The 57,671-nt window shown below is 61.7% G+C and carries 45 protein-coding genes and 3 pseudogenes (1 of these 48 running past the window's edge); 28 read left to right on the top strand and 20 right to left on the bottom strand.

All coding sequences use genetic code 11. The annotated features are described in order from the left end of the window. Positions 1–492, bottom strand: the 5' end (the start) of a protein-coding gene (locus O7A70_RS27610; RefSeq protein ID WP_337143179.1) for an ABC transporter substrate-binding protein. It extends 1,182 nt beyond the left edge of the window; the window shows 492 of its 1,674 coding nt (coding positions 1–492); it begins with the start codon at positions 490–492; its stop codon lies off the left edge, out of view. 479 nt (positions 493–971) lie between these two features. Beyond that, the gene (locus tag O7A70_RS27605) at positions 972–1,874 is read right to left on the bottom strand and encodes a GNAT family N-acetyltransferase (protein WP_337143230.1); all 903 of its coding nucleotides are present in this window, start codon (positions 1,872–1,874) and stop codon (positions 972–974) included. A 221-nt stretch (positions 1,875–2,095) separates the two neighbouring features. On the opposite strand from O7A70_RS27605, the gene argE reads away from it, so the two are divergent. From argE to O7A70_RS27575, 6 genes are all read left to right on the top strand, one after another. Further along, entirely contained in the window at positions 2,096–3,220 is a 1,125-nt protein-coding gene (gene argE, locus O7A70_RS27600) for an acetylornithine deacetylase (RefSeq protein WP_337143178.1), read from the top strand. A gap of 13 nt (positions 3,221–3,233) precedes the next feature. Next, entirely contained in the window at positions 3,234–4,157 is a 924-nt protein-coding gene (locus tag O7A70_RS27595) for a 2-hydroxyacid dehydrogenase (protein WP_337143177.1), read from the top strand. A 24-nt stretch (positions 4,158–4,181) separates the two neighbouring features. Beyond that, a complete protein-coding gene (locus O7A70_RS27590; RefSeq protein ID WP_337143176.1) occupies positions 4,182–4,535 on the top strand; it encodes a cupin domain-containing protein in 354 nt (117 codons plus the stop codon). Between the two features lie 149 nt (positions 4,536–4,684). Continuing rightward, entirely contained in the window at positions 4,685–6,148 is a 1,464-nt protein-coding gene (locus O7A70_RS27585; RefSeq protein ID WP_337143175.1) for an aldehyde dehydrogenase family protein, read from the top strand. A 10-nt stretch (positions 6,149–6,158) separates the two neighbouring features. Then, positions 6,159–7,202 (top strand): tartrate dehydrogenase, encoded by a 1,044-nt coding sequence (locus O7A70_RS27580; RefSeq protein WP_337143174.1) that lies wholly within the window; start codon positions 6,159–6,161, stop codon positions 7,200–7,202. 15 nt (positions 7,203–7,217) lie between these two features. After that, positions 7,218–8,675 (top strand): NAD-dependent succinate-semialdehyde dehydrogenase, encoded by a 1,458-nt coding sequence (locus O7A70_RS27575; protein WP_337143173.1) that lies wholly within the window; start codon positions 7,218–7,220, stop codon positions 8,673–8,675. Between the two features lie 38 nt (positions 8,676–8,713). Here the strand turns inward: O7A70_RS27575 and O7A70_RS27570 are convergent, their stop codons facing one another. Both O7A70_RS27570 and O7A70_RS27565 read right to left on the bottom strand, forming a co-directional pair. Further along, on the bottom strand, positions 8,714–9,988 hold the full coding sequence (locus O7A70_RS27570) for an NAD(P)/FAD-dependent oxidoreductase (protein WP_337143172.1): 1,275 nt from the start codon (positions 9,986–9,988) through the stop codon (positions 8,714–8,716). Between the two features lie 16 nt (positions 9,989–10,004). After that, the gene (locus tag O7A70_RS27565) at positions 10,005–10,673 is read right to left on the bottom strand and encodes a haloacid dehalogenase type II (RefSeq protein WP_337143171.1); all 669 of its coding nucleotides are present in this window, start codon (positions 10,671–10,673) and stop codon (positions 10,005–10,007) included. Between O7A70_RS27565 and O7A70_RS27560 the strand changes: the two genes are divergently transcribed. The 8 genes from O7A70_RS27560 to O7A70_RS27525 all read left to right on the top strand — a co-directional run bounded on the left by O7A70_RS27560 (position 10,672) and on the right by O7A70_RS27525 (position 19,505). Then, a complete protein-coding gene (locus O7A70_RS27560; protein WP_198028847.1) occupies positions 10,672–10,812 on the top strand; it encodes a hypothetical protein in 141 nt (46 codons plus the stop codon). The genes O7A70_RS27565 and O7A70_RS27560 overlap by 2 nt on opposite strands. 179 nt (positions 10,813–10,991) lie before the next feature. Continuing rightward, positions 10,992–11,831: a GNAT family N-acetyltransferase gene (locus O7A70_RS27555; protein WP_337143170.1), complete on the top strand. Its 840-nt coding sequence runs from the start codon at positions 10,992–10,994 to the stop codon at positions 11,829–11,831. 126 nt (positions 11,832–11,957) lie between these two features. Then, on the top strand, positions 11,958–13,331 hold the full coding sequence (locus tag O7A70_RS27550) for an aspartate aminotransferase family protein (RefSeq protein WP_337143169.1): 1,374 nt from the start codon (positions 11,958–11,960) through the stop codon (positions 13,329–13,331). Between the two features lie 267 nt (positions 13,332–13,598). Further along, positions 13,599–14,291, top strand: coding sequence for an HAD-IA family hydrolase (locus O7A70_RS27545; protein WP_442921221.1), 693 nt, complete (start codon positions 13,599–13,601; stop codon positions 14,289–14,291). 66 nt (positions 14,292–14,357) lie between these two features. Beyond that, on the top strand, positions 14,358–15,968 hold the full coding sequence (locus tag O7A70_RS27540; protein ID WP_337143167.1) for an ABC transporter substrate-binding protein: 1,611 nt from the start codon (positions 14,358–14,360) through the stop codon (positions 15,966–15,968). Between the two features lie 86 nt (positions 15,969–16,054). Then, positions 16,055–17,005, top strand: coding sequence for an ABC transporter permease (locus O7A70_RS27535; RefSeq protein WP_337143166.1), 951 nt, complete (start codon positions 16,055–16,057; stop codon positions 17,003–17,005). Next, on the top strand, positions 17,002–17,853 hold the full coding sequence (locus tag O7A70_RS27530; RefSeq protein ID WP_337143165.1) for an ABC transporter permease: 852 nt from the start codon (positions 17,002–17,004) through the stop codon (positions 17,851–17,853). Before O7A70_RS27535 ends, O7A70_RS27530 begins: the two co-directional genes overlap by 4 nt. Continuing rightward, entirely contained in the window at positions 17,850–19,505 is a 1,656-nt protein-coding gene (locus tag O7A70_RS27525; protein ID WP_337143164.1) for an ABC transporter ATP-binding protein, read from the top strand. The genes O7A70_RS27530 and O7A70_RS27525 overlap by 4 nt, the downstream gene beginning before the upstream one ends. Before the next feature lie 63 nt (positions 19,506–19,568). On the opposite strand, the gene O7A70_RS27520 is transcribed toward O7A70_RS27525, so the two are convergent. Beyond that, the gene (locus tag O7A70_RS27520; RefSeq protein WP_337143163.1) at positions 19,569–21,617 is read right to left on the bottom strand and encodes an NADH:flavin oxidoreductase; all 2,049 of its coding nucleotides are present in this window, start codon (positions 21,615–21,617) and stop codon (positions 19,569–19,571) included. 93 nt (positions 21,618–21,710) lie between these two features. Here O7A70_RS27520 and O7A70_RS27515 point away from each other — a divergent pair, with 93 nt between their 5' ends. Next, on the top strand, positions 21,711–22,652 hold the full coding sequence (locus O7A70_RS27515; RefSeq protein WP_337143162.1) for a LysR substrate-binding domain-containing protein: 942 nt from the start codon (positions 21,711–21,713) through the stop codon (positions 22,650–22,652). Between the two features lie 46 nt (positions 22,653–22,698). Here the strand turns inward: O7A70_RS27515 and O7A70_RS27510 are convergent, their stop codons facing one another. After that, positions 22,699–23,175: an Lrp/AsnC family transcriptional regulator gene (locus tag O7A70_RS27510; RefSeq protein ID WP_337143161.1), complete on the bottom strand. Its 477-nt coding sequence runs from the start codon at positions 23,173–23,175 to the stop codon at positions 22,699–22,701. A 223-nt stretch (positions 23,176–23,398) separates the two neighbouring features. On the opposite strand from O7A70_RS27510, the gene O7A70_RS27505 reads away from it, so the two are divergent. Further along, positions 23,399–24,724 (top strand): NAD(P)/FAD-dependent oxidoreductase, encoded by a 1,326-nt coding sequence (locus O7A70_RS27505; protein WP_337143160.1) that lies wholly within the window; start codon positions 23,399–23,401, stop codon positions 24,722–24,724. 16 nt (positions 24,725–24,740) lie between these two features. Here the strand turns inward: O7A70_RS27505 and O7A70_RS27500 are convergent, their stop codons facing one another. The 5 genes from O7A70_RS27500 to O7A70_RS27480 all read right to left on the bottom strand — a co-directional run bounded on the left by O7A70_RS27500 (position 24,741) and on the right by O7A70_RS27480 (position 31,468). Continuing rightward, the gene (locus O7A70_RS27500) at positions 24,741–26,108 is read right to left on the bottom strand and encodes an FAD/NAD(P)-dependent oxidoreductase (protein ID WP_337143159.1); all 1,368 of its coding nucleotides are present in this window, start codon (positions 26,106–26,108) and stop codon (positions 24,741–24,743) included. Beyond that, positions 26,105–26,410 carry a (2Fe-2S)-binding protein gene (locus O7A70_RS27495; protein WP_337143158.1) on the bottom strand — a complete coding sequence of 102 codons (306 nt, stop codon included), beginning with the start codon at positions 26,408–26,410 and terminating at the stop codon, positions 26,105–26,107. Before O7A70_RS27495 ends, O7A70_RS27500 begins: the two co-directional genes overlap by 4 nt. After that, entirely contained in the window at positions 26,407–28,392 is a 1,986-nt protein-coding gene (locus O7A70_RS27490) for a hydantoinase B/oxoprolinase family protein (protein WP_337143157.1), read from the bottom strand. The genes O7A70_RS27495 and O7A70_RS27490 overlap by 4 nt, the downstream gene beginning before the upstream one ends. Before the next feature lie 5 nt (positions 28,393–28,397). Further along, positions 28,398–30,473: a hydantoinase/oxoprolinase family protein gene (locus O7A70_RS27485; protein ID WP_337143156.1), complete on the bottom strand. Its 2,076-nt coding sequence runs from the start codon at positions 30,471–30,473 to the stop codon at positions 28,398–28,400. An 89-nt stretch (positions 30,474–30,562) separates the two neighbouring features. Next, positions 30,563–31,468 (bottom strand): LysR family transcriptional regulator, encoded by a 906-nt coding sequence (locus O7A70_RS27480; protein WP_337143155.1) that lies wholly within the window; start codon positions 31,466–31,468, stop codon positions 30,563–30,565. Positions 31,469–31,570: 102 nt separating this feature from the next. On the opposite strand from O7A70_RS27480, the gene O7A70_RS27475 reads away from it, so the two are divergent. Next, positions 31,571–32,689, top strand: a complete 1,119-nt coding sequence (locus O7A70_RS27475; RefSeq protein ID WP_337143154.1) for an NAD(P)/FAD-dependent oxidoreductase — start codon at positions 31,571–31,573, stop codon at positions 32,687–32,689. A gap of 715 nt (positions 32,690–33,404) precedes the next feature. Here O7A70_RS27475 and O7A70_RS27470 read toward each other — a convergent pair. The 4 genes and pseudogenes from O7A70_RS27470 to O7A70_RS27455 form a co-directional block, all read right to left on the bottom strand. Beyond that, complete coding sequence (locus O7A70_RS27470; RefSeq protein ID WP_337143153.1) at positions 33,405–34,541, bottom strand: beta family protein; 1,137 nt, start codon at positions 34,539–34,541, stop codon at positions 33,405–33,407. 4 nt (positions 34,542–34,545) lie between these two features. Next, the gene (locus O7A70_RS27465; RefSeq protein WP_337143152.1) at positions 34,546–35,850 is read right to left on the bottom strand and encodes an XRE family transcriptional regulator; all 1,305 of its coding nucleotides are present in this window, start codon (positions 35,848–35,850) and stop codon (positions 34,546–34,548) included. A 561-nt stretch (positions 35,851–36,411) separates the two neighbouring features. Further along, positions 36,412–36,576, bottom strand: a pseudogene (locus tag O7A70_RS27460) (DNA repair exonuclease); the annotation flags it as partial. 82 nt (positions 36,577–36,658) lie between these two features. Then, positions 36,659–42,160 (bottom strand): DUF3320 domain-containing protein, encoded by a 5,502-nt coding sequence (locus tag O7A70_RS27455; RefSeq protein ID WP_337143151.1) that lies wholly within the window; start codon positions 42,158–42,160, stop codon positions 36,659–36,661. Between the two features lie 1,002 nt (positions 42,161–43,162). Between O7A70_RS27455 and O7A70_RS27445 the strand changes: the two genes are divergently transcribed. The 7 genes from O7A70_RS27445 (at position 43,163) to O7A70_RS27415 (ending at position 50,760) form a co-directional block, all read left to right on the top strand. Continuing rightward, a complete protein-coding gene (locus tag O7A70_RS27445; RefSeq protein WP_337143150.1) occupies positions 43,163–43,939 on the top strand; it encodes a DeoR/GlpR family DNA-binding transcription regulator in 777 nt (258 codons plus the stop codon). Positions 43,940–44,159: 220 nt separating this feature from the next. Then, positions 44,160–45,716, top strand: coding sequence for an ABC transporter substrate-binding protein (locus O7A70_RS27440; protein ID WP_337143149.1), 1,557 nt, complete (start codon positions 44,160–44,162; stop codon positions 45,714–45,716). A gap of 5 nt (positions 45,717–45,721) precedes the next feature. Continuing rightward, the gene (locus O7A70_RS27435; protein ID WP_337131041.1) at positions 45,722–46,747 is read left to right on the top strand and encodes an ABC transporter ATP-binding protein; all 1,026 of its coding nucleotides are present in this window, start codon (positions 45,722–45,724) and stop codon (positions 46,745–46,747) included. Continuing rightward, positions 46,744–47,706: an ABC transporter ATP-binding protein gene (locus O7A70_RS27430; RefSeq protein WP_337143148.1), complete on the top strand. Its 963-nt coding sequence runs from the start codon at positions 46,744–46,746 to the stop codon at positions 47,704–47,706. The genes O7A70_RS27435 and O7A70_RS27430 overlap by 4 nt, the downstream gene beginning before the upstream one ends. Next, the gene (locus tag O7A70_RS27425) at positions 47,703–48,647 is read left to right on the top strand and encodes an ABC transporter permease (protein WP_337131048.1); all 945 of its coding nucleotides are present in this window, start codon (positions 47,703–47,705) and stop codon (positions 48,645–48,647) included. Before O7A70_RS27430 ends, O7A70_RS27425 begins: the two co-directional genes overlap by 4 nt. Before the next feature lie 40 nt (positions 48,648–48,687). Next, on the top strand, positions 48,688–49,503 hold the full coding sequence (locus O7A70_RS27420) for an ABC transporter permease (protein ID WP_337143147.1): 816 nt from the start codon (positions 48,688–48,690) through the stop codon (positions 49,501–49,503). A gap of 9 nt (positions 49,504–49,512) precedes the next feature. After that, on the top strand, positions 49,513–50,760 hold the full coding sequence (locus O7A70_RS27415; protein WP_337131039.1) for an alkaline phosphatase family protein: 1,248 nt from the start codon (positions 49,513–49,515) through the stop codon (positions 50,758–50,760). A 221-nt stretch (positions 50,761–50,981) separates the two neighbouring features. Here the strand turns inward: O7A70_RS27415 and O7A70_RS27410 are convergent, their stop codons facing one another. The 3 genes from O7A70_RS27410 to O7A70_RS27405 form a co-directional block, all read right to left on the bottom strand. Beyond that, complete coding sequence (locus tag O7A70_RS27410; RefSeq protein WP_337131038.1) at positions 50,982–51,425, bottom strand: hypothetical protein; 444 nt, start codon at positions 51,423–51,425, stop codon at positions 50,982–50,984. Between the two features lie 180 nt (positions 51,426–51,605). Next, a complete protein-coding gene (locus tag O7A70_RS34255; protein WP_442921017.1) occupies positions 51,606–51,860 on the bottom strand; it encodes an HNH endonuclease in 255 nt (84 codons plus the stop codon). A gap of 170 nt (positions 51,861–52,030) precedes the next feature. Next, entirely contained in the window at positions 52,031–53,002 is a 972-nt protein-coding gene (locus tag O7A70_RS27405) for a hypothetical protein (protein WP_337143146.1), read from the bottom strand. A 742-nt stretch (positions 53,003–53,744) separates the two neighbouring features. Here O7A70_RS27405 and O7A70_RS27400 point away from each other — a divergent pair. From O7A70_RS27400 to O7A70_RS34250, 3 genes and pseudogenes are all read left to right on the top strand, one after another. Beyond that, positions 53,745–54,662, top strand: a complete 918-nt coding sequence (locus tag O7A70_RS27400; protein ID WP_337143145.1) for a Kiwa anti-phage protein KwaB-like domain-containing protein — start codon at positions 53,745–53,747, stop codon at positions 54,660–54,662. A gap of 326 nt (positions 54,663–54,988) precedes the next feature. Further along, positions 54,989–55,372, top strand: coding sequence for a hypothetical protein (locus O7A70_RS27395; RefSeq protein ID WP_337143144.1), 384 nt, complete (start codon positions 54,989–54,991; stop codon positions 55,370–55,372). Between the two features lie 170 nt (positions 55,373–55,542). Then, a pseudogene (locus O7A70_RS34250) lies at positions 55,543–55,782 on the top strand (DEAD/DEAH box helicase family protein); the annotation flags it as partial. Between the two features lie 101 nt (positions 55,783–55,883). Here the strand turns inward: O7A70_RS34250 and O7A70_RS27390 are convergent. Further along, on the bottom strand, positions 55,884–56,093 hold the full coding sequence (locus O7A70_RS27390) for a hypothetical protein (protein ID WP_337143143.1): 210 nt from the start codon (positions 56,091–56,093) through the stop codon (positions 55,884–55,886). A gap of 113 nt (positions 56,094–56,206) precedes the next feature. Further along, positions 56,207–56,407 (bottom strand): annotated as a pseudogene (locus O7A70_RS27385) (transposase); the annotation flags it as partial. Between the two features lie 246 nt (positions 56,408–56,653). On the opposite strand from O7A70_RS27385, the gene O7A70_RS27380 reads away from it, so the two are divergent. Then, positions 56,654–57,671 (top strand): IS110 family transposase (locus O7A70_RS27380; protein WP_337143142.1); only part of this gene is annotated, 1,018 nt, incomplete at its 3' end.

Genomic DNA, 57,671 nt, shown 5'->3' with positions numbered 1-57,671 from the left:
CTGGAAGGAACTGACGACAGCCGCGGCATTGAAAGGCGTGCCGTCGTGGAACTTGACGCCGTCGACCAGGTGGAACGTGTAGGTCAGCCCGTCTTTCGAAATCTCCCAACTTCTGGCCAGCAGACCGACGATCTTCGTGGATCCTGGCTGATATTCGACCAAGCCTTCGTAGACGCTGTCGATAGCGCTCATCGCCCCGATCTCAAACCCATTGTCTGGATCGAAAGTCCCAATATCTGTGACGTAAGGGACACGAAGCACCTCCTGAGCGCAGACCGGCGCAATCGAAGCCAGCAAACCGAGAACGAGTCCCAGCACGCACACAACGACGCCACGTTTGAAGGATCGATTGGCCAGGTACGCGCAAATCTGCATGAAGGATTCCCGTTGGCCTGGTACTTCACTAGGGATTGTAGGATGACCATCCGCAGTCGATTCTTGGCCAACGAGGCATTTCACGCTCTTGTCCAACCCAGCGTCCATCGATGCCATCAAAATCTTCTTGCAGCCCTAGGCATCGATGCGGACACTCAGAGATTGTCGCCATGATACGTCAATCCGCTGATCGCGGTCTATGAACATCAAGCAGAGGTTACCCTATCCCCAGGGTATAGATGGTGGCTGGCCGGACAGGTATGTGACTGTTGCAGGCGAGTTCTCTACAGAAGTGTTTGGTGAGCTTTCGGATGGAAAGCGGCTCGTCAAGCCAGTCGGCCAAGCCCGGCGTGGCCACCATAGTTCTTGATTGTCCCATCGCTTCGGCCTTTGTTCTTCATATGCCTGTCACGGTAGCATTCCCAGGCGATGCGAAGCTTAGGGGTCGCAATCGATGGTTAATCTCGGCAGTATTGCCGCCCCGCTTGGAGACGGTCGGTTGATTTCCAGACCTCGGGACGTTTGGCTACGCCCCGATGCCGCCTGCAAAGTACCGTCAACTTAGGCAGCCGCGACGGCCCGCATCCTCGGCTGACCTATCCGAGAGTTTGACTGGCCAGAGCATAAGTTACCGGTGTAGCTGCACCGTCGGCCGCAAAATCGGCGAGGCGTTTGCCCATCGACATGGTCAGTACCGTGTCGAAGACCGGCATTCCGCTGTGCGCCAGAAAGGCGGCGAATTCGCCGCTTCCGATATGCGTGTCCACCCGGAGGAAACTGCCCGAATGATCGGCGATGTGCGGCCGGACCACTGCGATGGCATCGGTATCTCGCTCCGCTAGGACCGGACCGATGACATGGCCGCGGCCGAAGGGCCGGCAGAGAGCGAAGGCCTTGAGCGCGCCCTCGCCGAAGAGCCCGTAGCCAACAGATTGTTCGAACAGCTTTTCGACAAGCGCCGCTCTATGCACTCCGAAACCGACCGCATCGAGCGCGATGATCGCCGGCAAGTGCTCGGCCACCAGCCGACGCACCTCGCCACACTCCCTGTCTATTTCAGCCGCCGTGGCGGCGCGGGCAATCCCATGGCAGTGATAGACGGTCTTCTCCGGCTTGAAGTCGAGCGAAAGGTAGAGCCGCTTTGCCGCCCGGGTCGCATTGAGGCGCAAGTCGCGCCCGACCACGTTGTCGAAGACCCGCTTCATAAGCCACTGGCCGGCTCCCAGCGTCTGCAGCCGCGGCGAGGTGATGACCATCCCTACGGTCGCGAAATCGTCGCCATGCGGGAACCACATGGCCGAGCCGAGCACCCGGCCGATCTCGTCGAGCGCAACGAACCCCCGTCCCGATTCGCGCAGGAATTGCCAATCCTCGGCGCGATGCGGCCATCCCACGGATAGAGAGTGCGCGTGCAACCGGTCGAGTTCGACGCCTTCGATGTCGCCGATCCGCATCGAGAAGGCATCGATTTTCAAGCTTCCGGACGGCTTCAATTCCATGCCTCTGAAAGACCGCGTAACGAGTGACACACAGGCCACCCATGCTCCTGCCAACGCTAAAACAAACCATCGATACGATTTGCTAGAAAGCCGCGCACCAACGCAAGATTCAACTGAAACACTTCCGCTTTCGGCACGCAATCGCGAAAGAAGGCGCACATCCTTGAGGGTACTGCCCGGCGAACCCGGAATGCTGAACCCCAAATGCCTTGAGGGCTGGAATGGACGTCTTTGACATCCTTGACCGTCTCGTCGCCTTTCCGTCGGTGGCCGGCAAGCCGAACGGGGACATCGCCGGTTGGATCGAGGCCTATCTCGCGGAAAGGGGAGCGAAGGTAACCCTACTTCCAGGGCCGGAGGGTAACCGCTCCAATCTTTTTGCAACGATCGGCCCCGCCGATGTGCCGGGCTACATCCTGTCTGGCCACATGGACGTCGTTCCCGCTGGCGAGCCGCAGTGGAGTTCATCCCCTTTCGTGCTGCGTCCGGACGGCGAACGCCTCTACGGACGCGGCACCACGGATATGAAGGGCTTTCTTGCCGCTTCGCTAGCGGTGGTGCCTGCGTTGGCGCGGCTGCGCCTTGCCAGGCCGATCCACCTCGCCTTCTCCTACGACGAGGAGATTGGGTGCCGCGGCGTGCCGCATCTCATCGCCCGGCTTCCCGACCTTTGCGCAAAGCCGCTCGGCGTCATCGTCGGCGAGCCGAGCGGCATGCGCGCCGTGCTCGGCCACAAGGGCAAGGCGGCCGCCCGCGTGACCATCAAGGGACGTGCAGGCCATTCCTCACGGCCTGACCTAGGGCTCAACGCCATCCATGCCATGTCCGAAGTGCTCGCCGCTGCCGTGAGTGAGGCCGAGCGGCTGACGCATGGTCCTTTCGACCCTGCCTTCGAGCCAGCCTATTCCTCGCTGCAGGCCGGCGTGATCGCGGGCGGACAGTCGGTCAACATCATCCCCGACAGCTGCACGCTGGACCTCGAGGCGCGTGCCATACCCGGTGTAGACCCTGCCAGCCTGCTCGCGTCGGTCAAGGCGCGGGCTGAGGCCCTTGCAGCCGGAGGCTTTCGGATAGAGTGGGCGCCAATGAGCGCCTATCCGGCGCTATCGCTGCCGCAAGACGCGAGCCTGGCGGCACTGCTGGGCGAGTTGACCGGCGAAGCGGCGCTCGCCGCCGTCAGCTACGGCACCGAGGCCGGGCTCTACCAGGCTGCCGGCTTCGACGCGATCATCTGCGGCCCGGGCGACATTGCCCGCGCCCACAAGCCGGACGAATATATTCTCGCGAGCGAACTCACGGCTTGCCAGCGGATGATCGAAGCGCTGGGCGCGCGTTGCGCGGCTTGAAGGGGAACCCGGAATGACATTCCTGTTCAATTCCGATGCGCGGCGCGGCGCGGTCTTCGCCGATGCTTTCGCCAAAGAATTGCCCGACCTCCCCTTCGCGATGGATGCAGCGACAGTCGATCCCGACACCGTGCGTTACCTGATCACCTGGGCGGTGCCGGAGAACCTCACCCGCTACAGGAACCTGGAAGTCCTGTTTTCAATCGGCGCCGGCGTCGACCAGTTTCGCCTCGAGGCGGTGCCCGCGAGGGTGAAGATCGTGCGCATGGTCGAGGAAAGCATCGTGCGGATGATACAGGAATACGTGACGCTGGCCGTGCTCGCCTTGCACCGCAACCTGCCGATCTATTTGGCGCAGCAGCGCGCTGGCGAGTGGCGCGATGTCCCGCAGCTTCAGGCCGCGTCGCGCCGGGTCGGCGTGCTCGGACTGGGGCAGCTCGGCCAAGCCGTCGTCGACCGGCTGAAACCCTTCGTTTTTCCGCTCGCTGGCTGGAGCCGATCCCCAAGAGGGATCGAAGGTGTGACTTGCCATCATGGCGAGACCGGACTGGAGCAGATGCTCGCGGCTAGCGACATATTGGTCTGCCTGCTGCCGCTGACCGAGCACACCCGCGGTCTTCTCAATGCCGACCTGTTTGCGAAACTGCCGAAGAATGCCGCGCTCGTTCACACGGGCCGGGGACCGCAGCTCGATCACGAGGCGCTTGTCGCCGCGCTCGACAGCAATCACCTCTCCGCGGCGATGATTGATGTGACCGATCCCGAACCCCTGCCCGGGGGCCATCCGTTCTGGTCGCATCCGAAGATCATCCTGACACCGCATGTCGCCAGCATCGCCGAGCCTGCCACGGCCGCGCGCGTCGTCATCGACAACATCAGGCGCCATCGCGTCGGGCTTGATCTGATCGGGCTCGTCGACCGAACCCGTGGCTATTGAAATCCAACCAGAAAGGCCGTCCTCATGTCGCTGCTCAAGACCGTCAATACCAACCCAGTCGCTTCGCCGCGCGAATCCAGGGCGCTGCCTGAGCGGCTGATTGCCGGCGACCCTGCCTTCAAGACCTGGGCGCAGGATGTCGCCAAGGACGACCTCGTCCATACAGGCGTCTGGGAAGCGACCCCAGGCGAGACGCGCTCGATCAAGGGGGAGACATTCGAGTTCTGCCACATCCTCTCCGGCGTGATCGAAATTACGCCCGACGCCGGCGCGACGATGACCTACCGCGCCGGCGACAGCTTCGTGATGAAGCCTGGCTTCACCGGTATTTGGAAAACGATCGAAACGGTGCGCAAGATCTACGTGACCGTGGGATGACAGGATCCGAGCGAGGTGCTGGCCCGCGCGGAAGATTTTGCCGTCCCCCGCACCCAGCACACAACATTCGTCGGTGGCGGAACCCCGAACAGCGCATGCTGCGTGCCGGCACGCGCTAGGTTCCTGCCGATGCCGCGGAGTGGTTGTCGATGAGCCTGAGCTTCGATCCCGACACAATCCCCCTTCCCATCGGCCATTTCATCGGCGGGGAGTTGATCTCTGCTGAGGGCGGGATCGAGATGTGCCGCCCGTCGGATGGCAAATCCTATACTGACTGCCCTGTGGCCGGCATGGATAGCGTCGACCGTGCGGTGGAGAGCGCCAAGGCGGCACTGAGGGCCAGCAACTGGGGCGGCGTTCGGCCACGCGAGCGCACCAAGGCACTCCAGGCCTGGGCCGATCTGATCGAAGCGGAAGCGGCAACGCTGGCCAGGATCGAGGCGCTGTCCTCGACGCGGCCCGTCGGCCAACTCATCGCCGGCGACATCGCCATTACCGCCGAGCAAATCCGTTTCTTTGCCGAATTCGCCGACAAGGAAGGCGGCGATTTGGCGCCGACCGACGACGGCAGTCTCGGCATGATCATGAGCGAGCCCTATGGCGTGGTCGGCGCGATCACGCCCTGGAATTTTCCCCTGTCGATGGCCGGATGGAAGCTCGGCCCGGCATTGGCGGCGGGCAACGCGGTAGTGCTGAAGCCCTCCGAGATGACGCCGTTCTCGACCGTCTACATCGCGCAGCTCGCTATCAGGGCTGGCCTGCCGGCTGGGCTCGTCAACGTGGTTCTGGGCGATGGTCCGACGACCGGCACGGCGCTGACCGGCCATCCCGAGATCGCCAAGGTCTCCTTCACCGGCTCGACCCGCGCCGGATCGGCCATCATGGAGAACGTCGCCCGCACCGGCGTCAAGCCGATGACGCTTGAACTCGGCGGCAAGAGCCCGCAGCTCGTCTTTGCCGATGCCGATCTCGACAAGGCGGCATCAGCGATCGCGGGCAGCGTCACCTTCAACGCCGGCCAGGCCTGCGTGGCCGGCACGCGCCTTATCGTCGAGAAAAGCGTCGCCGAAAGGCTGACGGCCGCTATCCTGGGAAAGATGAAGGCGGTGCGGCCCGGCCCGACCTGGGACGCGACGACGCAGTATTCGCCGATCATCTCCGAACGACAGCGGGCACGTATCGACGGCATCGTGCGGGCAGCGGTCGAGGCCGGCGGCGAATGCCTGACTGGCGGCCATGCCATGGATCACACCGGCTATTTCTACGAACCGACGCTGATTACAGGTGTCGACCAGTCCAATCCTGCAATTGTCGAGGAAATCTTCGGCCCGGTCCTGACGGTGCAGACCTTCGAGACCGAGGAGGAGGCGCTGGCACTGTCCAGCCATTCGACCTACGGGCTGGCTTCCGGCCTGTTCACCTCTGACCTGTCCCGCACCATCCGCTTCGCGCGCAAGCTTGAGGCGGGCACCGTCTGGGTCAACCGATACAGCCGCTCGCGCGACCATATCCTGCCGACCGGCGGCTACAAGCGTTCCGGCATCGGCAAGGACCTCGGCCGCGAGGCCTATCTCGCCAATCGCAGGACCAAGAGCGTCCTGATCAGCCTCTAGAGAGATGCCTATGAAGTCCTATTCGATCGCCCTGATCCCCGGTGACGGCATCGGCCGCGATGTGACCGCCGCCGCCTGGTCCGTGCTGGATACGGCGGCCAAGTACGGCGGCTTTACCTTGACCGGAACCGAATTCCCCTGGTCCTGCAAATTCTACAAGGAAACCGGCCGGATGATGCCGGAGGACGGCATCGAAACCTTGCGCGGCTTCGACGCCATCCTTCTCGGCGCGGTCGGCTGGCCGGTGGAGGTGCCGGATTCCGTCTCGCTCCACGGCCTGCTGCTGCCGATCCGCAAGGCGTTCGTGCAATATGCCAACATCCGGCCGCACCGCCTGCTGCCGGGCGTGACAGGCCCGCTGCGGGCCGAGAGCTTCGACATATTGTGCATCCGCGAGAACACTGAAGGCGAATATTCGGGCGCCGGCGGGCGTGTGCATCAAGGCACTCTGGACGAGGTCGCCGTGGAGACCTCGATCTTCACCCGCGCCGGCGTCGAGCGCATCCTGCGCTTCGGCTTCGAGCAGGCGCGGACACGGCGCGGCAGGCTTGTCTCCGTCACCAAGTCCAACGCGCAGAAGTACTCGATGGTGTTCTGGGACGAGATCACGCGAAAGCTGGCTGCGGAGTACTCTGACGTCGTTGTGACCAGCTATCATGTCGACGCGCTGGCCGCGCGCATGATCATGGCGCCGGAGAGCCTCGACGTGGTCGTCGCCTCCAACCTGTTCGGCGACATCCTCACCGACATCGGCGCGGCGATCCAGGGCGGGCTCGGCTACGCCGCCTCCGCCAACATCAACCCCGACCGCTCGGGGCCGTCCATGTTCGAGCCGGTGCACGGCTCCGCGCCCGATATCGCGCATCTGGGCATCGCCAACCCGATCGCCACCATATGGTCCGGCGCGATGATGCTCGAACATCTCGGCGAAACGGCCGCGGCCGGCCGCGTCATGAAGGCGGTCGAAGCGACAACCGCGCGCGGCATTGGAACCGCTCCCGGGAAGGACAGGACTGAAGCCATCACAGCGGCCGTCGTCGCGGCACTCACCTGATTGCAAGGCATTTCGATGAAAAACCTGAAAGACGAAGATCTCTTCCGCGAGGCCGGCCTGATCGGCGGCAGATGGGTCGCCGCCGGCTCCGGCAAAACGGTCGATGTGCTCGACCCAGCCACTCAATTGGCGATCGGCACAGTACCCGACATGGCCGGTACGGAGACCCGTGCGGCGATAGCGGCCGCGGCTTCCGCCTATCGGGACTGGAGGAAGAAGACCAATGCCGAACGCGCGGCGCTCCTGGAAGCATGGCACGGCCTGATGCTGGCGCATCTTGACGATCTGGCGCTGATCCTGACGACGGAACAAGGCAAGCCCCTGGACGAGGCCAAGGGCGAGATCCGCTACGGCGCATCCTTCGTCAAATGGTTTGCCGAGGAAGCGCGCCGCATCAACGGCCATACCATCCCCTCGCCCACATCAGACCGCCGCATCATCGTGCTGAAGGAACCGGTAGGCGTTTGCGGCATCATCACGCCGTGGAACTTTCCCAACGCGATGATCACCCGCAAGGTCGCGCCGGCGCTGGCCGCCGGCTGCACGGTAGTGATCAAGCCGTCCGAGTTCACGCCCTATTCGGCGCTGGCGCTCGGCGTGCTCGCCGAACGGGCGGGTATACCCGCCGGCGTCATCAACATCGTCACCGGCATGCCGGCCGAGATTGGCAACGAGATCATGGCCAACGAGGTGGTGCGCAAGATATCCTTCACCGGCTCGACGCGGGTCGGTTCGCTGCTGATGCGCGGCGCGGCCGACAGTGTGAAGCGCTTGAGTCTAGAACTCGGCGGCAACGCACCCTTCATCGTTTTCGACGACGCCGATCTCGATCTCGCCGTCGAGGGCGCACTCGTCTCGAAATTCCGCAATGGCGGCCAGACCTGCGTCTGCGCTAACCGCATCCTTGTCCAGGCCGGCGTCTATGAAACCTTCGCCGCGAAGCTCACCGCCCGTGTCAACGCCATGACCGTGGGGCCCGGCACGCAGCCCGGCGTCGCGATCGGGCCGATGATCAACATGGCGGCGGTCGAGAAGATCAACCGCCACGTCGAGGACGCGCTCGCCAAGGGTGCCGAGATCATCACGCAAAAGCCGGCTTTGCCGGAGGGCCTGCAATATGTCGCGCCGCTGGTGCTGACCGGCGCAACTAACGAGATGCAGCTTGCCGACGAGGAGACCTTCGGCCCGGTCGCACCACTTTTCCGCTTCGAAACGGAAGAAGAAGCGATCGCTCTCGCCAACGGCACGCCTTACGGGCTTGCCTCTTACTTCTACACCGAAAATTTGAAACGCGCCTGGCGCGTCGGCGAAGCGCTGGAGTTCGGCATGGTTGGGCTCAACACCGGCTCGGTCTCGATGGAGGTCGCGCCCTTCGGCGGCGTCAAGCAGTCCGGCCTCGGGCGCGAGGGTGCGCAGGCCGGGATAGAGGAATATCTCGAGATGAAGAGTTTTCATATGGGCGGGCTCAGCTGAGGCAATTGGCTAGAGCCCGGCCCCACCCGGACAGGAGATCATTGAATCCGGTCGAGCGCCTTGTAGTAGAGGCCAACCATCGGCAGGAACCAGGGCTTGCCGGAATAGCCGGGGATGGCAGGCCACTCGAGTCCTTTCAGCGGATTGCGGTCGTCGCGGCCGAGCATGGCATCTGCCAGGACCATGCCGAGATGCGTGGAGAGCTGCGCGCCGTGGCCTGAATAGCCCATCGCATACCAGACCCCGTCATGGTAGCCGGCCCGCGGAAAGCGGTCCTTGGTCATGTCGACCAGCCCGCCCCAGCAATAGTCGATCTCGACCCTGGCGAGCTGCGGGAAGATCGTGGCCAGGCTTGCCTGCAATATCTGGCCGCTCCTGGCGTCGGAGCGCTGGTCCGATGTGGCCGAGAAGCGTGCGCGGCCGCCGAAGATCAGGCGATTGTCGGGCGAAAGCCGGAAGTAGTTGCCGATGTTCATCGAGGTCACGCAAGTGCGGTTGCCCGGCATGATCGCGGCGGTCTCGGCGTCGCTCAACGGCCGCGTGGCGATGATGAAGCTGCCGACGGAGATGATCCTGCGGCGGAAATAGCCGAAATTAGGCGTGGTATAGGCGCCGGTCGCCACCAGCACGTTGTCGGCGCTGATGCGGCCACGCGACGTGGTCAACTCATGCTTTTTTCCCACCTGCTTGCGATCCGTTACCGCCGCGTTCTCTTGGATAATTGCGCCGTGACGGGCAGCCGCCGTGGCCAGCCCGGCCACATAGCGGCCCATATGCATCATGGCGCTCTTCCTCGACAGCATCGCGCCATGGAAAGGCGAACCGATTTCGGATTTCAGATCATCTACCGACAGCAGCGCCGTGTCCGGATCCACCTCGGCATGGAGGGCTTCGAAGTTGCGGGCGATCGCTTCGAAATGCTGCGGCTTGGAGGCGAGCTTCAGCTTGCCGGCGCGACGGAAGTCGCAGTCGATGCCTTCCTGCGCGACCAGTGCCTCGATCGTGTCGACGGAGTCGTCCAGCGCCCGGTACAGCGCGATCGCGCGTTCCTTGCCGAGCTCCGCCTTGGCCGAGAGGTAGCTATGGGCAAGCCCGTTGTTCAGATGCCCGCCATTGCGCCCGGATGCCCCCCAGCCCACGCGCTCCGCTTCCAGCACCACCACCTTGGCGCCGGCCTTAGCCAATTGGCGCGCGGCGGCGAGACCGGTGAAGCCGCCGCCGATGATGGCGGCATCGTAGTGCCCCTCGACCGGGCCTTGCGCCGCGCCGGAAAATACGGGGGCTGTGTCGTGCCAGTAGGAGACCAGCTTCATCGGCAATCCGCCTGTTTTAGAGACCGACCACGCCTGGAAGGCCCGAAATGTCCGATATCTCGACATAGCCGTAATAGGGGTTGGCCGGTTCGTGACCGCGGTTGACCCAGACCTTGTTCTTGATGCCGAGATCGTGCGCCGACATCAGGTCGTAGCGGAACGAGGACGAGCAGTGAAGAATGTCCTCCGGGCCGCAGTCCAGCCTATCGAACATGTATTCGAAGGCCTTGAAGCGGGGCTTGTAGGCCTGCGCCTGCTCGGCCGTATAGACAGCATGGAAGGGCGCGCCGAGCTTCTCGACGTTGGACATGATCTGCGCGTTCATGGCGTTGGAGAGGATAACCAGCGGAATTTCCTTGGCGACCTTTGCCAGGCCCGCCGGAACATCTGCATGCGGTCCCCAGGTCGGGACACGCTCATAGACCATTTTGGCATCGTCGGGACTGAAGACGACACCATTGCGCTTGCAGGCGCGCTCGAGCGCATTGTGGGCGACGTCGGCATAGGGCTTCCAGTCGCCCAGGATCTCGTCGAGCCGATATGCCGCGAAATTCTTGATGAACTCCTGCATGCGCGGCTCGTCGAGTTGGCTGCCATAGAGGTCGCGCGCCGCTTCCGCCATCTGGAAAAAGGTCAACGTGCCATAGCAGTCGAAGGTGATGTATTTGGGCCTGAAAGAAGCCATGTCCGTCGATCTCCAGTGGAAGCACTTCCGCGTTGGGATGTATTTCATCATAGGCCGGCGGGCGGCGAGCCACCTGACCGAAATAGCCTTCCCGAAAGCAGAAAGTTTCGTATCCGCCTGCTGGTTTGGCACGCTGTAGCATCCCGACGGTCAATGAGCCTGCCTTCCTTGACCTGAAACGCATCCGCCACGGGCGGCGCCAGCACAAGATGCGGCGCACCGCTTGCGCTACGGCGAATGATACCGCCGAAGCCAGCGCCTTCAGACGATCTGCGGCGCGCCGATGGTCGAGACTTACGGCAGACGGAAGGATGCCTCATGCAGCAGGAAGAGATCGAACTCCGAGCGTTCGGGCCGGACCATATCGAGGGCGCCGTCGCGCTTTCGCGCCAAGAGAATTGGCCGCATCGTCCGCAGGACTGGCAGATGGCGTTGCAACTCTCCAGCGGCGCGGTCGCGCTCGGCGACCACGGCCAGGTCACCGGGACCATCCTGGTCACGCCCTATGGCGATGATTGCGCCATGATCAACATGGTGATTGTCGACAGGAATGTGCGAGGCAAGGGGCTGGGACGCCGGCTGATGGAAAAGGCCTTCGCCCTTGCTGAAGACCGTCCGCTGCGACTTGTGGCGACGCGGGACGGCATGCCTCTCTATGAGAAACTGGGCTTTGTGCCCTCCGGCACGGTCCTGCAGCATCAGGGCCAGGTCGCGGAGCTTGATGCGCCTGCCGGGATGGAGGCCGCGGCCATTGTCGACCTGCCGGAAATCAAGGCGATGGACCGCGACGCCTATGGCGCGGACCGTGAAGCTCTGATCGATGCGCTTGCCGAGCGCGGGGAATTCGCCGTCGTCCGCCGCAACGGCGCCATCGAGGCCTATGCGGCGATCCGCCCGTTCGGAGGCGGCGAGGTGATCGGCCCCGTGATCGCCGGGAGTGTCGAGGACGCCAAGGGCCTGATCAGCTTTTTCGCCGCGTCGCGCCCCGGTGCCTTCCTGCGCGTGGATACCGACAGCAGGACCGGCATCGCCGACTGGCTCACGGAAATCGGCCTCGCCCATGTCGGCGGCGGCGTGACCATGGACCGTCCGTCCAGGCCGGACGCGGCACGGGCACGGCCAAGAGTTTACGCACTCGCCAACCAGGCGCTCGGCTAGAGCCGGATGATTTCGGATCGAGTCGATCCGAAGTCTGAATCCGGCTCTAAATCAAAGGGATAGAGCATGATGTCGCCCGAAAACCGCTTCACACTTTTCGGCATCATGCTCTAGCCGGAGGTATCAATGCTCGCCAATTCCCTGATCGAACTCGACCGCGCCCATCTTATTCATCCGGTTTCGTCTTATCGCGGCCACGAGGCGCTCGGCGTGCGCGTGCTGAAATCTGCGAAGGGTGCGACCGTGACCGATGCGTCCGGCAAGCAGCTCGTCGATGGTTTCGCAGGATTGTGGTGCGTCAACGCAGGCTACGGCCATGACAGCATCGTCGAGGCCGCGGCTCGGCAGATGCGCGAGCTTCCCTACGCCACCGCATATTTCGATCTGGGTTCGGAGCCGGCCATCCGGCTTGCTTCGGAACTGGCGGAGCGCGCGCCCGGGGATCTCAATCACGTCTATTTCACGCTCGGCGGATCGGACGCGGTAGACAGCACGATCCGTTTCGTCCGCTACTACTGGAACGCCAATGGCGAGCCGCAGCGCGACCAGTTCATTTCGATCGAGCAGGGTTATCACGGATCGTCGGTGGTCGGCGCCGGCCTGACCGCGCTGCCTGCTTTTCACGCCGGCTTCGGCATCCCCTTCGAATGGCAGCATAAGATCCCGTCCCCCTATCCCTATCGAAATCCAGTCGGCGAAGACGGAAACGCGATCATCGCAGCCTCGCTCGCCGCGCTGAAGATCAAGATCGAGGAAATTGGGCCGGAGCGCGTCGCTGCCTTCTATGCCGAGCCGATCCAGGGCTCGGGCGGTGTCATCGTCCCCCCGAAAGGATGGATGAAGGCGATCCGCGAGCTTTGCCGGGAATACGGCATCCTGTTCATCGCCGACGAGGTGATCACCGGATTCGGCCGCACGGGACCACTGTTCGCCTGCACGGAGGAGGACATCGTTCCCGATTTCATGACGACGGCGAAGGGCCTGACCTCGGGCTATGTTCCGATGGGCGCGGTGTTCATGGCCGATCATGTCTACGACGTGATCGCCGACGGCGCGGGCGCTTCGGCGGTCGGCCACGGCTACACCTACTCCGCCCATCCCGTCAGCGCCGCCGTCGCGCTCGAAGTGTTGAGGCTCTATGAAAATGGGCTTTTGGAGAACGGCATCAGGGCCGGCGCACGCCTGATGGCGGGATTGAACAGCCTGAGCGACCATCCGCTCGTCGGCGAGGTGCGCGGCCGCGGCATGCTTGCAGCGGTCGAACTGGTGACCGACAAGCAGAAGAAAACACCGCTTCCCGCGTCGGCCATGCCGGCGCGGCGAGTCTTCGACAGGGCGTGGGACAATGGCCTCATCATCCGTGCCTTCGCGCAAGGGGTCCTCGGCTATGCGCCGCCGCTCTGCTGTACCGACAGCGATATCGATGCGATCATCGACCGCACGCACCGAACACTCGACCAGACGCTGGACGATCCCGATATCCGCCAAGCTCTGGCATGAGAGGCGCGAAATATGTCGGGTCTCGAAATATCGCCGGGGCAGACGATTTCGCAATTTTGTGCCGCGCACTTGCGCCTTTTCGGCGAATCCAGCGCGGGGGAAGTGCCAGACTGCAGTTAAGACAAGGCCAGAAAGCCCGGTTTTCCGGGCCTTCGGAAACGGCCGACGCCCCGGACAGCACGGAATTTTGTTCTGTTCAGCACATGCAATTCGGCAGCGCGCAAAGGAGAGCCAGTCTTGGCCAGGGGCTTTAGCGAATTCAAATACATGACCTTCGATGTGGTCGGCACGCTGATCGACTTCGAAGGCGGCATAACGACCTGCCTGGCTGGCATTGCCGCCGAGGCCGGTGTTTCGATCGACGGCGAAGAGGCTCTCGCCCTCTATCGGCAGGCCCGTTACATGCCTGGGGTGGGGTCGTTCCCGGACGATCTCGTGCGCGTCTACATGATCATCGCGCCGCGGCTGGGCCTGCCGGCCGAAGAGAAATATGGTGTCCGCCTGCGGGATTCAGCCATCGTTTGGAAAGGCTTCCCCGACAGCGCGGCGGCATTGGCCGACCTTGCGAAGTCGCACAAGCTAATCGCCGTGACCAATGCCCGGCGCTGGGCGCTGGAGCATTTCGAGAAGCAGCTCGGATCGCCCTTCTTCGCCACCTTCACCGCCGACGATACAGGCACCGAGAAACCGGACCCGGCCTTCTTCCAGAAAGTTTTCGATTTCGTGGCGTCCCGCAGCGACAGCAAGGATGACATCCTGCATGTCGCGCAAAGCCAGCACCACGACATCGGCATATCCCGCGCGCTTGGCATGACCAATTGCTGGATCGAGCGCCGGCACGCCCAGAAGGGCTATGGCGGCACGATCGAGCCCGAACGCTTCACCAAGCCGGACTACCACTTCACCTCGATGGCCACCTTGGCGGCGGCCGTGCGGGAAAGCCTGAAGGAACGAACCTGAGCCAAGCCGGAAAGCTCGCAGCAAGACGGGCATCCGGACCGAGAAACCAACAGAAAGGGGAATGACATGACCGACAAGATCACCAACTGGACCAGCGCAGACGATGCCATGGTCGAAAGCGCCATTCGGCGGGGCGCGAACCGCCGCGAACTCCTCAAGATGCTGCTGGCCGGCGGCGCCGCTGTTGCCGCGGGCAGCGTGGTGCTCGGCCGAGCGACCCAAGCCGTCGCCGCCACGCCCGTTTCCGGCGGAAATTTGAAGGCGGCCGGCTGGTCGTCCTCGACCGCCGACACGCTCGACCCGGCAAAGGCGTCGCTCTCCACCGACTATGTCCGCTGCTGCTCGCTCTATAACCGCCTGACCTTCCTCGACAAGGATGGCAAGACGCAGATGGAGTTAGCCGAGAGTTTCGACAGCAAGGACGCCAAGACCTGGACCGTGAAGCTGCGCAAGGGCGTCACCTTCCACGACGGCAAGGACCTCACCGCCGAAGACGTCATCTTCTCGCTGAAGCGCCATCTCGACAAAGCGGTCGGCTCCAAGGTCGCCAAGATCGCCGCGCAGATGACCGGCTTCAAGGCGGTCGACAAATCGACCGTCGAAATCACCCTCGCCGATCCGAATGCCGACCTTCCGACCATTCTGGCATTGCATCACTTCATGATCGTCGCGGACGGCACCACCGACTTTTCCAAGGGCAACGGCACGGGCGCCTTCGTCCTCCAGACGTTCGAACCGGGCGTGCGATCGGTCGTCACCAAGAACAAAAACTACTGGAAGTCGGGCAAGCCCTATTTGGACTCGTTCGAATTCATTGCCATCAGCGACGACAGTGCCCGCGTCAATGCGCTCTTGTCAGGGGACATCAATTTCGCGGCCTCGATCAATCCGCGCGCCATGAAGCTCATCGGGGGCCAGCCGGGCTTTGAACTCTCGAAGACGACTTCGGGCAACTACACGGATCTCAACATCCGCCTCGACACGGATCCGGGCAGCAAGGCCGACTTCGTGGCCGGCATGAAGTATCTCGTCAACCGCGAGCAGATCGTCAAATCGGCATTGCGCGGTCTCGGCGAGGTCGGCAACGACCAGCCGGTTTCGCCAGCGAATATCTTCCACAATACCGACCTCAAGCCGAAAGCTTTCGACCCGGACAAGGCGAAGTTCCACTTCCAGAAGGCGGGCCTGCTTGGCCAGTCCATCCCCGTGATCGCCTCCGACGCCGCGACCTCGTCGATCGACATGGCTGTCATCATCCAGGCCGCCGGCGCGGATATCGGCATGAAGCTCGACGTCCAGCGGGTCCCCTCCGACGGCTACTGGGACAATTACTGGCTGAAAGCGCCGATTCACTTCGGCAACATCAATCCGCGTCCGACGCCGGACATCCTGTTCTCGCTCCTCTACGCCTCGAACGCGCCCTGGAACGAAAGCCAGTACAAGTCCGAGAAGTTCGACAAGTTGCTTGTTGAGGCGCGTGGCTCGCTCGACCAGGCCAAGCGCAAGGAAATCTACAACCAGATGCAGGTCATGGTCTCCGAGGAGGCCGGCACCATCATCCCGGCCTACATTTCCAACGTCGATGCCCTTTCCAGCAAGGTGAAGGGTTTGGAAGCGAACCCGCTTGGTGGCATGATGGGCTACGCAATGGCGGAACACCTTTGGCTCGAAGCCTGAGAGGGTCCTGCCAGGGACCGGACAGCCGGTCCCTGGCACCTATTGCGCAACACGGCTTGGCCGAACGCAACCGCAGGAGCGCTTCCATGACGTCTGGGGTTCTCAACCTCGTGCTGAAGCGGCTGGCGGTCGCGGTCGTCACCCTTCTGATCGTCCTGTTCGCCGTGTTTTTCGCCACCAGCATGCTGCCTGGCGACACTGCGTCTATCTTGCTCGGCCAGGCGGCGACCCCCGAAGCGGTCGCCGGCCTGCGCGAGGCCATGCATCTCAACGATCCGGCGATCCTGCGCTTCTTGCGCTGGCTGGTAGGCTTGCTCCACGGCGAACTCGGCACCTCCTATGCCAACGACATGCCGGTCGCGACGCTGATCGGCGGCCGACTTGTCAACACAATGGAGCTCGCCGGCATCACCACGCTGCTCTCGGTGCCGCTGGCGCTGACGCTCGGCATCACCGCTGCGATGCTGCGGGGTTCCATCTACGACCGCACCGTCACCATTCTTTCGATCGGCATCATCTCCGTGCCGGAGTTCATGGTCGCCACGCTGGCTGTGCTGCTCTTTGCCGTCTATCTCAAATGGCTGCCGGCGCTGTCTTCGGTCAACGAGGCGCATTCGCTGACCGACCTCGTGCGGATTTACGCCATGCCCGTGATTACGCTCACTTTCGTCATCTCCGCCCAGATGATCCGCATGACTCGCGCCGCGGTGATCGAAACGCTCTCCACGCCCTATGTCGAGATGGCGCTTCTCAAGGGCGCTTCGCGTAGCCGCATGGTGCTGAAGCACGCGCTTCCCAATGCGCTCGGGCCGATCGTCAACGCGGTCGCGCTGTCGCTGTCCTATCTAGTCGGCGGCGTCATCATCGTCGAGACGATCTTCAACTATCCCGGCATCGCCAAGCTGATGGTGGACGCGGTCGCGACCCGCGATCTGCCGCTGATCCAGAGCTGCGCGATGATCTTCTGCCTCGGCTATCTCCTGCTCATCACCGCCGCCGACATCATCGCCATCATGTCCAATCCGAGGCTCAGATGATGGTGTCACGCGTGGCAGCCTCCCGCCGGTCGTTCCTCGGCCACAGCTACAATCTCGTGGGCGTCGTCGCCGCGCTGGTCATCCTGGCGTGGACGCTGATCGCCATCTTCGCGCCCATCATCATCCCCCATTCGATTGGCGACATCGTCGACGACGACTATTTCGGCCCGATGCGCCAGGGGCTGTGGCTCGGCTCGGACTATCTGGGGCGCGATATGCTCTCGCGGGTTCTGATGGGTGCACGCTATACCGTCGGCATATCGCTCGCCGCCGTCGTCATCGCCTGCTTTTCCGGTGTCGTGCTCGGCATGATCGCGGCCGTCACCGGCGGCTGGCTCGACACCTGCCTCAGCCGCTTCCTGGACGCCATGAACTCGATCCCCAGCAAGCTGTTCGGCCTTGTGGTCGTTGCAGCGGTCGGCTCATCGATCCCAGTGCTGATCCTGACGCTCGCCGTCATCTACACCCCGGGCGCATACCGCTTCGCGCGGGCGCTCGCCGTCAACATCAACACCATGGACTTCATGACCGTCGCCCGTGTCCGTGGCGAAAGCACCATCTATCTCATCGGGTCCGAGATCCTGCCCAACATCATCCGCCCGGTGCTGGCCGATTTCGGCCTGCGCTTCGTCTTCATCGTGCTGTTGCTCTCCGGCCTGTCCTTCCTAGGGCTTGGGCTGCAGCCGCCGCTCGCCGACTGGGGCGCGCTGGTGCGCGAGAATATCGGCGGCCTGCCTTTCGCGGCTCCCGCCGTCATCGTGCCCTCGCTGGCGATCGCCAGCCTCACCATCAGCGTCAACCTGCTGATCGACAATTTGCCGAAGAAGATCAGGGACAGGGACGCATGACCAATCTCGTCGAGGTCAGGAACCTGAGGATCGAGGCGACGACCGACGCCGGGCGGATTGTCGAAATCATCAAGGGCGTCAGCCTCGATATAGCCGACGGCGAGATCGTCGCCCTCATCGGTGAGAGCGGCTCCGGCAAGACGACAGTGGCGCTCTCGCTCATGGGGCACGCACGGCCAGGCTGCCGGATCACCGGCGGCGAGATCAACGTCAACGGCAAGAACATGGCGGCACTTTCCGAAAAGGAGCGTGCCAAACTACGCGGCACCGATATCGCCTATGTTCCGCAAAGTGCCGCCGCGTCCTTCAACCCCTCGTCCACGATCATGGAGCAGGTGATCGAGGTTACGCGGATCCACAAGCTGATGCCTCCCGAACAAGCTCGAAAGCGTGCGGTCAAGTTGTTCAAGGCCTTGTCGCTGCCGGATCCCGATGGGATCGGCGCCCGCTATCCACATCAGGTTTCAGGCGGACAATTGCAGCGGCTGTCGGCGGCCATGGCGCTCATCGGTGATCCCAAGCTGGTCATCTTCGACGAGCCGACGACGGCACTCGACGTGACGACACAAATCGACGTGCTGAAGGCGTTCAAGTCGGTCATGCGGGCGGGCGGCATGGCGGGTGTCTACGTTTCGCACGACCTCGCGGTCGTCGCCCAGATCGCCGACCACATCGTTGTGCTCAAGGGGGGCGAAGTGCAGGAGACCGGCACCACGGCTCAAATTCTTTCGGCTGCCCAGCACCCCTACACGCGCGAACTGTTGGCCGCGTTCGAACCGAAGCGCCGGCAAGCGCATGCGGACGCGGATGCGGTAACCAAACAGCTGCTGCGCATCGACAATTTGACGGCCGGCTACGGCGCGGTTCGGGATGACGGGCTGCCCCTCATCCGCGCTGTCGATTCCGTCAGCCTGGTCGTGGAGAAGGGGCGCAATCTCGGCATCATCGGCGAATCCGGCTGCGGAAAATCGACGCTGGCGCGGGTGATCGCCGGCATCCATCCGGCGGCCGCCGGAGAGATCGTCTTCGATGGCAGGAAACTGCAGCGCGCGGCGGGGAAGCGCAGCCAGGACCAGCTGCGCGAGATGCAGATCGTGTTCCAGTATGCCGATACGGCGCTCAATCCGGCCAAGCCGGTGGAAGACATCATCGCCCGGCCGCTGGCGTTCTATCACGGGCTCGACAGGCGGACGCGGTCGAAGCGCGTCGACGAACTGCTCGACATGGTGCGCCTGCCCAAGACGCTGCGCTACCGCCATCCATCCGAACTCTCCGGCGGCCAGAAGCAGCGGGTGAACTTCGCGCGCGCGCTGGCGGCCGACCCCAAGCTGATCATCTGCGATGAAATCACCTCGGCACTCGACACGGTGGTGGCGGCCGCGGTGATCGAGCTTCTCAAGGAGCTGCAGCGCGAGCTGGGGCTCTCGTACATCTTCATCAGCCATGACCTGTCGGTCGTCGAGGCCATCTGCGACGAGATCATGGTCATGTACAATGGCGAGCGGGTGGAGCAGATCACGCCTGACAAGGTCAAGGCAGCCACCCACCGTTATTCCAAGCTTCTGTTCTCCTCAGTACCGAAGCTCGATCCCACCTGGCTCGATGGCCTTGTCCGTGATCCCGACCTCGTCAGCCAATACGGCCACCGCTGACCACTTCGGGAACAGGCTGAGCAGCGGCATCGAGGCCAGCCAGCATGCCGGCTTTCACCCGCTCTACAATTGCGAGCAGAGCCGGTAGGCTTCATAGATCGACGAGTAGATATCCCGGCTGGCAACTGCGTCTCCAATGCGGTGCAAGACGAACGATCCAGCAGCGTGGGGACCACCCTTTGTCTTTGTTCCCGTCATGAGTGCGATGTCGGTGACGCCGTTGTTGGCGGAGCGCGCACGCAATTCCTGGTAGGTATCTTCCATGGGCGCCGTGCCGCGCTCGACAATGAGTTGGGCTGCCGTCATTTCCGTTTCCGCACCGGTGAGCTCATGCCGGAATCTGGCGGCGATTCCGTTGTCTTGGCCCGCCGCCTTGACCAGTCGCATGTCGCAGACAACCCGGATGCCGAGTTCCGAGGCAAGTTTGCGGAAACTTACCCTGTCCGGATAGGGTGTCTCGATCGCCACGGTGTCGTCTGCGATGGCCAGGCTGACCACGCGCCCCAGGCGGGCAAGATGCAGGGCGCAGGAAATAGCGGCCTGGCGTCCAGTCTCGTCGTAGATGAGAACATCGTCCTTCGCCGGCACGACGCCGGTCAAGACATCCCAGACACTGTCGCAATGTTCGGCGCCCTCCAGCCATTCCATGTCCGGAACGCCGCCGGTGGCAACGATCACCGCGTCCGGCTTCTCGGCCAGGACGACCCCCGCGTCCGCATAGGTGTTGAGACGGACGTCCACGCCGAGGCGGGCGAGTTCATCGACGCGCCAATCGACTATGCCTATGAGATTCTTGCGGTCGACGGCGGAGGCCGCAACGAGCACCTGCCCGCCGAGCCGGGCCCCGGCTTCAAGCAGGCAGACTTTGTGCCCACGCTCGGCAGCGACCCTTGCCGCTTCCATCCCACCCGGACCCCCGCCGACCACGACTACACGTTTCTGCGTTTCGGTCCCGGCGATGGTATGGCTGATGATCGTTTCATGGCCGCTGGCCGGATTGTGAACGCACTGCACCTTCTTATAGAGGCAGTAGGAAGCGCCGACGCACGGGCGAATGCGGTCTTCTTCTCCCCGCATCAGCTTGTTGACGATATGCGGATCGGCAATATGCGCCCGCGTCATGCCAATCAGGTCGACAAGGTTCTCGCGGATGGCATGCCTGGCCGTGGCTACATCCCTGATGGCGGCGGCATGGATGACAGGCAATCGGGTCTCTCGCTTGAACTGCCCAACCAGCGGCAGAAACGGCGCGCTCCGGGTGAACATGCCAGGCATGTTCTGCTCGGCCAGGGACAGCTCGGTGTCCATGCGGCCAAAGATGCAATTGAAGAAATCGATATGGCCTTCCCGCTCGAATAACCGGGCGAAAGCGAGGCATTCCTCGAAATCCGATCCGTCATCGACCGCCTCGTCGATGACGAATCGAATGCCGACCGCGAAATCGTCGCCAACCGCCTGGCGAATCGCCTCATGAACCATCAGGCCGAAGCGCGCGCGATTTTCGAGCGAGCCGCCAAATCCATCCATGCGTCTGTTGGTTCTGCGCGACAGGAATTGGCCGATGAGATGGCCGCCGGTGACGGTCTCGATGCCGTCCAGCCCACCGTCACGGCAACGCTTGGCGGCGCTTGCGTAATCCCTGACGATCCTGTCGATGTCGGCTGGGTCCATCTCCTTCGGAAAATTCCGGTTTCGCGTCTCGCGAACGCGTGACGGCGCCACCGGCGGGAGCCAGTTCCCGGCATAGGCGGTGGCGCGCCTGCCAAGATGTGAGACCTGGCACATGACGGCCGCGCCATGGCGATGGATTCGCTGCGACAGAGACTGAAGATGGGGGACGATGCGATCGCTCGAAAGGTCCAGCTGGCCGCCGCCCCAGCTCGAGTCGGGCGAGGTCATCGCCGAGCCGCCCGCCATGGTCATCGCCAGGCCGCCGCGCGCTTTCTCCTCATGGTAGAGCTGGTAGCGCTCGAGCGGCAGGCCGCCCTCGTCCAGCATCGAGGCATGGCTGGTGCTGACGACGCGGTTGCGCAGCGTCAGACCCTTGAGCCGGAACGGCTGAAGCAGAGGATCGCCGGATGTGCTGTCTGCTTGAGATGCCGCTACGTTCACGTCCTGCTCCGTGCCATTCCTGAGAGTTATAGTCTGCCCTTTACGGGACTTCAGAAAGCTTGAAAATTGTTGGGGTGGCTATACGCTGGACGTATGGCTGGTTTTGCAAAACTCGTTCCTTCCGCGCGCGGACTTCTCGTTTTCGAGGCTGCTGTCCGGCTGGGCAGCTTCACGGCCGCCGCGCGGGAGTTCAACGTCACTCAACCATCCGTTAGCCGCAGCATCGCCCAGCTCGAAGCCGATTTTGGCGCCGCTCTGTTCACCCGGGAGCCAACGGGATTGGCCGCGACCCCGGAAGGGCGCGCCCTTTATTCGGCTGTACGGGAGGGATTTGAAGGCATCGCGCAGGTGATCCGGGAGATCAGGCAGAACCGCGCTGCAAAGCCGCTGGTTACGCTTTCCCTTTCGAGTTCTCTGGCAACACACTGGTTTGTTCCCAGATTAGGAGTGTTCAACAACAGATTTCCTGATGTGGACCTGAGGTTCGAATTGATCGCCGGCGTTCTACGAGGGCCTGCCGAGAATGTAGACCTTGCCACGAGAATCCTGACCGATGACGATACACAGTATCACCGCTGGGCGTTTTCGCCGGAAATCATCGTTCCCGTATGCAGTCCATCCTATCTGTCGGCCCACGGTCGGTTGATACATGCCGGAACCGGGGACGGTCACGTCCTGCTTCATCTTACAGACGCCAAGGAGCAGTGGCTGGACGCCTGGGGCGGTGTAGCGGATCGCAAGACCAGCAGGGCGAAGTGGCTCGAGTTCTCGGACTACGCGGTCGTCCTTCAGGCAGCGATGAACGGGGAAGGCGTGGCGCTCGGCTGGCTCAGCAATGTTTCAAGGGCGCTGCTTCAGGGAACGCTTGTTCCGGCCTCGGACAGGCAGATCAAGACCGGCCGGATTCATCAGCTGATTGCACCGCGCTCAAAGCCGGTAAGGCCTGTCGTCTCTGATATCAGCGCCTGGATGATCGCCGAGATGCAAGCCGAATTGAAAGCATTGCACGCGATACTGCGGCTGGACATTTTGTAGCGGGCTGCGGGGCGACAGCCGTAGCGGGCGGCGCGGCTAACGCCGACTACCTCGGAAACAGGCTGGGCAGCGGCATGTGCGCCTTGACGATGGGAGACTTCAGCACGACGAAGCTGAAATACTTGTCGATGCCGATATCCATGTCGGTGAGCCGCTCCATGATCGACTGATACTCGCCGATGCCGGAGGTCACAAATTTCATCAGGTAGTCGTAGCCACCCGACACAAGGTGACATTCAATGACCTGCTCGATCTTGTCCACGACGGCGAGAAAACGAGCGAAGTCCACCTGGCGGTGGTTCTTCAAGGTGATTTCGGTGAAGACGGTCAATGTCTGGCCGAGCTTGCCAATATTGACGTGCGCGGAATAGCCCTCGATGTAGCCCTCCGATTGCAGCCTCTTGACCCGCATCAGGCATGGGCTCGGCGATAGATGCACCACTTCCGCCAATTCCACATTAGTGATGCGGCCGTTCTTCTGCAGTTCGTGAAGAATCTTGATATCGATCCGGTCGAGTTTCACGGGTTGTCTCCGAGGAAGAGTGCCGCAGCACAAAATGCTGCCTTGCTGGTGACCGTCGAGACTACCACAGCCCGCTGGGCTGTCCATCGGAGCGGATGCCACTTGAAACGCAGGGACTCTCGATTTCAATATGACTGCCGGAATAAAATTCTGCTCCGGCCACAACTGCAGCAGCGGCTGCCTGCACAACACGCTAGATTGGAGCTTCAAGGCAGAGGGAATCATGCGCGCGCCGCTGCAGCAAATCGAAACGTCTGGCGAAGTACCGCAATCCGCTGATGTGGTGGTGATCGGCGCAGGCATCGTAGGTGTCTTCGCGGCCTACTATCTCGCCCGGCGCGGCCTGAAGGTCGCGCTTGTCGAAAAGGGACGCATTGGCGCCGAGCAGTCCAGCAGAAACTGGGGATGGTGCCGCCAGCAGAACCGCGACGCCCGCGAGCTGCCGATGGCAACCCGAAGCCTCTACCTGTGGGACAGCTTTGCGGCGGAGACCGGCGAAGACATCGGCTTTCGCCGTTGCGGGCTGCTTTATCTCAGCAATGACGAGGCGGAACTTGCCGGCTGGGCGCGTTGGCGTGATTTCGCCAGAACCGCCGGTGTTACCACGCACATGCTCGACAGCCCCGAGGCCACCGCGCGGGGCCGCGCCACCGGCCGGAGCTGGAGGGGCGGCGTCTTCTCGCCGACCGACGGCACTGCCGATCCGTCGCGAGCGGCGCCCGCGGTCGCCCGCGCCATCCTCAAGCTCGGAAGCACCGTCCACCAGAATTGCGCGGCGCGCGGTATCGAAACCGAGGCCGGGCGACTGAGCGGCGTGATCACGGAATGTGGAACGATCCGGACCAAGGCCGCGGTCATGTCCGGTGGCGCATGGGCCTCCTCATTTTGCCACCAGTTCGGTTTCCGCTTCCCGCAGGCGTCGGTGCGCTCGTCCATCCTGTCCGTCTCGCCCGGTGCGAAGGGCCTGCCGGATGCGCTGCACACCGCGAAGATTTCGGCCACGCGCCGTGGCGACGGCGGCTATACGCTCGCCATAAGCGGACGCGGACGCGTGGACGTGACCCCGCAGCAGCTGCGTTTCTCGTCGCAGTTCTTTCCCATGTTCCTGAAGCGCTGGCGCAGCATCGGGCCTGGCGGGCTGCAAGGCATGCGTTCGGGCCACGAAACGCTGCAACGCTGGCGGCTCGACCGGCCGACGCCGATGGAGCGGATGCGCATCCTCGACCCGGTTCCGGATCAGGGCACCATCCGGCTGACCCACGCCCGGGCGCTCGAGCTGCTGCCTGCACTTCGCCAGACCAGGATCAGCGCGGCCTGGGCCGGCTACATCGACAGCACGCCGGACGGCGTGCCCGCCATCGGCGAGATCCATACCGTTCCGGGTTTCTTCGTCGCCGCCGGGTTTTCGGGGCACGGCTTCGGCATCGGACCAGGCGCCGGGTACCTCGTTGCCGATCTGGTGACCGGGTCGGAACCGATCGTCGATCCGACATCCTATGACCCGCGCCGCTTCGACGCTTCGGTATGGGGCAAGGTCGCCGACTTCTAGGTCCGACGAAACCGTATCAGTCTTCCCGGAGGAAGGCGCCGATGGGTGCTGGCCGGACAGGGGCTTGCGCGCGAAACCTGCCGACGGCTTCGGGCATACAGCCGGTTTGCGCGGCGACGAGTTCAACGGCAGCCAACTGGCAATAGCGCCCCTGGCAGCGCCCCATGCCGGCGCGTGAAAGTGACTTCACCCTGTTGGCCTCGCCGCTTCCGAAATCCGTCCCCTCGCGCACGGCTGCGGCAGTGACGTTCTCGCAACGGCAGACGATCGCCTCATCGGGCAGCGCCCGTACCATGGCCGCCGGCCAGGGAAAGGCGCGAGCCAGACCGCGGGCAAAGCGCTCGAGGCGCACGAGCTTGCGCAGATCGGCACTGACCGAGGGCGCCTGATATCCGATGTCGGCAAGGCACGCCGCCGCTGCAAGGCGCCCCGCAATCTCGGCGCCATCGGCACCGAGCAGGCGAACCCCATCGCCCGCAAGGTAGACGCCGTTGCCGGCCCGACCCATTTCGTCGGTCTTTGGCAGCCACTGCCGCCACTGCTCGTCATAGGTGAAGGCGCACCCCGCCAGATCGGCCAGATGGGTTTCGGCCCGCAGGTGCCAGCCCATGCCGATCATGTCGCAGGAAGTGAGCTGCTGCCGTCCGCTGGCATCGCGCCAGCGCAAGGCTGCGACGCCCTGCTGGTCGGCCTCGATCCGCTCCAGTGTCACACCCGCATGATAGCGGCGGCCGAGCCGCGCCCGCAGGGCCAGGCCGCGCAACGCAACGACCGGCCGGGCGGCAAGGCCTGAGAATCCCTGCACTTGTTGATGCCAGGGAGACGTATCAAGCACCGCGGCCACATCCGATCCAGCCTCGACGAGCTGGGTGCTGACCAGCGTCAGCAAAGGCCCCGATCCCGCCAGGACGATCCGCCGCCCAAGGGCCATACCTTGCGCCTTGAGCGCGATTTGCGCCGCGCCAAGACTGTAGACGCCGGCATTCTGCCAACCGGAGATTGGAGCGACGCGATCGGACGCGCCGGTGGCAAGGATCAGACGCTCATAGCCGACCACCTGCACGCCGCCCTCCCCCAGCACATGCAACTGGCCTCCATGCGCGGCAATGACAGAGCTGCCCGCGCAATGGGTGAGTTGCCCATTTTTGGCCAGCCGGTCGAAGAGCGCATGCAGCGCGCGCGCCTTCGCCGCTTCCGACCCGTAGAGCTGCTTTGGCGTGCGGACGAACCCGGCAGGCGGACGGCGATAAATCTGCCCGCCCGCGCGATGCCCTTCGTCGATCACCATCGGATGGAGCCCGGCCCTGACCAGCGTGGCGGCGGCCCTGATGCCGGCGGGACCGGCACCCACGATCACAATCCGTGGCGGTGAGGCCTCGTTCACGGCCAGCTCTCCGGCGGCGTCGTACGCAACCGGAGACCCTCAGCAACGAGGGTTGTGCACGCGCGCAGACGCGGCTTCTCCTCCTCCTGCCATATCCAGCAATCCTGGCACGCTCCCATCAGGCAGAACCCTGCGCGCGGCTCGGGACCGAACTCGGATTTTCGCAAGGCGTGTTCAGAAGCCAGCACGGCGGTCAGCACGGTGTCGCCGGCCAGCGCGTGACGCATCTCACCGTCGAGAAAGAAGTGCACCTGTACCCGATCGCGTTCGGCCAGCCGGACGATACGGCCGGCCGTGCTCATTCCGCTGCCTCTTGCAGCGGACGAGGACGCGGCAATTCGGGGAAGCGTTCGCAGACCGCATCGAAGGCTGCCTGAACGCCCTCCGGCCCGGAGCGTCCTTTCATACGGCGGAAGATCTCCGTCTTGGCGAAGAAGCGCCAATGGATCGGCAAAGCATCCAGAACCACATGAAGCTGGTCATAGGCCGCCGGCGTCCACTGCGCTTCGTAATCATCGCGCTCCGGACCGAAATGGAAATGACCGACCGATGGTTCCTTGCGTGAGCGCAGCAGCTCCGTCGCGTGTTCATCGATCTCGCCGCTGCGGATGACGACGCCATAGTCACGCTCGGCGGCTGTCGGCGAGACATAGCCGCGCCGCACGTCCTGCGCGACCCGCCAGGGCTCGCGCTGAAACGGATCACCGCGTCCGCCGCCGCCGGCGGAACGGATCTCGAGCATGTCGCCAGGCTGCAGGACCGCCGTGTCGATATTGCCCAGCCTGCGCTTGTGCTCGCCCCCCGGATTGACGACCATGTCGGACAGGCCAGCCGCCTTGCCGCCCAGCACGCCCCAGGGTCGGAAGAAGCTGCGGTCGCGGTTGCGGGCCGTGATCCTGGAGTCCGGAGCAAAGACGCGGAAAGCCATTTCGGTCGCCAGCCCGCCGCGCCAGCGGCCCGCCCCGCCGCTGTCCCTGGCGAGCCCGTATTTAACGAACTCGACCGGGGTCTCGGTCTCGGTGATCTCTATCGGCGTGTTCTTGAGATAGGCGGCATCGGCACCCGATCCGTTGGTGCCATCGCGATGCGGCATGGCGCCGCCGCCGCCCACCACGGGGTTCACCGCCGCGATGACGCTCCGGCTGGTACGCTCATCCGTCGTCATGACGTTGATGATGCAATTGTTGCCGGCCGGAGCCGCAGGCAGGCGCTCCGGCACTGCCTGCGAAAAGGCGCCGAAGATGACCGAGCGCAGCCGGGCGCAGGTGAGCGAGCGCATGCCGACGGCGGCGGGGTGGACCGGGTTCAGCACCGAACCTTCAGGGGTGATGCAGGTGAAAGGCCTGGTGAGGCCGGTGTTGAGCAGGATTTTCGGGTTGAGCGTGTAGAGAACGTAATAGACACCCACCAGCAGCATGGTGTGGCGCGGGTCGCCGCCCGAGGGCACGTTGAGCGAGGAGCCGAGTTGCGGATCGGAGCCGGTGAAGTCGAGCACCGCCTCCCCGCCTTTGATCGTCAGCGTCAGCTTCAGCCGGCAGGGATTGGCCTCGACCGAATCCTCGTCGGCATAATCCGCGAATTCCCATGTGCCGTCAGGCATGGAGCGCAGCACGTCGCGCGCCTGCGCCTCCGCGTGGTCAAGAAGGGCGGCAACGCCTTCGATAAAGCCGGCCGTGCCGAACTTCCGCACCATTGCCTGGATCTTGCGCTCGCCGGTGTTGAGCGCGCCGACCAGCGCCTTGATGTCGCCGATGTTGAGATCTGGCTTGCGCACATTGGTGCTCATGATCCGCAGGATCATCTCGTCGAAGACGCCCTCGTTCACGAGCTTCATGGGAGGAAAGCGAATGCCTTCCTGATGGATTTCGGTCAGCGCCCGGCTGAGCGAAGCCGGCACCGCCCCACCCATGTCGGTGTTGTGGATGTGGCCTCCGGTCCAGGCGACGATCTCGCCATCGACAAAGACCGGCTTCCACAGATGGGTGTCGGGTGCATGGGTGGCGACATAGCCTGAATAGGGATCGTTGGTGAAGGCAACGTCGCCAGGCCGGTAGTCGTCCACCATTGCGATCGCACGGCTATACGAAAGCCCGGGATACCAGGTGGCGCCGAGTTCCATGGGGACGGCGAAGGTCGCGCCCGAGCGGTCCATCAGCATCACCGTGAAGTCCTGCGTTTCCTTGACGAAGGCGGAATGCGCGGTGCGGTGTAGCGTGTGGGCCATGTTCTCGGCCGCCGCGCGGGCATGGTTCGCCAGAACCTGAAGGTTTGTCCGGTCAAACAAAGGCGTCACTCCGCGAAAGTCAGAAGAAGATTGAGGTGGCGATCGACCCGCGCCTGCACTCCGGCGGGAATGGCAAGGGTGGTGTCTTCCTGAACGACCACGGCAGGCCCTTGGAAGCTACTGCCAGGCACAAGAGTCTGCCGGTCGTGGAGGTCGACGGTCTCGACGCCCAGGCCTGTATAGACCGGAAGCTGGCGCGCCGGACTGGCGGAGACGTCGATCTCGTCGATCTCTGGAAAGGAGAGCGCCGGACCCGCGCCGACGGCGGACAGCCTCATGTTCACAAGCTCGATCTCGCCGTCCGGGTCGTGGAAATCGTAGAGCCGCTCATGGGTGCGGTGAAAGGCCTGCTCGATCGCCTCTGCGTCACTCTCCTCGAGCCATTCCGGCGAAAGGACGACCTCGATCTCATAGCTCTGACCGAGATAGCGCATATCGCAGGAGAAATTGAGCTCAGCGGCCGCGTCATGCCCCTGCGCCGCGAGCCAGTCGAGGCCCTCGCTTGCGAGCGCCTCGAAAGCCGCGCGGATAATTGGGAGCGACGCCGACAGCGGCGAGAAAATGGTGCGAATGAAATCTCCGCGCAGATCCGCCACCAGTCCGCCCAATGCCGACACCACGCCGGGGCGTCGTGGCGCCATGACGCGCTTCATGCCGAGTTCGCGGGCGAGAAAGGCGCCAAGCATGGGGCCGCCGCCGCCAAAGGGCATCAGCGTGAAATCGCGCAGGTCGACGCCGGCGCGCGATGCAAGTTTCTCGACCTCGACGAACATCTCCGACACCGCGATGTCGAGGATCGCTTGCGCGGTCTGCTCGACCGGACGGCCGAGTCGCCTCGCAAGCTCACCGACCGCGCGATGCGCCAGCCCGGTATCGATGCTGAGTTGTCCATAGGCCATCTCGCTGTGGCCGAGCCATCCGCACACCACCATGGCATCCGTCACGGTCGCCCGCTCGCCGCCGCGGCCGTAGCATGCCGGTCCAGGCGTCGAACCGGCCGACTCGGGCCCGACCCGCAACACCCCTTGAGCGTCGACGCTGGCGATCGAGCCGCCGCCGACGCCTATCGAACTCACCGACACGGAAGGGATATGGAGCGGAAACTCGCCGATCAGTTCGCCGGTGCCGAACTGTGGCCTACCGTCGATGATGAGTGCGAAGTCGGCCGAGGTGCCGCCGATGTCGAGGGTAAGTATCCTGTCCTCGCCGGCCTGACGCGCCAGCCACGCGGCGCCGATGACCCCTGAAGCCGTACCCGAAAGCAGCATGTTGACACAGGCCTGCTTGCCTTCGGCAGCGTTCATCAGCCCACCGTTCGACTTCGTCAGCATCGGACGGGCCGGCACGCCGCGGCTCTTCAACCGCTCTTCCAGCGCCGTCAGGTAGCCCGAGACACGCGGATGGACATAGCCGTTGAGGATGGCGGTGGAGCTGCGCTCGTATTCGCGAATGACCGGCCAGACCTCGGCCGAGGTGAAGACGAAGAGGTCGGGTGCGAGGCGCGCGATAGCAGACTTAACCGAGGCCTCCTGCGCGGCGTTGCGCCAGGAATGAAGGAAGGCCACGACGATACCTTGCGCCCCGTTCGCCTTCGCCGCCGCGACCGCGCTTTCAACGGTTGCCACATCAGGTGCCTTGGTCTCGCTGCCATCGGCGCGCATGCGGGCCGGAATGCCGAACACCATGTCGCGCGAGATCAGCGGGTCCGGCCGAGAGCAGAACAGCGAATACATGTCCGGCATGCGAAGCCGTGCGAGCTCGATCACGTCCTCGAAGCCGGCATTGGTGAACAGCGCGAGCGGCGCGCCCTTGCGCTGGATGATCGTGTTGATGCCGACCGTCGTGCCGTGCACGAAGCGCGTCATATGGGTGGGATCAAGGCCCTCGCGCTCGGCCAGAAGGGCGAGACCGGTCATCAGCTCGGCGCCCGGATCTTCCGGTGTCGTCAGCACCTTCAGCGAGGCGACGCGTCCGGAGTTTACTTCAAGCGCACAGAAATCGATGAAAGTCCCGCCGATATCGACGCCGACCTTCCAGTCGGCTCTGTTGTGCGCCTCATCCGCCGTGATGACTCCATCCATGATGCGTCCCTTCCTGTCTGCCAACCAAAGCTGGCACGAGCGGATGGTGCGGGTCCAAGACGTATGACGGGCAAGGATATAAGTCCTGCTTATGCCTTGGCGCGATGTTCATCCAGGACGATGGAACAGGCCGCGCGGATTTCATCGCGCATCATCTCATCGGCCCGCGAAAGGGCTCGCGTGCGCGAGGTGAGAAGCGCGATCGGGAATTCCGGCCCGGCCGCGAGTGGCCTGACCGCGAGCCCAGCAAAATGATGCCACGGCAGCAGCGCATCGACCAAGCCGATGCCCAGGCCGGCTTGGACGAAGCCGACCGCGGAGATGGAGACGTCGATCTCCAGCGACGGCGAAAGCGCCACGCCTTGCGCCTGGGCCGCATGGGCCAGTTCATCGGCAGGGCGGGTGTTGCCGCGATAGGATATCAACTCTTCCCCGACGAGGTCGGCGAGCGTCAGCTCGGTTTTCGTTTGCAGCGCGTGCTTGGCGGGCAGCAGACATACGAAGCCGAGTCTGCCGACCACCTCCGCCTCGATGTCCGGAGGCAGCCGGTCGTCCATCGCCACGCCGAGGCTGGCATCGCCCGCACGCAGCATGTCGACGATTGCCGAGATGGGCGCGCTATGGGCACGCAGCATTATGTTGGGATGCTGCGCCCGGAATCTGGTGAACGCACGCGGCAATATCGCCATTGCCGGCGGCGGCGACGCCGCGACCCGCACCAACCCTGCCCGACCCAGGCGCAGGTCGGTTGTCTTGCGGCGCAAGCCCTCAAGCCCCGCCGACAACCTCTCGGCATCGGGGAAGATCTCTAACGCCTCCGGGGTTGGTCGCAGCCGGCCCTTGACCCGCTCGAACAGGGTGAAACCGAGTTCGTCCTCGGCGTGGAGCAGGATCTGGCTGAGCGCAGGCTGAGAGATGTTCAGCATCCGCGCCGCGGCGGTCACGGTACCCGCGCGCATCACGGCGATGAACACTTCGAGCTGCCGGGCCCGCATGGCTACTCCATAGGTAAAACTTATGGCTTCTGTCCAAACCCATCTTTGACGCAATAGCGCGGCGCGGACAAGATCGGCTGGGATTGATTGCTAGAGGGCGCCATGGATGTAGTCGTGCTGGGCGGCGGACTGATGGGGACGGCTTCGGCCTATTTCCTCGCCCGGCGCGGCGCACGCGTGACGCTGATCGAGCGGAACCGGATCGGAACCGGGGCAACGGTCGCCTCCTTCGGCAACATCCGGCGCACAGGGCGTCATCTGTCCCAGCTTCCATTGGCCCACCGCTCGCTCAGGCTCTGGGGCGAGGCCGAGAAAATGCTTGGCCGCGACGTCGAATTCCGCGCAACCGGTCATATCCGGCTGATCTTCGATGAAGCCAGTCTCGCCGACATGCGAACTTACGCCCAGACGGCGCGGCCCTGGGGACTTGAGTTGGAGGAACTCAGCCCGCGCGAAATACACACCCGCTTTCCCGGCCTCGGTCCCGATGTGATCGCGGCGTCGTTCTCGCCGCATGATGGCAGCGGCAATCCGCGGCTGATTGCACCCGCCTTTGCCGAGGCAGCCCGCCAGCTGGGCACCGAAATCGTCGAGGAAGCGGAGGTCGAGACTGTCAGGCACACCGGCTCCAGCTTTCTTGTTACCAGTTCAAAAGGTACATTCGCCGCCGAGTGCCTGCTCAACGCCGCCGGCGCCTGGGGCGCGGGCGTCGCCGCACAGTTCGGCGAAGCGGTTCCGCTCGATGCTTGCGGTCCGCAGATGGGCGTGACCGAGCCGCTTCCGCACCGGATCCTGCCGGTGGTCGGCATCTGGACGCGCAACAAGAATCATGGCGCCTATCTGCGCCAAGTCGAGCGGGGCAACATCGTCTTCGGCGGAGCGGTCGACAGGATGCCGGTGGACCTGGTTCCCGGCCACGCGACCGCCGACCCCACGTGCCTGCCGGCGCAGTTGCGCGCCGTCGCGCGACTGCTGCCGGCGATCGCACAGGCTACGGTCATCCGCACCTGGTCCGGTTGCGAGGGCTATGTCAGGGATATGCTGCCAGTCATGGGATGCTCGGCGACGACGCCGGGCCTATTCCACGCCTTCGGCTTCAGCGGACACGGCTTCCAGCTCGGCCCAGGCGTCGGCGACGCAATGGCCGAACTCATCATGACCGATCGATGCGAAACGCCGCTCGATGATTTTAGAATCAACCGCTTCAACCGCGCTGCCTGATTGTTACAGAGCAGAATCGGGATCGCACAGGAACCGTTCTGAGGCGTCGAGCGAAAGCGGACCCGCCTTTGCGCACGCCATTCTACGCCAGAGCACCCTCGCCCTTTGAAACGGCTTTACATTAACCGCGACCTGGGCCCAGATCTTACCTGCAAGTTCAGAGGGAAAGAAATGTCCAGCGGAGCGGGAGCAGGAAACGGAACGGAGCGGCAAGCGAAAGTCGTCACCGAAACTACGCGATTGCCGCCGTTTCCACCCCTCATTCCCACTCCATTGTTTACGATCATCCTTTGTTGTTGATTTTACATAAGATCTTGTGCGGCAATTCGCAATTTACCGTCAATTTTACCGTTAAAAAGGAGCGCTTTTGAAATCGCTGCATAAATGTGCTGCGGTGCGCTGAATGCATCTGTGCGGCTCGATTGTCTCCAAGACCGTACGTCATCGCACTCGGGGCGATCCCTTTTGTGGATGTGCCATCCCGCAAAAGGAGCCGATAAGGCCTGTTGCCGCGGGTATGAGCTCGGCTGGTTTGAGGCCGTATCCGGACGGTCGGCTTTTGAGCAGCGCTAGGCGGTAAGCTGCCGTTCGAGTTGACGGTCATCGGCCAAAGCTTGCCTCGTCAGCTATCGACCCCTTTCTCGGCCGTTCCATAGTCGCTAACGGCGCCCCACAAGCCGCCGGCGCGCGATGCTACATCGGAATCACGTCCACATTAGATAATTGACAGCTGATCGGTTGGGTCGACAAAAGTTGTCTCAGTGAACGTCATCCCCTTGATGCCGCCTATGTCGCGGACCACCTGCGTAATGTGGTGGGTCGTGTTGATCTCGCGCCACGTCGAGCCATTACCTGGTCCGTCCCACCCCTTAGCGGTCTTGAAAATATAGTCGTCGGCCGAGCTGAAGCCCCGCCCGGCGAACTTGCCGCTCCTGAGGATGCGCTCGCAGACGCCGCGCATGACGGCCTCGGCTTGGCCCGCAGCCGAGCCGCGGACGACAAGCCAGCTGTCGGAGGTAGTGTACCGGTAGTGCCGGATCGGGATCCCACCGGAGTTCTTTCTGAACTCGAACTTCGCGCAGTCGGCTCCGTAGTCGCCAAACATCAAATGCTCGGGCGAGGTCCCGTCTAGCTTGATCGCCTCCTTCCAGGCCAGCCACTCGTTGCGGGGAATGATTGCGTTGCCATCCGCCTCTGCCGGATTCGACTCAGGATAGTTCGTCCCTTGGAAGATCACATGGCGCCAGCGGCCAATGCCTTGTAGATCTTCAAGGGCGGCTTGCGCGATGTTGGCCACCGCGAGGGCGTCGGAGAAGTCAGCGTCCGAGAAGTCCGCTAGGATGGCACACTTCTCCGGAGTCACGCCAAGCCGGGACATGGCCGAGGCCAAGCGACCGGCGAGCTCGCTGTCGATCTCGCCGGATTCGACCCGTATCGCGACCCTCGTTGCACCGTCGGTCGCCAGGGCCAGCCGAAAGGCCGCCATCCGAGGCCCGATGGCGTCTTCCAGACTCAGGATGGGGATCGGCTGGGCATGGGCCTTACGCGCCACGTCGAACATCCTGGGCAGCCACTCGGCGCACTCCGCCTCTCCGAACTCCGGGAACAGGAAGCGCACGTCGAGGAAGGCGTCACGCATCTTCCAGTGATCGGCGATGCGGCGCCCGGTCTCGTGGACGATTTCGTCCTTGGTAAGGAGACGGTGCTTCTCCGGGTCGCGCTCCTTGGGAGGAGGAACAACGAGACGCGGGACGATCTTATCTGCCACGTCGGGGGCGAGGCGCTGCAAGCCGCGATACTCGCCCTGCTTGAGGCGAAGTGCCGGGACGTAGATGGGGCGAGTGCGAGCCATGGGTCTAGCTTCCTTTCGAGGGCCCGATCAAATGCTTCCTGACCGCGCCTCTCCCGATCGAGTTCGAGAAGACCGCGTAGTTTCCCCTCTCTTTTTGTATCCTGCCAAAGACGATGGCAGGATTTATCCCCAGCTCCTTCGCGAACTTCTCGACTACTGCGGGGGACTTCGTGATTCGAGCCGGTGATCGCTTCCAGCGCTCTTCGGGGATAAGCACGTTGGAGGCGAACGAGTTCGCCTCCTCCTCGATCTCGTCGACGTCGGTTGTGTCCGTGTCGTCGAAGAAACCTGTGCGGAGGCCGGTTCGGTAGTGGAGGATGACGTGCCCGACCTCGTGTAGCAACGTGAACCAGAAGTTGTCCACCGTGTCTCGCCGCAGCGTCAAGCCGATGACCGGCACGCTTTCCAACAGGAATGCGGCACCATCCACCTTCATCCCGGGTATCTGAGGCTCGGCCACCAGTACGATCCCCTTGCTCAGCAGAAGGTCGCGCGCACGCGCCGGTCCATCTCCGTGCTGGCTGAGTCTAGCCAGTTCCATGAGCCAAGTTATGTCGAGCGGGCGATAGGCTACGGCGTGGGCGCTGATGATCTGCTCGGCGCGGCGGGTCACCCGCGCCTTCCAAGCCAGCACCAGGAGGTCCTCAGAGTGGTCTTGCACATTCATGCCAGTTCGCAGCAGAGAAGGGCTGCCGTACTTTAGGATGTGGTCCGACACGTAGCGCTGAAGATAGTTGAAGCTTTCCTCTTCGGCCACAATCTCTGGATCATCATCCCCGAACCAGCCGTTGGTGCGAGCGTGCTTCAGTACCTTCCTAACCTCGGCAGCAGAGACATCGCGTGCTATGTTCCAGCCGCCGCCAAACCAGTTGGATAGGCCCATCTTCCAATCGACGCCCAAGAACCTCGCTACGCGTCGAAAGTTGGCGAGGCTTATGGATCTGTATCTGTCGGCTTCGTATCTTTGAATTTGCTGCTCTTTTAGGCCCAGCTTTCTTGCCAACTCCTTTTGCGTCAGCCCACGCGCAATACGAGCGACTATTAGCGTGAGGCCGGGGTCGTTCTCGGCCCGACGCTCAAGGTCTTCAAAGTCCCCGGCCTTCGCCGCCTCATACGCCTTGACCAGAGCTTCGAGCTCTCCTCTTTCGGCTTTGATGGCGTTTCGGAAGCCGTCAACCACCTGAGGGGGCAGGCCGGCGACGATCGGTTCGAACGTCCGTGCCGATGATAATAACTCATCGAGCTCGGAAGTCATTTCTCGAGCGTTGCGTGCTTCCCGTTCATTAAGAATCACCGAAAATTCCGTCATGCCCTCAACTACACAACAAAATCGTTGTGTTCAAGATGGAGGGCAGCAGAGAGGTCATCGGCTTGTGAAGAACGGTGTTGAACCCTCATAGCAATCGCATGAGGGTCAATCGGACCCAGCATGAAGCCAAGGCCATTGAGCAAGGGCTTGTCGCGGTGAGCATGGCGCCGATGCGCCCCGTTTGGGATGGTGGCGCCGCAGTAGGACAGGGCGATGATGGAGCGCGCCGAACGGCTACAACTGGGTCGGAAACCGCCATCGAGATCGGCCCTCCGCTTAACGGCAGCTATAATCCTCGACGCTCAGAAGCGGAAAGTCTTGTATCAGCCTCAAACCAGCCGAGCTCGTCCCTTTTTTGGGATAGTGTAGAGACACACCTTGCATTGAAAATCTAGTCCTCTTCCTGTTCCGAGGTTCGCCAGACCAATGAGGACATGATGGAACATCACGGCGTATTCTCCTGATTGGTGGCTCGGGTGATCAGACTTCCGAACCCATGGCTCCAGCGACGATTTCCCCAGCCGCACGACTGACCGGGCCGGCGAGAAAAGGCCTGACGTGGACCAGCGCATCCACGCGTTCCTCGAGACACAAATCCACTATGGAAACGAAGGCTTGGCGGCTGGCATCACCCACGAGCTCCGCGAGCTCGAGATTTCGCAGCGCAAGCGAACGCAGCGGTGAATCCAGATGGATGTCGGCGGTGTGAACAAATCGAAACGCCATTCAGCCTCCAACCAAGGACAGACCTCGTCCCAGGTTCGTCAGATCTAGCGAGGGCAGCCGCCCCCGCATTGACGGTGATGTCTCACTGACCGTATGCGCCGTCGATCAGCAATCCGTCTTGGTTTCGCAACAATCCGTTCGCGACGGCACCGGCAACCGCCGTCGAAATCAATTGCCTCAATTGAGCGCTTGTGGCTTTGAAGCCCAACATCCTCGAAACGCTCGTTGCGATTTCGTCCTCCGTCGCGCCGAGATTGGATCTCACCACCTCGATTGCTCCTTCAGCAACTTCCTCCGACGAGATCATTTCAGGCTTGCGCAATCCAGAGGACATCACACCACTACGGTCTCGCAGCCGGATAGAGGCGCCGGGCTTGAAGCAAAAGTCTCCTCGCCGTGCCACTGCTCCCCGAGATTCGGCGACAACAAGGCCGCGCTCGATTGCGTCCTGGATTCTGCCGCCGGCCCGCTGCAGGCCCCACGCATCCCGGATTCGTGAGACCACCTCGTCGAGATGGATCGGAGTCTCCGCAGCCACGACTTGCTCGACCATCCCCGCCAGCAGACCGGTGGGCGTCTCGTGTAGTTCAAACTGTCCGTGCGGTCTCTGTACCCTGGCTTCCGCGTAGGCTCGGTCTGGCGCCGCGGCTCCGTTCGTGGTTTCCAAGCCGATTTCTGTGATGTTACCTCTGTCTACCGTCACGACCTGTACTGCAGCGGCACGGCTTCTCTGATTTCCCAACTCCGCACGTTCGGCGAGTTCTCTCGTTGCGGCCTCGATCGCTGACACCGTCCGCTCAAGCTGTTCACGCGGACGCTGGAACCAATCAGCACTCCAAATGCGATGAATGATCCAGCCATGGTCTTCGAGCACAGCCTGGCGCAGCCGATCCCGATCCCTGGCGGAGCGTGAAGAATGATATTCAGCACCGTCGCATTCGATGCCCAGCAGATACCGCCCTGGCCGCTCCGGATCAGCGACGGCCAGATCGATGAAGAAGCCTGCGATGCCTACCTGTGCATGGACCTGAAAGCCTCGCTCAATCAATGCATTGGCTACCTGTTCTTCAAAGATTGAATCCATCTCCCGGGTCGTCGTCTGCGCGAGCGAGATGCGTCCAGTCCTCGCGTAGTGCAAAAAGAGCTTGAAGGCGAAGACCCCCTTCCCCTTTCCGCGCTCAAGGTCGATGTCCTCATCTGTTATCGACGCGTACACCTCACAGGCACGCTTAGCCCGGCTTATGAGGACGTTGAGGCGACGCTCGCCGCCTTCCGAACCAAGTGGGCCGAAGCGCATGGCCATGTAGCCCTGGGCGTTCTTGGCATATCCCACCGAGATCATGATCACGTCCCGCTCGTCGCCTTGAACGTTCTCCAGGTTCTTGACGAAAAACGGCTCACTCGGATGGGCGTGGAAGAAGTCTTCCGTATCGGGATTCAGCCGTCGTAAGGCTTCGAGCTCATCTTGGATGGCACGACGCTGGCTAACAGAAAAAGTCGCAACGCCCAGAGTCTCTTGCGGATTCGACTTCGCGTGACGAATGATCGCTTCCGCTACGGCCCGCGCCTCGATCGGGTTCGTTCCGGTACCACCTGAATCGAACACCCCCTCAGGCACATGATGGAACCGCAGCCCCATGCCGGCCTCCTGGGTATAAGGGCTCGGCACGATGAACAGCCGGTTCTCGTAAAACTGGCTGTTCGACACGGCGATTAGCGATTGATGTCGGCTGCGGTAGTGCCAGCGAAGCATGCGCTGCGGCAAGCCACGGGCCGTGAAAAGCCCGAGGATACTCTCGATGTCAGCGACCTGCGCACCTTCGCCCTCGTCATCTTCAGATTGCGAGCCTGTCATCTTCGCAAAGAACGTCGTCGGCGGCAGTTGGCGTTCATCGCCCACGACGACCACCTGGTTCGCCCTGGCAATTGCGCCGAGTGCGTCGACCGGCTGAATCTGAGACGCTTCGTCCATAACCAGGAGGTCGAACGACATACGACCGGGCGACAAGAACTGCGCCACCGAAAGTGGGCTCATCATGAACACTGGCTTCAGCGCTTGGACAGCAGGCCCTGCCCTCAGCATCAACTGCCGGATAGGCATATGGCCTCGTCTGCGCGCCATCTCAGATCGAAGCAAACCGACTGGCCCCGCTCCGCCATCCCTTGAAGGGATCTTGCGATGATGCGCGGTCACGACCTCGATGGCGCTAGCCTTGATCCTTTGTCGGTCCAAATCTGCAAAGTCGCGAACAGCTCTGGAATGGAGCTCGCCGTCAAACCTCCCGAGCTCTGGCTCCATATTCACCATCGCCGCCAGCATTCTCTCGTAATAGGCCATGTCGAAGACCGATCGCGCCGATGCGGTCGGAACTTGGCCATTGGCCAGGCCGTCTATCAACTGCCCTAGTCCGGCCTTTCGAGCATTGTCCGATCGTTCTTCGTAGGCGACCCATTTCGAGAGCTGTTCCTGATGCCCGACCCAGCCCTCCAATCGAGCAATCAACTCGGCAATCACGATATCCGAGAAATCGCCTACTCCGAAAAGAGACGAAGCATCTGCTTTCAAATCCTCCGCAAGCGCCTTCAATTGCAGCGCTGCTGCCTGCGTCGCCTCTCGAGTAGAACGAGCTGAGTTCGCGATCTCGGCTCTCTCAGGCAAACGGGCGACTAGATGTCGGAGTGTGCTATTGCTTTTCAACCAGAGCTCGGCCTGCGTAAGCGCGGCCCAGTTGGATCCTCGCCCGAGCCATGACGAACCGAATGCGGAAATGCCAAGACCTTGAGCGGCATCGATCTCTTGAGCGAGCTTTTGTAACGCGCCCAGTCGCCGGACGAGCTCCACCCGGTCGGATAACTGATCAGGCACGCTGGCCAGAACGTCTCGAGACGCTTCGTCCGCTTGTGCCACGGAACGCGCCTTCACTTCCATCAGCTTCAGTGAAGCCCTTTCGGCGGAAGCCACATCACCCAGCATGGACGGCGCAAGGTGGCCGAGATCGTTCCAGAAACCCTCGATCAGCGGTCGGCCGATATCGATCACCTTGCGAACTCGTAGCGCCCGCGCCCCCGCTTCGGAGCGTTCTGCCATCCGTCCGGCAATAATTCGAGGTTCCGACCCAAGCCCTCTTAGCGTGCGCATCCATTCCACTAACGCTAAGAGCGGTGCCGAAGATGATCTCTCACCCCGCCAATCTGCTCCGAAGGCGGAACGACCAAAGGCGTCGCCATCACGAACCCTTGCGGCCGCGGCCTGCCCCTTCATCAGCAGGTCTAGGAGACGCACTATCTCTGTCGACGGCGCGTTAGGATCGACCAGAAGGGATCGCACAAGTGCTTTGGCGCGACGGTAGTCGCCGCTCAATGCCTTCAACAGTCCGGTATGAGTGGCGAGGGCCTGCCTTGTCGGCGCTGCGTCCATCTTCCAGGCAGCATCGACAACCCTCCCTTTCAGTTCTGCTTGGATCGCTTCAAGGATCGCGACGCTCTCGGCAAGCTCAGCCGCTTGTTCAAGTCCGGAGTCCCAGACGGTCGCAGCAAACGCTTCGGGGCTTGCGTCGGGTGCAGCCGCAACTCTCTCCCCCGTCACAATTAATCTAACGAGCCCTGCCAGCGTGTCCGGCACAGCCGTCGACCCCAGCTCTTGGTTCAACCTCTCCGCTTCATCCCGCAATCGTGGGAGCAGAACGGTCAGGTGGTGCGCGCGAACAAAGCCGTCTTTCGCAAATTCCGATGGCAGGTTTGCAAGGTCGGTCTCAAGATCTTCAATTGGGGTGTCGATCGCCGTCGCGGCCAAATGCTGCGAAACGTCTTCGAACTTGCGGGCGAAATCCGATCCTGTCCAAAGAAGCGACGAGATCTCTTTAGGCTGGGCATCCCACACCGGCGAGACCAACGCGTCGGCGGGAAGCTCTGGTGCGGACGCGAGAAGTTCTGCGCGATCTTCTATGTCGCCGCTGTCGCTGAGAATTTGCGGGGGCCCGGCTTCTATCCGCGCGGCGATGTCGATCAATTTGGCCTGCACGGCCTTCGCTTGATCTAGCAAAGACCCGATGCGCGGGACGAGCCGCTCGACGGTGGTTGGCAGAACGACATCCAAGCCAACACCTCTCCAGGGATGGTGGATCGGCAATCCAATTTCGTTGATGCGTTGAGAAACCTCGTCAAGCAGCTTCCGGCGTGCCGAAACGCCATCACTCGTCCAATCGGTCGCACCTTCAAGTTCGATATCTACGGGTTTTTGCCCGTTCTGCCTGAGGCGGGTCATCTGGCCGAAAACTTGGTAGGGCGTCAGGGCGGATGCGCCCAACGGGACATGCATCCGGTCGGCATGAGCATTGAGCTTATTGCGCGCCTGCAACAGTTGATCGGGGAGCGCAGACGGGAATTGTCCTTGAGGCGATCCGAGCTGCCAAGTACGACGCAGCTCCTCCAGCATCATGCGCTTGTTCGCCTTGTTGCTATGGAGCTCCAGGCAGGCATCCCCTACCCCGGCATTGTCGAGGCGACGCTTCACGACCTCCAGCGCGGCCATTTTTTCGGCCACGAAAAGCACGGTCTTACCGTCCGCAACGGCTGACGCGATAACGTTTGCAATCGTCTGCGATTTTCCTGTCCCGGGCGGACCTTGGATCACAAGGTCGCGACCCTTCCTGACATCATGGATCGCGAGCGTCTGGGAACTGTCGCTGTCGACGATATGCAACATCTCCGCAGGCGCAATGTGCGGATCAATCGCGATATCGTCAGACATCAGCGGTTCGCGTGCTTCAAAACCATCCGAAAGGAGCGAGCGGACCTTCGCTTGTTCGATGATCTTGGAACCCTCGGGCCAGATCTCGGGATCAAGATCTCGGTACATCAAGAACTTCGCGAACGAGAAGAAGCCTAGCACCATATCGTCCCGGAGCACCTCCCAACCCTCTTTTGTTGAGACTGCCTCGGCCACGGCATCGAGATACTTTGCGGCGTTGAAGTCATCTCCCGCATCGAAGCTCGGCATCGCGAGCTTGTGCATGCGATCAAGATAGAGCTCGAGGGAGAGGTTTGCGCTCTGATCCTCCGGTCTGCCGCGTAGCCGGAACTTTTCCCCAGCCGTACCTCGCTCGAGACGGACCGGCACCAAAATGAGCGGAGCTTGACGGATGTTTTCCTTGTTATTCGGGTCAATCCACCTCAGCATCCCAAGAGCCAGAAAGAGGATGTTGACGCCCTGCTCCTCTTCTAGCGTTCGCGCATCGTGGTAGAGATCGAGCAGCCTGCGTTGCAAACCGGTTGGGGTCATGCGAGTCTGAAGCTTGGTGTCCGAATGTCGCGAGGACACACCCCTATCGTCCACCTCGTCGTCTTCGGGCTGAGCAAGGGAAATCGGCGAGTAGTCGATCTCGTTATCCGCAGTGGCACTCTCTTGACCGGCCTTTGGCCTATCCGGCTTACCGGCGAGGAAGGTAAAGGCCTTACCTTCATTTACCAGCAACCGATAAATCTCGGATGACCGCTCATCGACGACGTCGATGGTTTTAGCGCTTTTAGAAAAACGCGGAACGTTCAAGAGTCGGTTGCGCGCGGAAAGGTCGAGCAGCTCCATCCTGGCGCGCTCGAGCTTCTCCCTTAGCGGTATATCGCTTTGGAAGACTGACTTTTCGGATTCTGACAATTATGCCCCCTCGCCCAAAGCCGACCTTAGATCCTGCGCAACGGCAGCCGCAACAAAAAAAGCTATCCGCATTTCGATAATACTGTTGGCGCGGACGGGTCCGCAGCATTGTGAAATGGGATACGTCGGTTACTTGATTTGAGCCATGCCTCAACTCTGTGGCGAGAAGGCCGCGCCGCCCTGAGGCGGCGTCGTGCCGCTGAAGCCAGGCAGATCTTGTCACAGCGATCGCGATCTCACCCGCCATTTTCGGAATGCCTCCAGTCGAGCAGGGCCTGGTACAGCGGCTTGAATTTGATAGGCTAGGGTGCCGGGGTAGCCTTCTTCTCAATCATCCTACTGATTACGTTCCCATTTATCGTCGCGGCTGTATTTGCGTTTCCGGGGCTGTTCAATCGCAACCCAAGCGTAGCTCTCATCGTCGTGCTGTTGGCGATGTTTGGTGTGCCACTACTGTCGCAGATGTTCTTCCCAGCAATCGTCTATCATTTTGGAGTTGGTGAGCGCCGTTTCACTCGTTGGAAGGCGCTTTACGGGTTACTCTTCGGAGCCATTATTCTGGGCATAGTCATAAATGTGGCGTCCGGCTACATCGCCAGCCATTTCATCTTCAGTAGGCCAGTATCGGTCAGCGTCCGTCCGCTCCGGCGCCTCGTTACCGGGCCTGGACGCCGTGTGGCGCGGGTTGAGCAACGGGTGATCGGCGGAGCTGGTCGGGGTTGAACAGCCGATCGCGCGTTGCAATGAGATTAGCGGCATAAGCCGCGGGCGCGATCTAGCCGAGCGCCGAATGTGGGCGCGGTCAGCTCAGTCTGCGGCCCGGGCGGCATGCTTTGCCGAATGACGCTACCTCCATTCAGGCCAACCTGCTCTCCACGATGGCGTTTGCGCTTCGAGCTCGCTAGTTTCGCGCAAATACCGTGAGAGGGAAGAATGTCACTTAGCCACAATCGCCACAAGAAGCTCATCGAAATGATCCAAACGGATGGCGAAGTCCGTATCCGAGATGTGATAGCGCAATTCAACATTTCTGAGGAGACCGCGCGGCGGGATATCAAACAGCTCGAGCAGGACGGCTTGGTCGTGCGCGTCCATGGTGGGGCCGTCGCCACGCAGCAGCCTAAGTTATTGGGCGTCTCGTCGCGCGCGATTTCTCAGTGTGCGGAAAAGAACGCTATTGCCGAGATAGCGCTCGGTCTTCTCAAGCCCGGGCAGAACCTCTTCTTGGGGGGCGGCAGCACGGTGCTGGCATTGGCTCGTCGCATCTCGGCTTTGCCGGAGATGCGCATCGTCACCAACATGGTCGATATAGCGATCGCAGCTGCCGACGGCCGTCGGCATCGCGTGGTCATGCTAGGCGGTGAATTCAATCCCGACTTCCGGACCGTGACAGGATTTCTTGGTCTGCGCACGCTTCGCGAACAGCAGATCGATGTTGCTTTCATCGGGGTCAACGCTGTGCATCCCACTCTAGGCGTCTTCGATCATCAACAGGTCGGGCAGGATCTCGCCGCGACACTTTGCGAACAGACGCGGAAAATCATCGTTCTCGCCGATCACACCAAATTCGGCTGGTCGGTGCGTTACCGCATCCTGCCCCATTCAGCGATTTCCTCGATCATCACCGACCGGAAGCCGGCACTGGACGTGCTGAAGCAGATCGAAGCCGCTGGTGCCCAAGTCCTATATCCGCAGCAAAAGCCGTCGTAACCCGGCATAAATGACCTTGACCCTGCTGCGGCATGCTCGCAGGAATGCGGTCGTTTCACGACAGTTTGTGAAATGCCTTTGCGCCTCCATTACAAACCCACCACAATCCGTCTTAAAGCCACACAAAACCTTCACATAACTGCGCTATGTCTCTGCCCGTCTCGGGAAGAAGCGGAGTTCGGCCGGCTTGCCGTCCCGACAACAGGAGAAGGTTTTTGATATGCAAACGACACGTCGCACATTTCTAGGCATGACGGCCCTTGCGGCTGGCGCGATGGCGTTGCCGCGCATGGCCGCAGGCGGCCAGCGACCGAGCCTCAAGATCGCCGTCCAGGATCTGCGCACCATTCTGGAACCTGTGGATAGCGCTTCCATCGCCAACGTTTCCTGGCGAGTGCAGTACAGCATTTTCGACCAGCTTCTGCGGACAGATTACAACGACAACTTCCGTCTGAATTTCGCACTCGCAAAATCCTTGAAGCAGATCGACGTGAAAACGTATGAGATCGGTTTGCGCGATAATGTGAAGTTTCATGACGGCTCCACAATGAGCGCGGATGATGTTGTCTTGTCGCTCGGGCCGGATCGGCTGCGCGGCGAAAAGGCACCAGGTGCGGCCGTGCTTGCCAATTTCCTTTCCTCACTTGCCGATGTGCAGAAGGTCGATGACCGCACTGTCCGTCTGTTGACCACGACAGAGGACCCGGTTTTCACCAACCGGCTTGGAGCATGGGGCACTCAAATCATCAGTGCCAAGGCATGGCATGCTGCAAAGAATTACGATGCATGGGCTGCAAAGCCGATCGGCACTGGTCCCTACAAGATTGGCGACGTGCGTAGCGGCGACGAGATCACGCTGGTCGCGCATGATGAGTATTGGGGCGGCCAACCGCCGTTTGCGTCGATCCGTTTCAAGCGGGTGCCGGAGATCGCCGCACGTATCGCTGGGCTGCAGGCGGGCGATTACGATATCGTCACCGACATCACCCCGGACCACATTGCGGAGATCGAAGGCGTCAAGGGCCTTTCGGTCACCGGCGTCGAAACCACATGGTTCCGCTTCCTCACATTCTCGCCACTCAAGACGCCCATTTTGAAGGACGTCAACCTGCGTCGCGCGCTTGCCTGCGCGATTGATCGAGATGCACTGGCCGACGGCCTTTGGAATGGCCGGGCGAAGGCGCTCAATGGCTGGCAGTTGCCGATTTTCGGCGCCATCAATTATCCCGGGCGCAAGGGCGTGTCTTACGATCCGGCGCTGGTGAAGGAACTCCTCGCCAAGTCGTCGTACAAAGGCGAGGAAATCCCCTACCCTTCCGTCGGCACATACTATCCGATGCAGCTTGCCGATAATCAGGCACTGGTCGAAATGTGGAAAGCCGCTGGGCTCAACGTCAAGCTGATCATGTGCGAGAACTGGACGCAGGTCGACAATCTCGGCGGCATCGCGGATACTTCGGGGGGTGCCTTCTACGCCGATCCCGTCTCCATGCTTTGGCAGATTATCGGCCCGACCAATGACCTGCAGGCGGGCGGCGGCTGGACCAATGCCGAATTCAACACGCTCGGCCATGAGCTTGAAACGACGACCGATCTCGCCAAGCGCAAGGCGGCCTTCAAACGGATGCAGGACATTGTCGAGATTGAGGACCCCTGCATCACACCACTGCACTCCATGCCCTTTATCTATGGGCAGAAGTCGAATGTCAGTTGGCAGCCGAACCCATTGCCGCAAATGTATCTTGGCCCGAAGATATCGCCTGAGCCGGTGGCCTGAGCTCTATGCTGAACAAGTCTTACAAGAACAGCGCGAGCCTCGCGCTGTTGCCGGCTCATGGCGTTCCGCCCTCCTGTGCCAACCCTGCAATTAAGATTGTTGACCTGACGGTCGCTTTCGGGGGTGTGCCTGTCCTACACGGTGTCGATCTCATTGTAGGCAAAGGCGAGGCCGTTGGTATCGTCGGCGAATCCGGCTGCGGCAAGTCCGTGACCTGGCGGGCGGTGCTGGATCTATTGCCACGATCCGCCGATGTTTCGGGCGAAGCGTGGCTTGGCGACCTCGATTTGGTTGGCGCCCGGTCATCAGTTTTGGATCGCGTGCGTGGCGGGCGTATTGCCATGATCTTCCAGGATCCGGCCGGCGCCCTGAATCCGGTGCATCGCATAGGCGCGCAAATTGCTGAAGCACTTCGCCTGCATCGCGGCTTGACCGGTCCCGCCGCTCGGGCTGAGACTCGTCGACTGCTCGACCAAGTCGGCATCGCGGATGCTGCAAATAGGGTCAATGCCTATCCGCACGAGTTGTCGGGCGGCCAAAACCAACGCGTAATGATCGCCATTGCGCTTGCCGGCCGGCCCGAACTGCTGGTTGCCGACGAGCCGACGACTGCGCTCGATGCCACTGTGCAGGCGCAGATCCTGTTGCTGCTCAAGAAGATCCAGCAAGACACCGGCATGGCCTTGGTGATGATAAGCCACGATCTAGCGGCAGTAGCGGCCATCTGTGATCGGGTTTGCGTCATGTATGCCGGACGGATCGTCGAAGCCGGATCGACACTCACGCTTTTGACAGCGCCGGAGCACCCCTACACGCGCGACCTGATCGGAGCCATTCCGCCATCGTGTGGACCGCGCATACGGTTGACCGCAATAGCGGGCGCGCCACCGCAGCGACACCTGCCGCCTGGATGTGCCTACTCACCGCGATGTAGGGACGCCGTCGCTGCATGCGCCGTAGCCCGACCGCAAGCGCGGCAGGTTTCTGCCGGGCATTCCGTGCACTGCCTGAAGGCTGCAGCCGAGCGATGACCTTGCTGCGTCTCGAAAGCGTTTCCCGCCGCTTCCCGGTCGGCTCGTCGATTCTCGGACCGCGGAAATATCTCGCTGCGGTCGATGGCGTGTCGCTGAACGTCGAGGCGGGGCAAACGACCGGCATTGTTGGCGAATCTGGTTGCGGCAAATCCACCACCGGCCGGATCGCGCTCGGCTTGGATTCGCCGGACAGCGGCCGGGTGCTGTTTCAAGATTCTTTGCTGCCGCGGATCGGCAGCAAAGAGTGGCGCTCACAGCGGCGGCAGATGCAACTGGTCTTTCAGGACACGCTGGGGGCGCTCGACCGCCGCATGACGGTTGATGCCCTCATCGCCGAGCCGCTGGAGATTCACGGAGTTGGCGATGCCGCAAGCCGGCGGCAGCGGGTAAGAGAGCTGCTCCAAGCAGTGGGACTTGGCGAAGACCACCACATGCTCTACCCGCATCAGCTTTCCGGCGGCCAGCGCCAGCGCGTCGTGCTGGCGCGTGCGCTAGCACCAAAACCGTCGCTTCTGGTTTGCGACGAACCGGTCTCGGCGCTCGACGTCTCTGTACAGGCACAAATCGTCAACCTGCTGGTGGATCGTCAGCAGGAGCTTGGGCTCGGCATATTGTTTATCAGCCATGACTTGCGGATCGTGCGTCACGTCAGCGATCGCATTGCGGTGATGTATCTGGGCCGCGTCGTCGAGCAGGGGCGCGCCGACGTCATCATCGACCACCCCGCACATCCCTATACGCAGGCGCTCGTGTCGGCCATGCCAAGGCTGCCGGGCGGCTTCGACCAATATGTGCCGCTCTCGGGCGAGCCGCCGAGCGCCACCGATCGGCCTTCCGGGTGTCCGTTCAATTCACGCTGCCCACTAGCGCACGACATATGCCGACAAAGCCTGCCCGAACTCCTGCCACTGGATTCAAAACGGGAGGTCGCCTGCCATCGTGTGAGGGATCGATGACCGCGACAATCATTCGTTTTGTTGGCCCGAAAGTCTTGCGTGCCGCACTTTCGATCCTTGTTGTGGTGACCCTTACCTTCGTGGTGTTACGCGCGTCTGGAGATCCAGCCTTGCAAATTCTCGGTCCCAGCGCTCGTGCCGCCGACCTCGAAGCCTTTCGCCGGCATTGGGATCTCGATCAACCGCTTTCGGTGCAATATTGGCGCTACATCCAGGCGGCGTTTCATGGCGACTTCGGCAATTCCATGCTGGGCGGAAAGCCAGCCCTGGATATTGTGCTCGAGCGCGTGCCGTTGACATTGGCGCTGATGATCCCGTCGCTGATACTCACAATGCTGATCGGGATTCCCGTCGGCGCCTATGCCGCCATGCATCGCGACAGCTGGGTCGATCGATCGGTTATGATGCTGACCGTTCTCGGCTTCACTGTACCGAGCTTCGTGCTTGGGCTGCTCCTGATCCTGATCTTTTCGGTCACACTCGGCCTGTTCCCGTCAGGCGGCGCAGACCGGGCTGCCGGTTTTGTCCTGCCGGTTCTGACGCTCGGCATTGGCGGGGCGGCCATTATCGCGCGTTTCACGCGCAGTGCCATGATCGAGGTTCTGTCACAGCTATACGTCGTCGCGGCCAGCGCCAAGGGCGTGACCTGGCGGCAGGTGGTTCGCCATCATGCTCTCCCGAACGCGATCATTCCTGTGCTGACGCTGTTCGGCCTTATGCTAGGGGGACAAGTTGCAGGCGCGGTCCTGGTGGAGAATGTATTCGGCTGGCCCGGCATCGGCCAGTTGCTGGTGGTCTCGGTTGCCAACCGAGACCTCGCCGTGGTTCAGGTCATCCTTCTGCTTGTGACACTAACCATGACATCGGCCAACCTCCTGATGGACCTGCTCTATGGCGTAGTTGATCCGCGCTTGCGGGCATCGTCCGCTGGATCGCATTGAGATGCCGGTCATGATGCCTAGGCTTCAGACGACTTCCTGGATGGACTTGCCGACACGCGTCGCAGCGGGCTGGGTTCTGCTCATGGTCGTGGCCGCACTCGTAGCAGCGCACATTGCCCCCTACGACATTACTGCGATCGACCTGCGCCATCGTCTGGCGCCGCCTGTGGGGTTCGGCGGGACGATGCTGCATATCCTTGGAACTGACGATCTCGGCCGTGACGTTGGCTCGCGTCTTATCTACTCGATCCGCACCAGCTTGCTGGTCACCTTCGGCGCGACCGCGATCAGCGTGTTCGTCGGCACGGCGATCGGCTTCACCGCCGCTTATTTTCGCCGGCTGGTCGAGCACGTTCTGCTCCTGATGATCGACGTCCAGGCTTCGTTACCATTTCTCATCGTGGCGCTGGCCATGCTCGCCTTTTTGGGCAATTCGCTGACGCTGTTTGTCGCCCTGATGGGGCTGTACGGCTGGGAGCGGAATGCGCGGCTTGCCCGGGGACTCGCGATGGCCGCCGGTGCGCAGGGCTATGCGAGTGCAACCCGCCAGCTCGGCGCCCACCCATTGCGCGTCTATGTTCGGCACATCCTGCCCAACAGTGCGGCAACGCTTCTGGTCGCGGCAACAGTGACATTTCCTGAAATCGTTCTCGTCGAAAGCGGGTTGTCCTTTCTCGGCCTTGGCGTCCAGCCGCCAATGAGCAGCCTGGGCGTCATGGTCGCCGCCGGCCGCGAGTATATCACCCGCGCCCCCTGGATGCTGCTCGCTCCCAGTCTCGTCATCGTGTTGACCGCCGTGGCAGTAAGCGTCCTCGGCGACTGGTTGCGCGATCAACTCGACCCGACCCTAAAATGACGGACCTTCATGCAAAGAAAGCTGATCTCCATACTCGTCGACGGCGTCAGCGCCGACACTTTCGAAGCCCATGCGCACCGCCTCCCGAACATGAGCCGTCTCGCGGCTTCTGGCCTGCGCGTTCGCCGGCTTAAATCGGCCGTGCCGGCCACCTCTGTCCCCGGCCGCGCAACCATGTTGACAGGCGTTGGACCCGAAGTACACGGCGTCTATGGCAATCATATCTTCCGCGGTGACATCTTCATGGCGCCGCTAGCTGAGGATTTGCGGGCGCCGACTCTTGCCACCCATGCCAAGGCCGCCGGCCTGGATGTCGCGGCGATCGGCCATGCGTTGATCGCTTTGGACGATACTTCCATCTATGTCCCGCCCTGGTGGTTGCGTAGTTTCGTGACCGGTCATCGCTTCGGAAAGATGACCACTCCCGAAGCATTGGCGGCCTCGCGCGCAATCCACGATCCCGAAGATCGGCTCGCGCGCGCCGGCCTGACCGAAATGGATTGGTTCCGAGAGTCAGTTGATGACGGCGCGCCGCACCTGCTGGCCGGCCTCGCACTCGATCAGTTTCTCAATCGCGCCGTCGTGGCTCTGCTCGGCTCCGACCGGCCGCCGGATCTCGTGCTGACGGAGATCGAGATGCCGGATGCATTCCAGCATTCTCTCGGGTACGACACGCCTACTGCGATCTGGTCGATGCAGTTCGCCGATATGCTGCTGGGTAACGTCTTGGCAGTTCTCGAGCGGAACGGACGGCTCGGCGACTATGTGATCGCGATCGCCAGCGACCACGGTCACGGTCCGGTCGATACGGCGATTTTTCCAGAGGCCATTATCCCTGACATGCACTGGATGACCGAAGGCGCCAGCCTCTACGTCTCCCTCAAAACGCCCGGCGATGTTGACAGAGCCACTGAGCGACTGTCGCCCTACGGCGTCGAACTCTGGAACGATCTGCATCTACCGGAGCCACTCCGCGGGGCTGTGGCGATGTTCGTCGCGCCGCCTCGGCATTCCTTCGAGGAGCGAGCGAGGCATGCGTCCGCCCCGCTCTCTGCGACGGGCAGGCCGCGCGCCATCTCAACCCACGGTTTTCGGCCGGGCAGCCGTGAGGACGACCGAATGTTCATCCTGTCCGGCATCGGCGTTGCCCAGCGGACCGTCGACGAGGCAAATGCGGACCAGTTTGCGCCGACGCTTGCGCGCGTTCTCGGCTTGCCCCAGGCGCCGTATGCCGGGCGCTCGCTGATAGAGGATTAGAGCTCTCTATGATTTCAGAAACTATGGTCAGCCCATCGCTACCTTCTCTTTACTGGCACACCGACCTCTACGAGGGAATGTGGGCGAGATATCCCCTGCCCTCACTTGGGCCTGTGTCGGGCGTGGAGGGCAGACCAGTCGAGCGCGCCCTTGTAGGTTGGCGCGTACATAGCTGCCAGCCTGCACAGTAGAGATCAGGATAATCCTGGACCTTCGAGGGCTTAGTCGTCCTCATCCTTGGCGGGGGACAGGTCGAGCGAACTCATCAGCGGGGCGCTGTTGGCAATCGCGTTCCGGGTGGTTTGCTCGGCGGCCTCGAACATCTTGAAGAGCGCGTCGTCAGAGGTCGGCGCGTAGTCCTCCTGAATGGAATTCCTGAGTCCTGTCTCTTCCCGGAAGGCGGCAATTGCCGCTTGCAGCCGCCTAAGTTCGCTCTCCTTGTTGACGCGGCCAGCGGTTGAAAAGACCTCCCCGATAGCCCACTCGACGTTTTCCAGCGCCAACTCCAGATTTACGATGCGTCGCCGAAGCTTCCTCCGCGCACTCGCCCTCGGATTCTTTGGGTGGGCCGTGAACGTAGACGGAGGTAGGTCGGCTTCGTCGAGTTCTCGCTCCGCTTTGAACTCGGCGAGCAGCGCTTCCAAATCCAAATCGTCAGTCGCCATGGTCTCTCCTTGGTGCTTCAGGGTTCCGAATTTGGCGGCACAATTAGCCCAACTCGTTTGATTTGTAACGATCCATGTCGCGGTCCCCCGCATAGGCGATCTGGATTTTTTTTCGCGCGTCCCTATGCGGACGCCCCACGAAATCCTCGGCGGCCAGCGTGCGGAATTTTGGTCACGCGCCTATCTGCGGGCCAGTCGAGTAAAATGAGCTCCGTGGTCCCCATAGTTGCAGCGCGAACACTCGGGCTGAAGGTTCTCGATGCTATTCGTCCCACCCCGCGCCAACGGTATGATGTGGCCCTTTGTAAATGGTAGGCGCTGGGCGTTTGGACGCTCCACCTGATCCCACGTGCGGCTGCATTTCGGGCAAGCACCATAGGTTGCTGCCTTGGCAAGCCACTCCGCTTCCGTGTGAGTACCCTGTGCGCTCTTCACTCTAGCGCGATATCGAGCGGCTGCCTCGCGGTGACAATGAGCACAGTTTCCACGAGGTCGCCGCTCGAAGGAACCGCATTTTGGGCAGGCGTCAATGTCTTTGGACGTCAAGCTATTCCTCGCAAGTCGGGTGGCTGTTAAGGGCGTTATTTGTAACGCTTAGGTCTTGTTCAAAGGCCGCTGAAGAGCGGTGTGCCCTTTTTCGTGCCGTAGGTCACAACGCCTATCTCGAGGCTTTCCAAGATTTCTTTCAAAGCGGGAGGAAGGTCCTTCGGGACGACCATCATTTTCCTGAACCCCCTCTTCAGCAACCTTTCGTATACGATCAGTTGGCCGATTGCCTTGAGGTAATCAGATGAGCCCGCTGCCGTTTTAATCTCAAAAAGCCTCGGTACAGGCCCGTCGTAGGTGAACAAGTCCGGCCCCAAGGAACTTACCCGTTCGTTAGCGACCTTTACACCTTTGGCCTCCAAGGCCTGTTTTAACGCATGCCAAATTCGGGCATGAGTGCGGTCCTTCCATTTCGCGCCTTGGGGGCCAACGAGATATGGGCCAAGCGCTTCCTCAAATATCTTGGCTTGAGATGCAATCTCGACAGCCGACTGAGACTGAGCGCCGGTACTGATGCGGACCAATCGGCATGCGTCCGCAAATATTTTGGTAGAACCGACAATCGATTGCTCATTCGCATCAAGGCATGCCACTTTGTAATACTGTCGAACTTTCCCATTTGAGAAATGAACATCGACCGATGGCAAACCGTGCACTTGGACATGATCGCCTAGGTGGACGGGCATCCCTTCGATGTTTATTTCACCTGCGTGCAGAACCCACAATCGCCTCGCGCCATCATGTGCCACAAGGCCCTGGAAACGGCCCGGAAATTCTCCATCCGGCGGGTTTATTTCGACGAGAAGGTTTCTGCCCTTCCCGCTCCCGAGCCGATCACCGATCCCGTTCCAGTACCTAAAGCCTTTAGCTCTTTCCCGTCCTCCAACGCGTAGCCAGATTCCGGAGGACTCAACCCAAATCAGCCCGGAGAACCCGTGATTCAGACTGCCCAGCATAACAAAGGCCTTCTGCCACCTCTTCATCGCTGACCTGATGGTCGTTCGCGATTTAACAGCCTTGAATTCCGCCATTTTCACCCCCCAGTACGGCAATACCAGTTGTAGACATGTCTTGGCTGAGCGTCCACTGTGCCCATTCAATGCCTAGACTTCAAACGCGCCATGAGGTTCCCGGAGACGCCCATCTCGTCTACGATCCTGAACATAGAGCTAACTCATTTTTTACTGGAGGCATGTATGCCGAGAGCTACCGCGGGCGAAGGGCTTGGCTTCGTCCGATTTGTTTTAGTTTGGTCGAGCTTAAGTCCGGTTTTTCTCCTGTGGGCGGTGCGGGGAGTGACTCCAATCTCTGACAGGCTGTGGATCCCCACATGCGTCTTCCTTTTCATACTGCCGACTGCAATTCTCTGTCTGGTTTTTCGAAGAGCGCGTGCAAACCAGAATGAGAAAACAATTGTTGTGGAGTCAGCGCGCGATCAGCGGGAGCACCTCCTGACGTATCTTTTTGCGATGCTCATCCCGCTATTCCAAGCCACTCTCACTGCTGTGCGTGATATTGCTGCCATATCAATTGCGTTCCTCTTTGTCATGTTTTTGTTTTGGCATATGCGCCTTCACTACATGAATCTGATTTTTGCACTCTGTGGATATCGCATATTTACTGTTGAAGCTCGGGGCGGTACTACATCCAAGGACCGAGAGGGTGAGCGACTCGTCACGTATGCAGTGATCTCTCGAAGGCATTATTTGGTGAACGGGGAGCCGCTAACCGGATACCGACTCGGGGGCAACGTACTTGTTGATAGGGCAGACGATGATTGAAGCCGAATTTAACCCCATGGCGATAGTTGCGGTAAACTTTGGAGTTACGTTGCGCAGCAATGGCAACATGCACTTTGTTCCGACCGACGCAGCAACGAAAGACACGCTGCGGACGATTTTACGAGATACGATTGATTCGTTCGAGGCAGTTCAGACGGGCTGGGAAGCTTACGATATTTCGGAAGATTATGGAGCGAAAAGGCGAATTTACGCTGAGCGAAAAAACGAGTTCATGGGTGATTTGTCAGCGATATTTGATGCTGGGGCTCTCGACGATCTTGCTAACGTCCAAGACCATATTCAGGACATGGACTACTACTTCGCTGAGTTCACAGATGATCAGGGCCGCCGTGCGATAGGGATAAAGAAGGCTACGCGCTTGAAGGGTACCATAAAGGCACGTAACCGCTTGGTACGCCTTGTAGACGACACACTCACTATGATCCAGGAGAACGTTCTTCGCCTCGACCAGGAGTTCGACGTCATCGTCACGGATGCGCACGTCTATATTTTGAACGTCGGCCCAATGGAGCAGGTGGCGAAGATTGTAGCAAACGTTGCTGCAACTGCCGCCGCAAAGGTCCAGGCTATCCACGACGCGATCACCTTTCTCGATTTATCGAGGATTGTGGAGCAAATTGGGAGCCATCCAAGAGTGGCACGTCATGCGGCCTCAGTGGCTGGGAATGCTAATCTGGCGGCATTCCAGCGTGCACCAATTGAAGCGCTCGCAGCTCAGCATGGTATTAAGTTCAAAGAGCTTGAAAATGGTCGTCTTCAATGCAGGGTACAAGACCATGCCAAACTGATTGAGCTTCTCGACGCTCGTCGATACCACCTTGATCTCACTGGCGATGGTGGCGATCCCTATCGTGCATCCGGCCGTCAGAAGGTTTCCGCGGCAGAATAGAAGCGCGAACACATAGAAGCGCGAACACGATGCGTGAAGGCTCGGCCAGATGGACCGTCCTCGCCGATTTTGCCAATTTGCCATGCGAGCGGTCAGACGCGGTTCTCTGGTACGTAAGACAGACCAGATGTTGACAATCGGCAAGACGGTTGAGCTTCTCGGTTGCCGGCCAATAGACCTGCGAGATCAAAAGCAAGAGTCCACAGGCTCGCAGTCGTGTGCGAAATTCTGGATTTCGAGCCTCGGTGAATCATAGCGCTCGCGCGGCGAATCGCGAAGCTGATTTTCGCAGGATAGAACCGCAGCTCGGGGGGCAGTGGGGGAACATGACGAACGAAGCCGACACGTGCCGAAAGTTTGTCGTGCCCAAGCTGCAATCCGCCGGTTGGGATCACGAGCCTCATTCCATCGCCGAGCAGCGGACCGTCACAGATGGCCGCGTCATCCCCGTAGGCGAAGGCTTTGTACGCAATCCGCCGAAGCGCGTTGACTACCTGCTTCGCTTTACGAGGGATTTCCCGCTTGCTGTGGTCGAGGCGAAGGCCGGTTACAAATCTGCGAGCACCGCGGTTCAGCAGGCCCGCGACTATGCGGACATCCTCGGCCTCAAATACGCCTACGCCACTAACGGCAGCGATACGGTGAGAAGCAGGCGCTTCTTTCCGGCAAGGATGGCTTCAACCGTCCGGTTGATGGCGATCTGCTGGTAGTATTATTGAGATCGACGTATTTCAAGGGGACGGAAACGCGCATCGCCGATTTCCCCACGCCTGATGATCTTTGGCGGCGCTATCAGGCGGCAGCGGGATCGAAACAGTCGAGCGCGTGAACCACCTCATCGCCCCTTACAACACGGTGGGTGGTAAGCTGCCGAGATACTGTCTATCAGGCTCTTGCCGAGGACGAGCGTCGTGCCGGGCTTTTCCGTGACTTCCGCCGGACTTTTTCGATCTCATCATCGTCGATGAATGCCCACCGAGGAAGCGCACGAGACGACAGCTCATGGCGCGTCATCCTTGAACATTTCGAGCCCAGCTACCAGCGGGGCATGACGGCCATGCCGCTACGCGAAGAAAATCGCGACACCTATCTCTATTTCGGCAATCCGATCTACGAGTACGACTGGGTACACTCCCACCTGCAAGTCAGAAGCCCGTCAACAGGTGACGGGCTTTTTGCTCTGTTTCGACAAGGCAGATGCGCTACGGCACAAGATGCACTTCACCGCCCCAGAGGTAGTTTGGAAACCGCCGCCAGTTCTTCCTCGTCTCTGATTCCGGCCTGATAGTTTGCGATTCCGCGGGAGGCGAGCGCTTCATGTCCCTCTGGCGATTGGCCCTCAGCTTTCAACTTCTCGAACACGCGACCTAGCAGAGCGACGTCGGAGGAATCGAAGACGCCAGCTTCTTTGGCTCTTTGATAAATTGGCATGTGCCCTCCCTCAATCGAATGCCTGAGAAATTAGTCTGACTTTGAGATTCGACGCAAAGCAAAAACGGGTTGTGTGCGTCAAGTTCTGCAAAATTGGGCGGCCATGGTGCTGGTCATGCGGCTTGGCGTAGAGCGAGTTTTTTGTGCTCGCGCAGGTCGTCCATGTTGATGTATCGGTTGGCCTCCATCCAGTTTTCATTGGTCTCGACGGCCAACGCCCTGACCAGGCGCAGGCAGCTTTCGGCATTGGGGAAGATGCGCACGACATAGGTGCGCCGGCGGATTTCCTCATTGAGCCGTTCGAGCATGTTGGTAACCGGTATGATCATGACGGTGCCATCCGATCCCCGCTGGAGATGAGCGATCTTCGGCGTATGGTGCGACCATCCAGGACAGGGGCACCGGGAGCACGCCAAGTGCGGGCAGGCCGATGTATTCGATGAGCTGCGAGCTCGCGTTAGTAGCTGGCCGCCCCTGCGACCTGCCCGGTTGCGCCGAGAGCGCGGATCCGTAGGTGTCGCGTCGCCCGCCGGCTCCCGACTGTTGAGGAGAAGGAGCCGATGAGACGTGTGATTGGAATGGACATCCACCGCACCTTTGCGGAGGTGGTGGTTTGGGAAGACGGCCGGCTGCGCCATCATGGACGGGTCGACATGACCCGCTCGGGATTGGAAGGGTTCGGCCGTAGTTTGCGACGGACGGATGAGGTTGTCGTCGAGGCTACGGGCAACGCCATGGCGGTGGTGCGGGTTCTGTCACCCTATGTCGGCCGGGTGATTGTCGCCAACCCGATGCAGGTGAAGGCGATCGCCCATGCCAGGATCAAGACCGACAAGATCGATGCCGGCGTTCTAGCGCAACTTCACGCCAGCGGCTTTCTGCCGGAGGTCTGGATTCCCGATGAGCGGACTGAGCGGCTTCGCCGCCTCGTCGCGCGGCGCAACCAAGTTGTGCGGCATCGCACGCGAGTGAAGAACGAGGTGCATGGCATCCTGCAGGCGCACCTCGTGCCGAAGTGCCCGCATGCCGATCTGTTCAACCGTCGGGGTCGCACCTGGCTCGAGCGGCAGGTGCTTCCCGACGACGAGCGGGCCGCTATCGCCCGCCACATCCGCGAGATCGATCGCCTGGCCGAGGATCTGGCCGACCTGGACGGTGATATTGCCCGGGAGGCGGTTGACGATGTGCAGGTCCGTCGCCTCCAGACGATCACCGGCGTCAACGTAACCGTTGCCACCGGCATCATCGCGGCGATCGGAGACATCAGGCGCTTCAGCGAACCGCAAAAGCTGGTGAGCTACTTCGGCCTCAATCCGCGTGTGCGCCAATCCGGTCTTGGGCTGGCGCAGTACGGCCGGATCAGCAAGCACGGGCGCTCCCATGCCCGCGCCATGCTGGTCGAGGCCGCCTGGGCGGCGGCGAAGGCGCCCGGGCCGCTCAGGGCCTTCTTCCTACGCATCCGCAACAAGCGTGGCCATCAGGTCGCAGCCGTGGCGGTCGCGCGCAAGCTCGCGGTGTTGATCTGGCATCTGCTGACGAAGGAGCAGGACTACTTCTGGGTTCGCCCGGCGCTGGTGG

Origin of the sequence: Mesorhizobium sp. Cs1299R1N1, assembly GCF_037179655.1 — a bacterium.
Lineage (GTDB): Bacteria > Pseudomonadota > Alphaproteobacteria > Rhizobiales > Rhizobiaceae > Mesorhizobium > Mesorhizobium salmacidum.
Note: the sequence above shows the minus strand (reverse complement) of the source record. Positions and strands in the feature narration are given on the sequence as shown.

Excerpts from the sequence above, each read along its gene's own strand:
- O7A70_RS27605 (WP_337143230.1), bottom strand. The coding sequence starts at position 1,874 with ATGGAATTGAAGCCGTCCGGAAGCTTGAAAATCGATGCCTTCTCGATG.
- argE (WP_337143178.1), top strand. The coding sequence starts at position 2,096 with ATGGACGTCTTTGACATCCTTGACCGTCTCGTCGCCTTTCCGTCGGTG.
- O7A70_RS27595 (WP_337143177.1), top strand. The coding sequence starts at position 3,234 with ATGACATTCCTGTTCAATTCCGATGCGCGGCGCGGCGCGGTCTTCGCC.
- O7A70_RS27590 (WP_337143176.1), top strand. The coding sequence starts at position 4,182 with ATGTCGCTGCTCAAGACCGTCAATACCAACCCAGTCGCTTCGCCGCGC.
- O7A70_RS27585 (WP_337143175.1), top strand. The coding sequence starts at position 4,685 with ATGAGCCTGAGCTTCGATCCCGACACAATCCCCCTTCCCATCGGCCAT.
- O7A70_RS27580 (WP_337143174.1), top strand. The coding sequence starts at position 6,159 with ATGAAGTCCTATTCGATCGCCCTGATCCCCGGTGACGGCATCGGCCGC.
- O7A70_RS27575 (WP_337143173.1), top strand. The coding sequence starts at position 7,218 with ATGAAAAACCTGAAAGACGAAGATCTCTTCCGCGAGGCCGGCCTGATC.
- O7A70_RS27570 (WP_337143172.1), bottom strand. The coding sequence starts at position 9,988 with ATGAAGCTGGTCTCCTACTGGCACGACACAGCCCCCGTATTTTCCGGC.
- O7A70_RS27560 (WP_198028847.1), top strand. The coding sequence starts at position 10,672 with ATGTCCGTCGATCTCCAGTGGAAGCACTTCCGCGTTGGGATGTATTTC.
- O7A70_RS27565 (WP_337143171.1), bottom strand. The coding sequence starts at position 10,673 with ATGGCTTCTTTCAGGCCCAAATACATCACCTTCGACTGCTATGGCACG.
- O7A70_RS27555 (WP_337143170.1), top strand. The coding sequence starts at position 10,992 with ATGCAGCAGGAAGAGATCGAACTCCGAGCGTTCGGGCCGGACCATATC.
- O7A70_RS27550 (WP_337143169.1), top strand. The coding sequence starts at position 11,958 with ATGCTCGCCAATTCCCTGATCGAACTCGACCGCGCCCATCTTATTCAT.
- O7A70_RS27545 (WP_442921221.1), top strand. The coding sequence starts at position 13,599 with ATGACCTTCGATGTGGTCGGCACGCTGATCGACTTCGAAGGCGGCATA.
- O7A70_RS27540 (WP_337143167.1), top strand. The coding sequence starts at position 14,358 with ATGACCGACAAGATCACCAACTGGACCAGCGCAGACGATGCCATGGTC.
- O7A70_RS27535 (WP_337143166.1), top strand. The coding sequence starts at position 16,055 with ATGACGTCTGGGGTTCTCAACCTCGTGCTGAAGCGGCTGGCGGTCGCG.
- O7A70_RS27530 (WP_337143165.1), top strand. The coding sequence starts at position 17,002 with ATGATGGTGTCACGCGTGGCAGCCTCCCGCCGGTCGTTCCTCGGCCAC.
- O7A70_RS27525 (WP_337143164.1), top strand. The coding sequence starts at position 17,850 with ATGACCAATCTCGTCGAGGTCAGGAACCTGAGGATCGAGGCGACGACC.
- O7A70_RS27515 (WP_337143162.1), top strand. The coding sequence starts at position 21,711 with ATGGCTGGTTTTGCAAAACTCGTTCCTTCCGCGCGCGGACTTCTCGTT.
- O7A70_RS27505 (WP_337143160.1), top strand. The coding sequence starts at position 23,399 with ATGCGCGCGCCGCTGCAGCAAATCGAAACGTCTGGCGAAGTACCGCAA.
- O7A70_RS27495 (WP_337143158.1), bottom strand. The coding sequence starts at position 26,410 with ATGAGCACGGCCGGCCGTATCGTCCGGCTGGCCGAACGCGATCGGGTA.
- O7A70_RS27485 (WP_337143156.1), bottom strand. The coding sequence starts at position 30,473 with ATGGATGGAGTCATCACGGCGGATGAGGCGCACAACAGAGCCGACTGG.
- O7A70_RS27480 (WP_337143155.1), bottom strand. The coding sequence starts at position 31,468 with ATGCGGGCCCGGCAGCTCGAAGTGTTCATCGCCGTGATGCGCGCGGGT.
- O7A70_RS27475 (WP_337143154.1), top strand. The coding sequence starts at position 31,571 with ATGGATGTAGTCGTGCTGGGCGGCGGACTGATGGGGACGGCTTCGGCC.
- O7A70_RS27470 (WP_337143153.1), bottom strand. The coding sequence starts at position 34,541 with ATGGCTCGCACTCGCCCCATCTACGTCCCGGCACTTCGCCTCAAGCAG.
- O7A70_RS27465 (WP_337143152.1), bottom strand. The coding sequence starts at position 35,850 with ATGACGGAATTTTCGGTGATTCTTAATGAACGGGAAGCACGCAACGCT.
- O7A70_RS27455 (WP_337143151.1), bottom strand. The coding sequence starts at position 42,160 with ATGGAGCTGCTCGACCTTTCCGCGCGCAACCGACTCTTGAACGTTCCG.
- O7A70_RS27445 (WP_337143150.1), top strand. The coding sequence starts at position 43,163 with ATGTCACTTAGCCACAATCGCCACAAGAAGCTCATCGAAATGATCCAA.
- O7A70_RS27440 (WP_337143149.1), top strand. The coding sequence starts at position 44,160 with ATGCAAACGACACGTCGCACATTTCTAGGCATGACGGCCCTTGCGGCT.
- O7A70_RS27435 (WP_337131041.1), top strand. The coding sequence starts at position 45,722 with ATGCTGAACAAGTCTTACAAGAACAGCGCGAGCCTCGCGCTGTTGCCG.
- O7A70_RS27430 (WP_337143148.1), top strand. The coding sequence starts at position 46,744 with ATGACCTTGCTGCGTCTCGAAAGCGTTTCCCGCCGCTTCCCGGTCGGC.
- O7A70_RS27425 (WP_337131048.1), top strand. The coding sequence starts at position 47,703 with ATGACCGCGACAATCATTCGTTTTGTTGGCCCGAAAGTCTTGCGTGCC.
- O7A70_RS27420 (WP_337143147.1), top strand. The coding sequence starts at position 48,688 with ATGGACTTGCCGACACGCGTCGCAGCGGGCTGGGTTCTGCTCATGGTC.
- O7A70_RS27415 (WP_337131039.1), top strand. The coding sequence starts at position 49,513 with ATGCAAAGAAAGCTGATCTCCATACTCGTCGACGGCGTCAGCGCCGAC.
- O7A70_RS27410 (WP_337131038.1), bottom strand. The coding sequence starts at position 51,425 with ATGGCGACTGACGATTTGGATTTGGAAGCGCTGCTCGCCGAGTTCAAA.
- O7A70_RS27405 (WP_337143146.1), bottom strand. The coding sequence starts at position 53,002 with ATGGCGGAATTCAAGGCTGTTAAATCGCGAACGACCATCAGGTCAGCG.
- O7A70_RS27400 (WP_337143145.1), top strand. The coding sequence starts at position 53,745 with ATGATTGAAGCCGAATTTAACCCCATGGCGATAGTTGCGGTAAACTTT.
- O7A70_RS27395 (WP_337143144.1), top strand. The coding sequence starts at position 54,989 with ATGACGAACGAAGCCGACACGTGCCGAAAGTTTGTCGTGCCCAAGCTG.
- O7A70_RS27390 (WP_337143143.1), bottom strand. The coding sequence starts at position 56,093 with ATGCCAATTTATCAAAGAGCCAAAGAAGCTGGCGTCTTCGATTCCTCC.